A 55,443-nucleotide genomic window follows, 5' to 3' on the forward strand; every position below is an offset into this window, starting at 1 on the left:
ACGGGCCCACCGGCGGCTACCTGCCCCCCGGCGGCCAGCAGATCATCCTCGGCAACGCCGCCGGGATCGTGCTGTGACCGGCGCCTATACCTACACGTTCGAGGACGTCCGCGACCGCCCGGTGGCGGTGGTAGGGGCCGGAACGCTGGGCCGGCGCATCGCGGTGATGTTCGCCAGCAGGGGTGGAACCGTGCGAATCCACGCGCGGCGCGCGGAGCAACTGGAAGCGGCCACCCAATTTGTGGACGAGACCCTGCCAAGGGTGTTGCAGCAGAGGGGCTTTGGCGAAGCCGGTGTGGCGAGGGGCACCGGATCGCTCGAGGAGGCGCTCGAGGACGCCTGGCTCGTCGTGGAATCCGTTCCGGAAAGGCTCGAGATCAAGATCCCGCTGTGGGGCGAGATCGACCGGGCGGCGCCGCCGGGCACGATCTTCGCGACCAACTCGTCGTCGTACCCGTCGCGCCTGATGGCCGAAAAGGTCCGCGACAAAACGCGTCTGTGCAACATGCACTTCTACATGCCGCCGGAGCTCAACGCGGTCGACCTGATGTCGGACGGCCAGACCGACCGCGGCCTGCTGGACACGCTGCTGGCCGTGCTGCCCGAGTTCGGCATCGCGCCCTTCGAGGCCCGCAAGGAGTCCACCGGCTTCATCTTCAACCGCATCTGGGCGGCCATCAAGCGCGAGTCGCTGGCCGTGGTCGCCGAGGGCGTGGCCCGCCCGGAGGACGTCGACGGGATGTTCAAGGCGAACTGGGGCGTGCCGGCCGGGCCGTTCCAGATGATGGATCTGGTGGGGCTCGACGTGGTGCTCGACATCGAAAATCATTACGCCGCAGAGTTTCCGCACCTACCGAAGAGCGTGCGCGACTTGCTGGCGTCCTACGTGGATGCCGGCAAGCTCGGCATCAAGACCGGCGAGGGTTTCTACACGTACGGTTCTGGCTCGCGAGCGTAACCGCACGGCGAGATGCGGCGCGATTTTTCGCCGTGCGGCTACGCTCGCGAAGCGGATTGCCCTGTGACGGCGCTCTTTAGTTGCTGAGCACCAGGCGCCACTGGCCGGCGGCCGTGCGGTCGGGGACGCACCAGAAGTTGTTCCAGCCGCCCGGTGTCGAGGCCTTCACGCCGGGCCCGGCGTCCTGGCAAGCTTCCCGGGTGGGATAGCTGCCCTCGGTCTGAATCGTGTCCGCCCTGCTAATGCCCACGCCGGTGGTCAGTAACCCGGCAATGGCCAGCACGACCGCTGCGACAATCTTGTTCACCGCATCCTCCTATCCCGCTTGATGCATCCGATGAGTGTAGTCATATGACTACCCTCGCACAAGGGCACGCAGCGCGAGCTGGGCGGCGTTGGCGCCGCACATGCCGTGCGCCCCGGGCCCCGGCGGTGTGGCCGCCGAGCAGATGTACATCCCGGGCACGCCAATGGTGTAGGGCGACAGCGTGATTCGGGGTCCGAACGTCAGCTGGCGGATGTCCTTGGCGCCGGTCATGATGTCGCCGCCGTCATAGTTGGGGTTGAAGGTCGCCATCTGGGCGGTCGAACGAACCGCCCGGCCGACGACGCGCTCGGTGAACCCGGGGGCGAATCGCTCGATCTGGGCGACGATCGCCTCGGTGGCGTCGCCGGCATAGCCGTTGGGGACGTGCGCGTAGGTCCACACCGGATGCGTATCGCCCACCGAGCGTTGCGGATCGGCGAGATACTGCTGACCGACCAGCACGAACGGCCGCTCGGGCATGCGGCCGGCGTGGATCTCCCGCTCGGTCGCGGCCAGCTCGGCGTAGGTGCCCGCCAGGTGAACCGTGCCGGCCCGGCGCGCGTCGGGGTTGGTCCAGGGCACGCCGCCCTCGACGGCGAAATCGACCTTGAACGCGCCGGGGCCGCGGCGAAACCTGCTGAAGGCGCGGGAAACCCGGCGGGGCAGGCGATCTCCCAGGATGCCGGCGACCGCGCCCGGCGCCAGATCGAACATGGTGATGTCCGCGGGCGGCAACTGCGCGGCCGCCTTGACCCGGACACCGGTCTCGATCTTGCCGCCCAGGTCGGTCAGCAGCGCGGCCAGCGCGTTGGCGATCGATTGCGATCCGCCCTCGGCCACCGCCCAGCCGTGCCGGTGGCCCGCCGCGATCAGCCCCAGGGCGATGGCGGACGTCATCGGGTAGTGCAGCGGCCGAAAGGTGTGCGCCGCAACGCCTCCGAACAGCGCGCGGCCCTCGTCGGTGCGGAACAGCCGCGCGAACGTCGATCCCGGGAGGAGCGTGGGCGCACCGAACCGGGCCAGCATCAGCGGGTGATGTGGGACTCGGAGCAGCGGCCCCATGATGTCCTCGCTCAGGGCGTCGAACCGGGCGGCGGAGTAACCGAACGCGAGCCGCCAGCGCGGCCCGTCGAGGCCCAGGCCGGCCGCGGTCTGGTCCACCGAGCGGTGCAGCACGCCCGCGCCGCCGCCGTCGAGGGGGTGCACGCAATCGATCTCGGGCCAGCGCCACGACAGGCCGTACCGCTGCATGTCGAAGCGGCCCAGGAAGCTGGAGCCGACGGCCATCGGGTGGATCGCGGAGCAGTGGTCGTGCAGCAGGCCCGGGACGATCGCCTCGCCGCTGCGGGTGCCGCCGCCCACCTCGTCGGCGGCCTCGAGCAGCGTGACCTGCACGCCCTCGGCGGCCAGGCAAACGGCGGCCGCCAGGCCGTTGGGCCCGGCGCCCACCACCAGCGCGGTTGTCATGCCTCCATACAACAGGAATTTCGGTTTGGCGTCGTTCGCGGTACCCGCGCGCGATACCGAATTGTGTCGCCGTAGACGTTCTCTTTGCGATTGTGGGGGCGAATAATATTTGCATGACAAATACCGATCAGACCGTATTTGAAGGTCCACTGAAGCAGCTTGCTCGCAGCGCGTGGCAGCTGCTGCTGCTCATCGGCCTCGCCGCCGTGGCGCTGGGCGTCATCGTGCTGGTCTGGCCAGGCAAGACACTGTTCGTTGCGGGTGTCTTGTTCGGCATCTACCTGGTGGTGTCCGGGATCGGATACATGTTTGCTGCCTTCGGCACCCACGCCGGGGTCGCAATGAGAGTTCTGACATTCATCACCGGAGTCGTCTCGCTGGTGCTGGGATTCTTCTGCTTCCGCGAAGAATTCGAGGCGGTCTGGCTGTTGGCCATCTGGATCGGCATCGGCTGGCTGTTCCGCGGGATGACGCTGCTCGCCGCGGCGTTGTCGTTCGATCACATGCCGGGCCGCGCCTGGCAGGCGCTGACCGGGCTGATCATCGTGATCGGCGGCGCCGTCATGATCGTCTCGCCGCTCCGGTCGATCGCGATCCTGACCCTGGTGGCCGGGTGGTGGTTGATCGTCATCGGCATCATGGACGTCATCACGGCGTTCCAGACCCGCAGCCGGGCGAAGAGCCTGGTCGGCTAGGGCAGTCGCCGCTCGACCTCGAACGCGAGGCATAGCTCGGCGAGATCCCTTGGCCGCGAGAGGGATCGGCTCGTCAGCTCCTCGATGCGGCGCAGCCGGTGCCGCACGGTGTTGGGGTGGCAGAAGATCCTGGCCGCGGTGTCGTTCGCCGAGCCGCCGGCCTCAACCCAGGCCCGGAACGTGTCGATCAGGATGGTGCGTTCCTCGCCGGGCAGTTCGTCGACGCGGGAGAGCACCAGCGCCTTGATCCGCGCCATCACCTCGGGCGCGCTGACCGCCGCGACGGCCAGTGGGGTGTCGTCGAACAGGGAGATCAGCGAGTCGCCGGAGGGCTTGCCGGTCAGCGCGACCCTGGCCAACCGCAACGCGTCGCTGGTCTCGGCGAGGTCGCGAAATGCCGGGCTGATGCCTACTCGCGCCGTCGCGGCCTCGCGGAGCACCTCGACAAGGGGCTCCACTGTCGTCGACGTCGCCGCGCCGCGAAGGTGGACGATGCCCACCTGCAGGTCGGGCAGGAGCCGCCACGCGGATCGGATGTCGCGGGCGGACAGCTTGTTCTCGATCGCCGGCAAGCCCAGCTTCCCGATCGCCGGCAGCTCGGCCGCCACCACGACGTAGGGCCCCGCGGTGGGCAGCCGCAGCAGATCGGCTGCCTCCCAGAGGCTTTGCTTGTCGGTGATCCGGTGCGCCAGCAGCGCTTCCACCAGAGCCGATCGTTCTTCCTCCCGCTCGACGATCTGCGAGGTCAGCTGTTGACGGTAGGCGTTGGCCATCGCCTGGGTGAAGGTGTCCTGCGCGAAGAAGATCCGGGCGGTGGCGTCCAGGACCGCGTCGGTCGGTATTCCCGCGGCACGGGCGACGGCAAGGGTCTCCTCCCACACGGACCGAAAACCGATCCGGTAGGCGGTCATCACCGCCGGCAGCGGCACCCCGGCCAGCGCGCGCTCGGTGCCGGTGCGTTCCGCGGGCGAGACATCGACGTCGGCGGCACCGGCGAGCGAGTCGAATATGAACGTCACGTTCGCCACGCAACTTTCGGCCACCTGCTCCTTCGTGACGACGGTGCCGTCCCGGTAGGCGTCGATGTCGCGGCACAGCACCTCCGCCATCGCCCGGCCCAGTTCCGGTGCCCGGGACAGCATCAGCCTGCCGAGCTCGACGACGTGGGGGTCCACGGTTGCGCCGTGCCGGATGCTGCGGCTTTTCGATGCCACGCCCATACCGCAAACCTTATGCCCGGGCGCCGGCGAATGTGACCGGTCACAGCCAACCGGCGCGGTTGTTGTTTTCGCGAACATTGTGGGCCGGGCGCGGCCGGATCACGCTTGAAGCACGCAGGATACCACGTCCCGGAGGCCCCCCATGACCGCGTTAAGCGCCAATCTCGTTGCGTCGAAAGATCGTCACCCTGACCGGGTGGCGCTGCGGTGTGACGACGCACAGCTCACCTACGCCGAGTTCGACGCCGCCGCGGCCCGGGTCGCCACGCTGCTGGAGCGGGCCGGGGTCGCACCCGGCGACCGGGTGGGCGTGATGCTGCCCAACACACCGGCGTTCGCCATCGTGTTCTTCGGCATCATGTACCGGGGCGCCGTCGCGGTCCCCATGAACCCATTGCTGAAGGCCCGCGAGGTCGCCTACTACCTGTCCAACACGGCCGCCTCGGTGTTGTTGGCGACGCCCGTCTTCGCCGAGGAGGCGACGGCCGGGGCCGCGCAGGCGGGAGCGCAATGCGTGCTTGTCGACGACGCCGCGCTGGCCGGCCTGATCGCCGACCTGCCCGCCCACGCCCCGGCGCACCGCGACGACGAGGACGTCGCCGTCATCCTGCACACATCGGGAACGACCGGAAAGCCCAAGGGCGCCATGCTCACTCACGGCAACCTGGGCCGCAACGCCGATGTCAGCGTGCGCACCCTGGTCGAGATCGGTCCCGACGACGTGGTGATGGGCTGCCTGCCGCTGTTTCACGTCTTCGGCCTGACCTGCGGGCTCAACGGCGCCGTCCTGGCCGGCGCGACGTTGACCCTCATTCCCCGATTCGACCCGCGCAAGGCGCTCGAGGTCATCGAGCGCGACGCGGTGACGGTGTTCGAGGGGGTGCCGACGATGTATTCGGCGCTGCTCAGCGTCGCCGGCGAGGCCCGACCCGACGCCACCCGGAGCCTGCGGACCTGCGTCTCCGGCGGCGCCGCGTTGCCGGTCCAAGTGCTCACCGACTTCGAGGAGGCTTTCGGCTGCTCCGTTCTCGAGGGGTACGGGCTATCCGAGAGCTCCCCGGCGGCCGCGTTCAATCACCCCAACCGGCCCCGCAAGCCGGGTTCGATCGGCACCCCGATCGAGGGCGTCGAAATGCGGGTGGTCGACCTGGACGGGGCCGAGGTTCCGCGCGGGGAGGCCGGCGAGATTCAGATCCGCGGCCACAACGTGATGAAGGGTTACTGGAACCTGCCGGACGCCACCAAGGCCACGATCACCGCCGACGGCTGGCTCAACACCGGCGACGTCGGGCGCGTCGACGAGGACGGCTATTTCTACATCGTCGACCGCACCAAGGACATGATCATTCGCGGCGGGTACAACGTCTATCCGCGCGAGGTCGAGGAGGTGCTCTACGAGCATCCGGCGGTGGCCGAGGCCGCCGTCATCGGGGTCCCACACGACTCCCTCGGCGAGGACGTCGGCGCCGCCGTCGCGCTCAAGAAGGGCGCGGCCGCAACGCCGGAAGAACTGCGCGAGTACGTCAAGGCGCGGGTCGCCGCGTACAAGTACCCGCGCCTGGTGTGGCTCGTCGACGCGCTGCCCAAGGGACCGACCGGAAAGGTCCTGAAACGCGAAATCACCCCTCCGACAACCGAAAGCACACGATAACCATGGCCAGCCAAATGACCAAACCCGACGAGCTCGCCGCGCCGCTCGACCTGCTGCTCACCAGCGCCACCAAACCGTTCGTCAGCCGGATGCTGCCCGATGCAACCTGGAGCCACTTCGGGGCGAGCCTCGCCCGTCGGCCCGGCGCGGTGGCCGACCGGATCGGCACCCTCACGCGCGAGCTCGGCGCCATCGCGGTGGGGGAGTCGCAGCGCGTCCCGGCGCGCGCCGACAAGCGCTTCAGTGACCCTGCCTGGCAGGAGAATCCGGTGCTGCACCGGATCATGCAGGCCTACCTCGCCGGCGCCGAGACCGCCGAGGGGCTGCTCGCCGACGCCCGGCTGGACTGGCGCGACCAGGAGAGGATGCGATTCGTCGTCGACAACCTCGTCGAGGGCCTGGCCCCCAGCAACAACCCGCTGATCAGCCCGCTGGGCTGGAAGGCAATGATCGACACCGGTGGGCTGAGCGCGGTCCGCGGCCTGAAAGCCTTTGCGCGGGACATGCTTTCGAAGCCCCGGGTGCCCGCGATGGTCGAGCCCGACGCGTTCGCCGTCGGCGAGACCCTGGCCGTCACCACGGGGGCGGTCGTGCTGCAGACCCCGATGTTCGAACTGATCCAGTACGCCCCGCAGACGGCCAAGGTGCGCGAGGTTCCGCTGCTGATGGTGCCGCCCGTGATCAACAAGTTCTACATCATGGACATCGCGCCCGGGCGCAGCATGATCGAGTACTTCGTCCAGCAGGGCCAACAGGTCTTCACTATCTCGTGGCGAAATCCGCAAAAGCGGCACCGGGATTGGGGATTCGATGCGTACGGCGCCGCGATCGTCGAGGCGATGGACGCGGTGCAGAAGATCGCCGGGACCGACAGCACTCACCTGCTGGCCACCTGCTCGGGAGGCATCCTGGCCGCGATGACGGCGGCCCACCTCGCCGACATCGGGCAGGGCGATCGCATTGCGGGCCTGAACCTGTCGGTGACCGTGCTCGACGAGACCCGGGCCGGCTTCGCGGCGGCGGCGATGAGCGACCGCGCGGCACAGGCGGCGATCCGGGTTTCGGGCCGCAAGGGATACCTGGACGGGCGCGACATGGCCGAGATGTTCGCCTGGCTGCGGCCCACCGACCTGGTGTGGCGGTACTGGGTGAACAACTATGTGCAGGGCCGCAAGCCGGCGGCGTTCGACGTGCTGTTCTGGAACGCCGACACCACCCGGATGGCCGCCGCGCTGCACCGCGACATGGTGTCGATGGCGATGCGCAACGCGCTGGTCACCCCAGGCGCCGTAAGCATGCTGGGCAGCCCCGTCGACCTGGGCAAGGTCACCTGCGACGCCTACGTCGTCGGCGGCGTCGCCGACCACATCTCCCCGTGGCAGGCCACCTATCGCAGCGCGCGACTGCTCGGCAGCAAGGACAACCGCTACGTGCTGTCCACCAGCGGCCACATCGCGGCGCTGGTCAACCCGCCGGGCAACCCGAAGGCGTCCTTCCGGACCGGTGCCGTCGACGCCGAAGAGCCCCAGCAGTGGCTGGAGTCGTCGCAGAAGTCCAGCGACTCCTGGTGGCCGGACTACGCCGATTGGCTCGCCGAGCGCAGCGGCCCCGAGCTCAGGGCGCCGAAACAGCTTGGCGGCGACGGCCTCCCGCCACTCGGGCCGGCCCCCGGCCGTTACGTGATGGAGAAGTGAGTGACGGCGCAACGGAGGCGGCTGCGGGTGGTTACGCCAAGCACGCTCGGCGAGGAACGCTATGTCAGCGCGGGCGGTCAGCGGATCCGGGTGAACGTGCGAGAGGGAACGGGCGTGCCGCTGGTGCTGTGCAACGGCATCGGCGCCAGCCTCGAGGTGCTCGATCCGCTGGTCGAACAGCTGCCGATGACCGTGATCAGGTTCGACGTGCCGGGCACCGGGGGATCGCCGACGTCGCCGCTGCCGTATGGGATTCCCTACCTCGCCTGGGTTTTGGGCCGGGTGCTGTCCCAACTCGGCATCGGCGTGGTCGACATCTTCGGGCTGTCCTGGGGCGGTGCCCTGGCGCAGCAGTTCGCCTTTCAGAACCCGCGTCGTTGCCGGCGCATGGTGTTGGTGGCGACCGGCACCGGCGTGCTCATGGTGCCCGCTCGCTTATCGGTGCTGTCCAAAATGATTACCCCGCGCAGGTTTTCGGATCCCGACTATGCCGCGTCGATCGCCGGTGACCTCTACGGCGGTACCGTGCGCGCCCACGGTGAAGACGTGGCGCGCCTGTTCGTGCGGCAGTTGCACGCCGGGTCGAAGATGGGCTACCTGCACCAACTGCTCGCCGGGTCGATTTGGACGAGCCTGTTCGCGCTGCCCGCCGTGCGGCAGGAGACGCTGATCGTCTCGGGCACCGACGACCCGATCATCCCGGTCGTCAACGCCCACATTCTGCACCGGCTGCTGCCCCGTTCGATTCTGCACCTGCATTCGGGCGGTCACATCGACGTCGTGCACAACGCGGCCGAACTCGCCCCCGTCATCGAGGGTTTCCTCAGCGAGTCGGGCGACCGTGCTTGAGCAGCAACACCTTTGGCTCCGCGAGCCTAACCTGGTTGCGAAATTCGGCGCGGATTTTCGCAGTGCGGTTAGGCTCGCGGAGCCAGAACGCCTAGGCCCGGATGTCCGCGATGACCGCCCCGGTCAGCCGGAGCAGATCCTGCGGCGAGACCGCGACGTCCCAGCCGCGCCGGCCCGCGCTGCAGTACACGCGTTCCCAGCCCAGCGCGCTCGCGTCGACGACGGCGGGCAGGCGCTTGCGCTGCCCGAACGGAGAAACCGCGCCGACCACGTAGCCCGTGGCCCGTTCGGCGGCAGCGGGTTCGGCCATGCCGGCCCTGGCCACCCCCAGCGCCGCGGCGGCGGCCCTGAGCGACAACTTCGACGCCGCCGGCACCATCGCGACGGCCAGCCCGTCGGGCACGGCGACGATCAGGGTCTTGTAGATCTGCTCGGGCGCCACCCCGGCCCGGCCCAGCGCCTGGACCGCCTCGACGCCGAACGACGATTCCCGGGGATCGTGACCGAACTTGACGATCTCATGCGGCACACCGGCTTTGGTCAGAGCGGCCAGCGCCGGCGTGGCAGCGCCCGCCACGACTAGGGACCCGTGTACCCCGGCGGGTTGACGCCGTCGACCCAGAAGTCGACGCCCAGCTTCGAACCCGGAATGCAGTCGTAGACCGACAGGTCGGTGACGCCGGATTCCACCAGCACGTCCTCGCACAGCAGCATGTTGCCGGTGTACTCGCGCGCGGGCTTGTTGAGGATGACGTAGGCCGCGTCGGAGTACACCTCGGGCTTGCGGGCCCGCCCCATCGCCTCGTCCCCGCCGAGCAGGTTCTGCACCGCGGCGGTCGCGACCAGCGTGCGCGGCCACAGCGTGTTGGAGGCGATGCCCTCGTCGCGCATCTCCTCGGCGATCCCCAGCGCGCACAGCGTCATGCCGAACTTGGCCATCATGTAGGCGGTCGGCTTCAGCCACTCCTTGCCGAGCAGCACCGGCGGCGACAGCGTCAGGATGTGCGGGTTCTCCCGGCCCTTCATGTGCGCCAGGCAGGCCTGCGAGACGGCGTACGTGCCGCGCACCTGGATGCCGTTCATCAGGTCGAACCGCTTCATCGGCACCTCGGTGATCGAGCCCAGGTTGATCGCCGACGCGTTGTTCACACAGATGTCGATGCCGCCGAACTGCTCGACGGTCTTGGCCACCGCGGCCTCGACCGAATCCGGGTCCCGGACGTCCCCGACGATCGGCAGGGCCTGCCCGCCCGCATCCTCGAGTTCCTTGGCGGCCGTGTACACCGTGCCCGGCAGCTTGGGGTGCGGCTCGGCGGTCTTGGCGATCAGCGCGACGTTGGCGCCGTCCTGCGCGGCCCGCTTGGCGATCGCGAGGCCGATTCCGCGACTGGCGCCGGAGATGAACATGGTTTTGCCGTTCAGGGACATGGCGTCACATTAACGCCACGCCCGAACCGCCCCGATTCCGCCCGGGAAATAGCCGGCTGCCGGATGCTGTTAAAACAGTCGGTTTCTGATGCAGATGCGCAGCCCGGACAGACACTGTCGGAGGCAGCCTTTAGATTGGGAGGAGCAGTCTGGTGCCAACCGCGACGTGCCTCTTGGAGGACGAGCAGTTGACCCGCTCGCTTGCGAGTTCGGCGGCGTATTCGGTGCCCACCGGCGTCACCGCTGCAGAAGGGACCGTGTTAATCGAGATGGCCGACACCGACGGGGAGACGGGCCTGGAGGCTGCCGAACCGGCAACCCCACGGGAGACCGACGAGGAGCTCACGGCGCGCTTCGAGCGCGACGCGATTCCGCTGCTGGACCAGCTCTACGGCGGCGCGCTGCGCATGACGCGCAACCCCGCCGACGCCGAGGATCTGCTGCAGGAAACGATGGTGAAGGCCTACGCCGGGTTCCGCTCGTTCCGGGCCGGCACCAACCTCAAGGCGTGGCTGTACCGCATCCTGACCAACACCTACATCAACAGCTACCGCAAGCGGCAGCGTCAGCCGGCGGAGTATCCGACCGAGGAGATCACCGACTGGCAACTGGCGTCCAACGCCGAGCATTCCTCGACCGGCCTGCGTTCGGCCGAGGTCGAGGCGCTCGAGGCGCTGCCCGACAACGAGATCAAAGAGGCGCTGCAGGCGTTGCCGGAGGAATTCCGGATGGCCGTCTACTACGCCGACGTCGAGGGTTTCCCTTACAAGGAAATCGCCGAGATCATGGACACGCCCATCGGGACGGTAATGTCTCGGCTGCACCGCGGCAGACGTCAGCTGCGCGGTCTCCTGGCCGACGTGGCCAAGGAGCGCGGCTTCACCCGCGGTCAACAGGCGCACGAGGAGGTGCCGTCATGAGCGAGTCTGCCGGCCCCGCCGAGCCGCGCGCCGACGACAGTCATTCCCACGGCCTGGGCTGCGCCGAGGTGATCGCCGAGGTATGGACCCTGCTCGACGGCGAGTGCACCCCCGAGGCGAAGGAGAGGCTGCGCCAGCACCTCGAGGCGTGCCCCGGGTGCTTCCAGCACTACGGGATCGAGGAGCGGCTCAAGGCGCTGATCGCCACCAAGTGCACGGGCGACAAGGCCCCCGAGGGCCTGAAGGAACGCCTCCGGCTGGAGATCCGCCGGACCACCATCATCCGCGGGATCGAGTAACTACCCCGCCAGGAATTTGGGCCCCTCAGGAATTGGGCCGCTTGCCGTGGTTGGCCTTGCTGTACTTGCGGTCGCGCTTCTTCCGGCCACGCTTGGCCATTCTTCTAACCTCCGTGATAGTGCATCGATCGGGCGCCGCGCACCCGTTAGCTTGTCTCACTAGCTTGTCTCACATTGTCTCACGACGGCTACGCCCCGCGTGCCGCGGTCCGCACCGGTCCTGTGGTTCGATATACATGAGCTTGATAGACCAGCAGCCAGCATGCGCCGATGGCCAGGATGAGTGGGGTGAAGATGGCGGAGGATGTTCGCGCCGAGATCGTGGCCAGCGTGCTCGAGGTTGTCGTCAACGAGGGCGACTCGATCGGCAAGGGCGACATCGTGGTGCTGCTGGAGTCCATGAAGATGGAGATCCCCGTCCTGGCCGAGGTCGACGGCACCGTCAGCAAGGTGAGCGTATCGGTGGGCGACGTCATCCAGGCCGGCGACCTCATCGCCGTGATCAGCTAGCCGCCGGGCTACCGAAACCCTCGTATCCGCATGTCCACGCTCGGTGATCTGCTTGCCGAACACACGATGCTGCCGGGCAACGCGGTGGACCACCTGCACGCGGTGGTAGGCGAGTGGCAGCTGCTGGCCGACCTGTCGTTCGCCGACTACCTGATGTGGGTTCGCCGCGACGACGGCGTGCTGGTGTGCGTGGCGCAGTGTCGCCCGAACACCGCGCCCACGGTGCTGCAAACCGATGCGGTGGGGACCGTCGTCGCCGCCGACCGGCTGCCGCTCGTCGCCGAGACTTTCGACAGCGGCGCCGTTGCGCCCGAAAGCGATGCGGGCCAACAACATTCGTGGGAGCTGCCCGGCACTCACGTCGCGGCCTCCCCGGTGCGGTACGGCGGTCACGTGGTCGCGGTGCTGACCCGGCACCAGACCGCGGACGCCGCGGACCGCGCGTCCGGCCAACTGGAGACCGCGTACCGCGAGTGCGCCGCGGACCTGGTGCACATGCTCGCCGAGGGCACCTTCCCCGACGTCGGCGACGTCGTCATGTCGCGCTCGACGCCGCGCGCGGGCGACGGCTTCATCCGGCTCGACGTCGACGGCGTCGTCGCGTACGCCAGCCCCAACGCGCTGTCGGCCTACCACCGGATGGGGCTGACGTCGGAGTTGGAGGGCCACCACCTCGTCGACGCGACGCGGCCGCTGATCTCCGACCCCTTCGAGGCGCAGGAGGTGGCCGAGCACGTGCGCGACCTGCTGGCCGGCGGCCGCAGCATGCGCATGGAGGTCGACGCCGGGGGCGCCACGGTGCTGCTGCGGACGCTGCCGCTGGTGGTTCACGGCGCCAGCGCCGGCGCCGCGGTGCTGATCCGCGACATCACCGAGGTCAAGCGCCGCGACCGGGCCCTGATTTCCAAGGACGCCACCATTCGCGAGATCCACCACCGGGTGAAGAACAACCTGCAAACGGTGGCAGCGCTGCTGCGCCTGCAGGCCCGGCGGACCGCGAACGCCGAGGGCCGGGAGGCGCTGATCGAGTCGGTGCGCCGGGTGTCATCGATCGCCCTGGTCCACGACGCGCTGTCGATGTCGGTGGACGAGCAGGTGAACCTCGACGAGGTCATCGACCGGATCCTGCCGATCATGAACGACGTGGCGTCGGTGGACCGGCCGATCCGGATCAACCGGGTCGGCGACCTGGGCGTGCTGGACTCCGACCGCGCGACGGCCCTGATCATGGTCATCACCGAGCTCGTCCAGAACGCGATCGAGCACGCCTTCGACCCGGCGGCCCAGGAAGGGTCCGTGACTATCAGGGCCGAGCGCTCGGCGCGCTGGCTCGACGTCGTCGTCCACGACGACGGGCGCGGACTGCCCGACGGGTTCAGCCTGGACAACTCCGACAGCCTGGGCCTGCAGATCGTGCGGACGCTGGTGTCGGCGGAGCTGGACGGAACGCTGGGGATGCGGCACGCCCCGGCCCGCGGCACCGACGTGGTGCTTAGGGTGCCGATCGGCCGGCGAACGCGGCTTTTGTTGTAAGTGCCTTACACAACGGTGCGGCCCCGACGATCCGTCGGGGCCGCACCGTATGCAAACTGCCGTCAGACTCCGCTGCGGGCCTTCGTCCGGGCGTTGCGACGCTTGAGTGCGCGCCGCTCATCTTCGCTCATGCCCCCCCAGACGCCCGAGTCCTGGCCGGTGTTCAGGGCCCAGGAGAGGCACTCCGTGGTCACCTGGCACCGATTGCAGACCAGTTTCGCGTCAGCGATCTGCGCGAGCGCGGGGCCGCTGTTCCCTACCGGGAAGAACAGCTCCGGGTCCTCGTCGCGACAGACCGCCTTGTGGCGCCAATCCATAAGTTGTTACTCCTCACTGAGTGCGCAGCAAGGCGCACGGTCTTTTTCTTCGGCTGTTAAAGCGTGCACAAGAAAAGGGTCCGCGCCCCTACATGAATTTCTGCATGCAACCTTTCGATCGTTTCACAGGCTCAACAGATGTCAATAGTCGTGCGCAGCCTCGTGGGCTATCTCACTTCACCGACTTCTTATTCGAGCCCTTAGTCCGTTGTACTACACTGACGCGCCGTTTCCGCTGTGATATTGCTCCCGAACGCCGGTCGCCGCAGGTCAGAGGCGGTTTTTGCCGGGCGGTGCGACCACGGGCAGCGCATCCGGAACCGACCTGAACGTCATGGTTTGGCGCAGCCCGAGGTAATCCCCGTCGAACTGGCTCGCCACCGGGCCCGCGGTCGAGGTCACCCGCAGGCAGGCGGCGTCGTCGTCGCGGACGAGCTGTGGCGGGTCGCCCTTCGGCCCGCTGCCCAGCAGCTGGCTCACCAGCCGCAGCGTGGGGAACACCTTCATCTCGGTCAGGGCGAACACCCCGAGGCCCGACTCGAAGCTGCAGCCGGGGTTGGTCACCAGCGGGCGGCTGTTGCTATACGTCCAGGGGCTGGTGTTGGACACCCAGGCGAAGTGCACGCCGGTGACGGGCTCGCGGCCGGCCAGCTCCACTGTGAGGAGCGGTTCGCGGCGGCGGAAGGCCAGCGTGACGGGTATCGCCACGCGCCAATACTGCAGCGGGGTGACCTTGACGCCCTTGTTGCGCTGCTTTTCCACCCCGGCGACCACCTCCGCGTCGACGCCCATCCCGGCGTTGATCACGGCCCACTGCTCGCCGCAGTCGATCAGGCTGATGCGCCGCCACGTCTGGTGGCGGCGGTAGTCGTCGAGCAGCTGGATGAGCTGGTTGGTCGCGGCGACCGGATCCGGGGAGATGCCCAACGACCGGGCCAGCACGTTGGCCGATCCGCCGGGCACCACCGCCAGGGCGGGCACGGGCCCCGTCGCGGCCGTGCCGGGGTGGCCCAGCAGGCCGTTGACCACGCCGCTCACCGTGCCGTCGCCGCCGTGCACGACGACCAGGTCGACTCCGTCCTGGACCGCCCGGTGCGCGAGTTCGGTGCCGTGGCCCCGGTGTGTGGTGTGTTCGACGGTCAGCTGCAGGCGGCTTTTGAGCGCGTGCGCGAGAAGGTCGCGACCGGCTGGAGTGGTGGATGTGGCTGTGGGATTCACGATCAGCACGGCGCGCATGATGCACGAGCTTATGCGCGGGGGTTAAGGCCCCGCTTTGGGGCAAGCGGCCCTGACTACGCTGGCGCTGTGACCCCGCGCGCCCCGTCCACCGTCCGTGCGGCGGGCGTGATCGTCGCGGTGCAGGGCGTGGTCGCGCTGGTCATGGCCATCGTGCTGGTGGTGCGTGGCATCGCGGGGGCCGACCAGCGCGTGGTCAACGGATTGGGCACGGCGGCGTGGTTCGTACTGGTCGGCGGCGTGGTGCTGGCCGCGGGGCGCGCGCTGTTGCTCGGCAAGCGGTGGGGCCGAGGGGTGGCGGTCTTCACGCAGCTGCTGTTGCTTCCCGTGGCGTGGTACGTCGCGGTCGGCTCGCACCGACCGGCCTTCGGCGTTCCGCTGGGGACCGTGGCGCTGTGCGTGTTGGTGCTGCTGTTCACCCCGGCGGCCGTGCGCTGGGCCGCCGCCGGCGATCAGGGCCGCCGCGCCAGCTCGCCCAACGGCGGGCCGGACAGCCGATAGGTGGTCCACTCGTGCTGCGGTGCGGCGCCGACGCCTTCGTAGAGCGCGATGGCGTCGACGTTCCAGTTCAGCACCGCCCACGACAACCGCGTGTAGCTCTTCTCGACGCATTCGCGGGCCAGCGCCGCCAGGAGCCTGCGGGCCAGGCCGCGGCGGCGAAAACCGGGCCGTACGAACAGGTCTTCGAGGTAGATGCCCGCGACACCGTCCCAGGTGGAGAAGTTGACGAACCACAACGCCATGGCGGCGATCTGGCCGTCGACTTCGGCAACATGCCCGTGCACGACGGGTGTATTACCGAAAAGCGCTGTGGAAATTTGTGTTTCGGTGACGGTGCATTGCTCGGCGGCGTGTTCGAATTCCGCGAGCGCGCGAATCATGTCGGCAATATCGCCGGCGTCCTGCGGGATGGCGCGGCGGATGTTTTCCGTCATTGCTCAACTTCCAGCGCGTTCAATATCGTGGCGAATTTCGTTGTGGTTTCCGCGACTTCGTCGTCGGGATCGGATTCGGCGACAATGCCCCCGCCGGCGCGCGCGAGCGCGGTGCGGCGGTCGGCCGACAGCTGCGCGCAGCGCAGCGACACCACCCAGTGGCCGTCGCCGCCGGCGTCGCACCAGCCGACGGCGCCGGCGTAGAAGCCGCGGTCACCCTCCAGCTCGGCGATGAGCTCGGTCGCGGCCTTCGTCGGAACGCCGCCGACCGCCGGGGTGGGGTGCAGCGCCAGAGCCAGATCGATTGCAGTGGTTGACTTCTCGCGCAGCCGGCCGCTGATCGGGGTGCACAGATGCCAGACCGCCGCGGTGCGGCTCAACTGCGGTTCTCCCGCGATGGTCAAATCGTCGCACAGCGGCTCCAGCGCGGCGCGCATGGTTTCGATCACCAGCCGATGCTCGTGGCGGTCCTTGGCGGAACGGGCCAACGCGGCCCCGTTGGCCGCGTCGAGCGCCGGGTCGGCGGCCCGCGGGGCCGAACCGGCGAACGGCTGGCACACCACGCGATCGCCGCTGCGCGCCACCAGAAGTTCGGGGCTGGCGCCCACCAGCGCCGCGCCGGCGTAGCCGTCGCCGGCCGCGGTCAGGTCGACGAGGTAGCCGTAGGCGGCGGGGTCGGCGGCGACCAGGCGGCGCAGGATCTCGCGGGCATCCAGCGGCGCGTCGGCGACCAGTCGCAGGGCGCGGGCCAGCACCACCTTGTGCAGCGGGTTGTCCGGCGCCGCGAGTGCGTCCCGCGCGCGAATGATCAGGGCGCGGTAGTCGGCCGGCGGCGGCACCGCGGCGGCGACGCGCACAGGCGCCAGCGGGCCCGCCGGCCAGTCCGGCGGCCCGTCGGTGGAGGTGAGCGTGCCGGGTACCAGCAGGGCCGCGGGCCGGCTCACGTCGAAAGGCAACGCGCCCAACACTATTGGGGCCGCGCCCGAGCGCAGCGCGGCCTGGGCCGCGCCCAGGTCGCGGTAGGTTGCGCGCACCCCTTCGGCGAGGAGCGTCCCCCGGGGACCGCACAGCGCGAACGGCGGTTCGGCGCTCACCCGGGTGCGATCGCCTGAGGGTTGCCCGTCAATCCGAGCGCGGCGAGCTGCCGCACGCCGTGCTCGAACCCGCACACGGCGATCGAGCCGGCGAGCATCCAGAACCGGCTGCCCTCGACGAGCGGCAACTCGACCCAGCGGGTGATCACCGAGCGGGAAAAGTGGCTGTGGCCGACGAACACCACGTCGCGCGTGCCCATGTGCCCCAACGCGAATTCGACCGCCTTGTCGGCGCGGTCGCTGACCTGCGCCACGCTCTCGCCGCCGGGGCATCCGTGCGTCCACACCAGCCAATCGGGGTCGGTCTCCCGGATCTGCGGGGTCGTCAGCCCCTCGTAGGAGCCGTAGTCCCATTCGGCGAGTAGGGGAGACACCTCGTCGACGGTGAGGCCGGCCAACTTGGCGGTGGTCAGCGCGCGGATGCGCGGGCTGCTGACCACGAGCGGGTCGGCGAGATTGAGTTCCGCCAGAACGCGGCCCGCGAGCTCGGCCTGGACCCGCCCGTGATCGGTGAGCTCGAGATCGGTGCGTCCGGTGTGCTGGCCGGACTTGGACCACGGGGTCTCGCCATGGCGGAGCAGCACCAGCCGGTGGTTGTAGATGCCCATGCCGACCGATTCTGCCGGACGGACATGCCGGGCCGTCGGCCGAAGCGCATGGCGGTCGAACATGCCAGGATGGGCAGTGTGACCGCGGCAACACAATGGAGGGGCGGGCGCTAGTGAGCGCGCGGTGACGATGCAGAGCGAAGCGATGAGGAGGAGCCGCGCTCATGACTAAGACCCGGGTATTGGCGGTGGCCAACCAGAAGGGCGGGGTTGCCAAGACGACCACGGTGGCCTCGCTGGGCGCGGCGATGGCGGACAAGGGCCAGCGGGTGCTGCTCGTGGATCTGGATCCGCAGGGTTGCCTGACGTTCTCGCTGGGCCAGGATCCCGACAAGTTGCCGGTGTCGGTGCACGAGGTCCTGCTCGGTGAGGTCGAGCCGAACGCCGCGCTCGTCACGACGATGGAGGGAATGACGCTGCTGCCGGCCAACATTGACCTCGCGGGCGCCGAGGCGATGCTGCTGATGCGGGCCGGGCGCGAATACGCGCTCAAACGCGCGCTGGCCAAGCTCGCCGACCAGTTCGACGTCGTCATCATCGACTGCCCGCCGTCGCTGGGCGTGCTCACCCTCAACGGGCTGACGGCCGCCGACGAGGTCATCGTGCCGCTGCAGTGCGAGACGTTGGCGCACCGCGGCGTCGGCCAATTCCTGCGCACCGTCGCCGATGTCCAGCAGATCACCAACCCGGACCTGCGGCTGCTGGGCGCCCTGCCGACGCTATACGACTCCCGCACCACCCACACCCGCGACGTCCTGGTCGACGTCGCCGACCGTTACGAAATGCCGGTGCTCGCCCCGCCGATCCCACGCACGGTGCGGTTCGCCGAGGCGAGCGCCTCGGGGTCGTCGGTGATGGCCGGGCGCAAGAACAAAGGCGCGGTGGCCTACGCCGAGTTGGCGAAGGCGTTGCTCAAGCACTGGAAGACGGGCAAACCGTTGCCGACGTTCGCCGTCGAGATCTAGCGGCGACGCCAACGGCGTTTAGTGTGAACTGACGGCTTTCAGTGTGAGCTGACGGCGCCGCCGCCCGGCGTGTCGCCGCCCAGGATTCACACGCAAAGCCCAGGACTCACGCAACCCCGCCGCTCAGCCCAGCGCGACGACGGTGTCGCCGCGCTGCTCGAAAACCCGGGACCCCGAAACGGCCGGGACCACCGCCGCATCGCCCGGCGCCCGGTTCACCGGGATGTAGCGCTCGTTGGCGCCGCTGAGCGGGTCGTAGACGCCGATCGCCCCGGTGACCGGCACCAGCAGCCGGCCGGCCATCATGACGCCCGGCCCCAGCGGCGCGGTCGTCTCGCCCGCCGCGATCGTGTAGCGCAGGGTCAGGTTGGTCGCCTCGAAGACCATCAGCGAATCGCCGGTCCACCAGGTCACCAGGTTGCCGGTCTGCGACACCGCCGCCGAGCGCGACGGCGGCTTGGCCAGCAGCGTGCTCGCCACCGTGGTGCCGGTGTCGTCGACGACGTCGACCCGGGGTTGCGGGGACGGCAGATACACCGCGGTGTTGTTCTCCCAGACCGCCAGCACCCGGGCGCCCGAATCCGCCCCGATCCCTGGTTCGGCCACGACGTGTTGCTGGGGTTCGTCGTCTTCCTTGCCCGGGCGCAACAGGACCAACCGCAGGTCGCCCTGCGGCGCGCAGCTCTCCAGCACCGACACCGCCGACGAGCTGGCCGCCGCCGAGATCAGCCGGCACCCCGAGTGCAGCCCGCGCGCCGACGGCTTCACTCGCGCGTCCGTCTCGCCGTACGCCAGCATCCGGACCATGTCGGAGCGCCACAGCTCGATCCGGGTGTCGCCGGCCGACAGCACCGTGGTGCCGTCGGAGGAAAGGCGCACGCGCGGGTCGGCGTAGCCGCTGCGCGCCGCGCCACGCCGGCCGGTGGCGCCGTCGAGGGTGCTGACCTGCCCGCAGCCGCGGTCGTCCTTATAGACGGCGACGGCGTAGTGGTAGACCCAGGACAGCCCGCACAGGTCGCTGTCGCGGGCGTAGCTCCAGTGGGACTGCCCCGTGCCGGGGTCGCGCCCGTCGACCTGGCGGCCGTCGGCGGTGGCGATCGTCCCGCTCACCACGATGGGCGCGGTGGTGGCGGGGCTGCGCGCGGTCCACAGCTGCTTCAGGGTGGCCGGGACGTCGCGGGCGGGGGTCGGCGCGGGCGCCGGAGTGGCGGCGGGCCGGCTGACGGTGGCCCGCGCGTCGCTGGTCCACCAGATCAGCGCCGCCGCGACGGCGACGACGACCGCGATCGCCGCGGCGGCCAAGATGTCGCCCTTCGTGCGGCGCTCCGGTTTGACCATGCGGCGGCGCGGGCCTCAGTTGGCTGCGGCGGGGGCTGTACTCGGTTGCGAGGCGGGCTTGCGGCGCCGGCGGCGGCGCTGGCCGCTGCTGGAGGTCCCGGCAGGCGCGCCCGACGGTGTCTCCGACGTCGTCGCGGCGGCTTCGCCGTTGGCGGTGGCGGGGTGGGCGGTGACGGGCTGGCCGCCGCGGGTGCGCCGACGCCGTGCGCCGGAGCGGGAACGGCTGGACTTCTCCGGCTTGTCCGCACCCTGGCGGCCGTCGCGGTCGGTGTCGCGGCGCTTGACCGGCGACTTGCGCGGCGAGCCGACCGTGCCGCTCGCCTCGGTGGGGATGCCCATCTCCTCGTAGAGGTGCGGCGAGTTCGAGTAGGTCTCGGCGGGCTCGGGGTTCTCCAGGCCGAGCGCCTTGTCGATCATCGACCACCGGGGCAGCTCGTCCCAGTCCACCAGGGTGACGGCGATACCGGTCTTGCCGGCGCGGCCGGTACGGCCGATCCGGTGCACGTAGGCCTGTTCGTCCTCGGGGATCTGGTAGTTGATGACATGGGTGATGTCGTCGATGTCGATGCCGCGGGCGGCGACGTCGGTGGCGACCAGCACGTCGATGTCGCCATTGCGGAACGCCTTCAGCGCCTTCTCGCGGGCGATCTGGCCCAGGTCGCCGTGCACGGCGCCGACCTTGAAGCCCCGCTCGGCCAGCTCGTCGGCGACCTTCTGCGCGGTGCGCTTGGTGCGGGTGAAGATCATCGTCGCGCCGCGGCCCTCGGCCTGCAGCACGCGGCTGACCAGCTCCACCTTGTCCAGCGCGTGGGCCCGGTAGACGAACTGCTCGGTGGTGTCGTGCGTGGCCGCCGAATGCGGCGCCTCCGCCCGGATGTGGGTGGGCTGGTTCATGAACGTGCGGGCCAGCGTGATGATCGGGCCCGGCATGGTCGCCGAGAACAGCATGGATTGCCGGTCCTCGGGGATCTGGCGCAGGATGCGCTCGATGTCGGGCAGGAAGCCCAGGTCGAGCATCTCGTCGGCCTCGTCGAGGACCAGCATGGACAGCCCGCCCAGCTGCAGGTGGCCCTGCTGGGCCAGGTCGAGCAGCCGGCCCGGGGTGCCGACCACGACGTCGACGCCGGCCTGCAGCGCCTCGATCTGTGGCTCGTAGGCCCGTCCGCCGTAAATCGACACGACGGACAGGCGGCGGCCCTCGTCGGCGACCAGGTACTTGGCCGCGGCGGCCAGGTCCTCGGTCACCTGCAGGCAGAGCTCGCGGGTGGGCACCACGACCAGGGCGCGGGGGGTGCCGTTGAGCTCGCGCACGCCGGTTCCGGACGTGATGCGGTTCAGCAGCGGCACGCCGAAGGCGAGGGTCTTGCCCATGCCGGTGCGGGCCTGGCCGATCACGTCGTCGCCGGCGAGCGCCAGCGGCATGGTCAGTTCTTGGATGGCAAAGGGCCGCTCGATGCCCTTTTCGGCGAGGGCGCGGACGATTTCGTCGCGAACGCCGAGGTTGGCAAAAGTCAGTTCAGTTGTGCTCATGCGGGGGTAGTAAGCCTTTCGGTGACATATCGGTTTGTGTCGGTGTTTCTCTGTCGCGGTCACGCGCGCACGAGTTCCGACTCCGAATACGTCGCCGAGGCGCGGCCCCATGATGCTGGGCCAGCTGTGCACGCACATTTCGCAGATACCGGCGGGCAATGAAAATTCAGCCAATACCTGCGTCCATGATAGCTGGTCGCAAGCTGGCACCCATTTGGCGCTAATCCCGCCGACTAGAGTGTTGCCATGACCCCGCCCCTTTCCGGGCCCTCCCATGCCGATCAGGTGGACGATCCGCCTGCCTCGCGGCTGTCGGCGGAGCACCCTGGCGTCAACGAGTTGTTCGCGGTGCTGGCCTACGGCGAGGTCGCGGCGTTCTACCGGCTCACCGACGAGGCGCGGATGGCGCCCGACCTGCGGGGACGGATCTCCATGGCGAGCATGGCCGCCGCCGAGATGCAGCACTACGAGCTGCTGCGCGACGCGTTGGAACGCCGCGGCGTCGACGTGGTGTCGGCGATGGCGAAGTACGTCTCGGCGCTGGAGAACTATCACCGGCTGACCATGCCGAGCACGTGGCTGGAAGCGCTGGTGAAGACCTACGTGGGCGACGCGCTGGCCGCCGACCTGTACCTGGAGATCGCCGACGGGCTGCCCGACGAGGTCGCCGACGTGGTGCGCGCGGCGCTTTCGGAGACCGGGCACTCGCAGTTCGTCATCGCCGAGGTGCGCGCTGCGGTGACGTCCAGCGGCAAGCAGCGCAGCCGGCTGGCGCTGTGGTCCCGCCGGCTGTTCGGGGAGGCGATCACCCAGGCCCAGTACGTGCTGGCCGAGCACGACGAGTTGGTCGACCTGGTGGTGTCCGGCCCCGGCGGCCTGGGCCAGCTCACCGCGTTCTTCGACCGCCTGCAGCAGACGCACGACCGGCGGATGCGTGAACTAGGCCTGAGCTGACGCCTCAGCGGGTGCAGGTCGCCACGACGCCGTTGTTGGCCGACATCACCACCGGCTGACCGGCGGCGTTGACGACCGAGCAGTTGAGCCGGCCCATGAAGCTGGTCGCGACCACCGACACCGTCTGGACCCCGGGGTTCAGGACGATCACCTTCGACCAGGGCAGCGACACGTTGAACTCGGTCTGCGGGTAGCCGCGGGCGTCGGTGTAGGCCACGTTCACCAGGTCCAGCAGTTGTTTCGTCCCGGTGACGGTGTAGACGACGGTGCGCGGGTTCAGCGCGACGGGCGGCGGAGCGGCCACCGGGGGCGGCAGGGCGGTCGGCGTCTGCGCCGGCGACGGCAATGGGCTGGCGCTGGGCGGCGGGGCAACGGTGGTCACCGTCTCGGGCGGCAGGGGTGTTTGGGAGGGGATAGCGGACGGGCTGGGCTGGGCGACAGGCGTTCTGGGTGCGGGCGGCGCGGAGGTCAGCGTCCGGGGCGGCGGCGCCCCGACGGTCGCCTTCGTCGACGCGCTGTCGCCGCTGTTGACGATCACGGCGGTCGCGATGGCGCCGATGGCCACCACCGCGCCGAGGATCGCGGCGGCCGGGCGCCAGCGCGTGTCGGCCGGCCACGCCAGGTCGCCGTAGCCGCCCAGCACGTCGGTGTCGGCTCCGTCATAGTCGTCGTCGGGGTAGTCGTAAACCGGGCCGAGACGATCGGTGAGCATGTTTCTGATGGTGCCGATGTTACCGATGTGACTATCGCGAACCGGGCGGCGAAGGCCATGTTGGCCGAGCTGGGAGCGAATCGTTATCTTCGGTCGGCCCCCGGTTCGCTTATCGCGAACCGGGGGGCCGGGGAGACATGCGGCCCAGGCGCGTCCACTAGCCTGCTGCTGACACGTCTGAGGAACTTCAACGCCTTTGATTACGAACGGAAGGGGCCACCGTGGAGGTCAAAATCGGTATCACGGACAGTCCGCGGGAGCTGGTCCTGTCCAGTACGCAGACGCAAGCCGAAGTCGAGGAGCTCGTCGCGGCCGCCCTGCGCGACGACTCGGGCCTGCTCAGCCTGAATGACGAGCGGGGCCGTCGCTTCCTGATTCAGAGCTCGAAGATCGCCTATGTCGAAATCGGTGTCGCCGACGCGCGCCGGGTCGGGTTCGGAATCGGGGCCGAGTCGGCCGGCAAGCACGCGGGAAAGGGCGCTAAGGGCGAGTAAGCGGCACGTGTGACAGCCCGCCCCAGGCGAACTGGACGGTGCCGTCGACGGCGTCGGCCTTGGAGATCGGGCGGTCGGAGTCCAGCCAGTACCGGGCGCAGTCGACGCTGATGCCGACCAGTCCCACCGCGATCATGCGGGCGCGGTGGGGGTCGAGCCCGGAATCGGCGCTGATCAGATCGAACACGGCGTCGGTGCAGGATTCGGTCGCGACCCGCACCTGCGCGGCGACCTCGGGCTCGGTGACGTAGTCGTTCTCGAAGATCAGCCGGTAGCCCTGGCTGTCGTGCTCGATGAAGTCGAAGAACGCCTGCACCGCCGCGTGCAGCCGGCGCCGGTTGTCGGTGGTGGTGCTCAGGGCCTGCTGCACACCGGTGACCAGGTTGTCGACGTGCCGGTGCAGCACCGCCAGGTAGAGCTCCAGCTTGCTCGAAAAGTGTTGGTACAGAACCGGTTTGCTGACGCCAGCCCGGTCGGCGATCTCGTCCATGCCCGCCGCGTGGTAGCCGCGGTTGACGAAGACGTCGCTGGCGACGATCAGCAGCTGGCCGCGCCGCTCGTCGCGGGGCAAGCGGTTGCCGCGCCGGTTGGCGGCCACGACGCCGTCTCCCGGCCGACCACGGTCGGCCGATTTGACGGCGCGTCGTGCCGCCGGCTTGGCGAGATCGCTCATCGAGTCCTCATCTGCTTGTCGCCGCCGCTCGCGGCTCGTCGCAAAGACATTACTACCCGTGGTCCGTTCGTGATCGTCATCGTCGGCGTCTGCGCTGGCAGACACGGTGTCGCGGGCGGCATTCGGGCGCGCCAAGGGCGGTCACCGGGCCGGCTGTGCAATCCTGGGGCAATGACGTCCCAGCGACCCGTGCGCGGCACCGGTCGGGTTCCCATGGTGCGCGACGAGTGGCGAGAACCGCTTCGCGCGCTGCGTGACCCGATCGGCCCGGGGGCTGGACGCACCCGCGCCGACCGGGAGCGGCAGCGCCAGTGGCGCAAGCAAACGTGGCTGGGACGGTTCGTCTCCACCTACGGCTGGCGCGCCTACGCGTTGCCGGTGCTGGCGGTGCTCACCGGGTTGGTGATCTATCAGACCGTCACCGGAACGAGCGCGCCGAAACCGACGGCGACGCAATCCATCCAGGGCACGCCGGACATCGGCGCGGTCGGCACGTCGATCATCGACGCGCCACCCCGCGGGCTCGCCGCCTTCGACGCCAACCTGCCCGCCGGCACGCTGCCGGACGGCGGCCCGTTCACCGAGGCGGGCGACAAGACGTGGCACATCGTGCCGGGCACCATGCCACAGGTCGGTCAGGGCACCGCCAAGGTGTTCCGCTACACCGTCGAGGTCGAAAACGGCATCGACCCAACGATGTTCGGCGGCGACGAGGCCTTCGCCGAGATGGTCGACCAGACGCTCGACAACCCCAAGGGCTGGACGCACAACCCGCAATTCGCTTTTATCCGGATCGATAACGGCAAGCCCGACTTCCGGATCTCGCTGGTGTCGCCGGTGACGGTGCGCGGCGGGTGCGGCTACGAATTTCGGCTGGAGACCTCCTGCTACAACCCGGTTTACGGGCCCGACCGGCAGGCGCGGGTCTTCATCAACGAGGCGCGCTGGGTGCGCGGGGCCGTGCCGTTCGAGGGCGACGTCGGCTCCTATCGGCAGTACGTGATCAACCACGAGGTGGGCCACGCCATCGGGTACGTGCGGCACGAGCCGTGCGAGCAGCAGGGCGGCCTGGCGCCGGTGATGATGCAGCAGACGTTCTCCACCTCCAACGACGACGCCGCCAAGTTCGACCCCGATTTCGTCAAGGCCGACGGCAAGACCTGCCGGTTCAACCCCTGGCCGTATCCGATCGCCTGACGCGCTGCGCGCGCCCGGCCTACGCCGAGACTGCGCTCAGCGCGTGGATTGGCGGGTAAACCGCGATCTGTGCGCAGTCTCGGCGCCTGCCGCCCGGGAAGCAACGGTGGTTGTTTGCCGTTGATCCGGGCAACTGCTGTGATGGATAGAGCTGACGAAAGCTACCGAGGAGTTGTTCGGTGTCGACATCCGAGACGTCACTGCCGCCACTGGTCGAGCCCGCAGCCCAGCTGAGTCGCGACGAGGTGGCCCGCTACAGCCGGCACCTGATCATCCCGGACCTGGGCGTCGACGGGCAGAAGCGGCTGAAGAACGCGCGGGTGCTGGTGATCGGCGCCGGCGGCCTCGGCGCCCCCGCGTTGCTCTACCTGGCCGCCGCGGGCGTCGGCACCATCGGCATCGTCGACTTCGACGTCGTCGATGAGTCCAACCTGCAGCGCCAGATCATCCACGGCGTCGCCGACGTCGGGCGGTCCAAGGCCTGCTCGGCGCGCGACTCGATCGCCGCCATCAACCCGTTGGTCGACGTGCGGCTGCACGAGTTCCGGCTCGAGCCGCACAACGCCGTCGACCTGTTCGCCCAGTACGACCTGATCGTGGACGGCACCGACAACTTCGCCACCCGGTATCTGGTCAACGACGCCGCGGTGCTGGCCGGCAAGCCCTACGTGTGGGGGTCGATCTACCGCTTCGAGGGCCAGGTGTCGGTGTTCTGGGAGGACGCCCCGGCCGGGCGCGGCCTGAACTACCGCGACCTCTACCCGGAGCCGCCGCCGCCCGGGCTGGTCCCGTCGTGCGCCGGGGGCGGGGTGCTGGGCATCATCTGCGCGTCCATCGCGTCGGTGATGGGCACCGAGGCGATCAAGCTGATCACCGGGATCGGCGAACCGCTGCTGGGCCGGTTGATGATCTACGACGCGCTTCAGATGAGCTACCGCACGATCCGCATCCGCAAGGACCCGTCGACGCCGAGGATCACCGGGCTGATCGACTACGAGGACTTCTGCGGCGCGGTGTCCGAAGATGGGGCCGCCGCGGCCGCCGATTCCACCATCACCCCGCGCGAGCTGCGCGAGTTGCTGGACTCCGGCAAGAAGCTGGCCCTGATCGACGTCCGCGAGCCGGTGGAGTGGGACATCAACCACATCGACGGCGCCCAGCTGATCCCGAAGTCGTTGCTCAGCTCCGGCGAGGGCCTGGCGCAGCTGCCCCACGACCGCAAGGCGGTGCTGTACTGCAAGACCGGCGTGCGCTCGGCGGAGGCGCTGGCCGCGGTGAAGAAGGCCGGCTTCTCCGACGCGGTGCATTTGCAGGGCGGCATCGTGGCTTGGGCCAAACAGATGCAGCCCGACATGGTGATGTACTGACCCGATCCGGCCGATCGGCTCCATTACGCTACCGGTGTGACAGTCGAGCCACCGCCGGAGCATGTGCTGGCGGCGTTTGGTTTGACCGGCGTGAAGCCCGTCCTGTTGGGGGCCAGCTGGGAGGGCGGCTGGCGTTGTGGCGAGGTGGTGCTGTCGGTCGTCGCCGACCACGCCCGCGCCGCCTGGTCGGCGCGGGTGCGCGAGACGTTGTTCGTGGACGGCGTCCGGCTGGCCCGACCGGTTCGCTCCACCGACGGGCGATACGTGGTGTCGGGGTGGCGGGCGGACACCTTCGTCGCGGGCACGCCGGAGCCCCGGCATGACGAGGTCGTCTCCGCGGCCGTGCGCCTGCACGAGGCGACCGGGAAGCTGGAGCGCCCCCGCTTCCTGACCCAGGGCCCGACCGCGCCGTGGGGGGATGTCGACGTGTTCATCGCCGCCGACCGGGCCGCGTGGGAAGAGCGGCCGCTGGCGTCCGTGCCGCCGGGCGCGCGCACGGCGCCGCCGTCGTCGGACGCCGAGAAGTCGGTCGAGCTGATCGGCCAGCTCGCCAGTCTGCGCAAGCCGACCAAGAGCCCCAACCAGCTGGTCCACGGGGACCTTTACGGCACAGTGCTTTTCATCGGCACCGCGGCGCCGGGAATCACCGACATCACCCCCTACTGGCGGCCCGCGTCGTGGGCGGCGGGTGTCGTCGTCGTCGACGCGCTGTCCTGGGGCGAGGCCGACGACGGGCTCATCGAACGCTGGAACGCGCTGCCCGAATGGCCGCAGATGTTGTTGCGGGCGTTGATGTTTCGGTTGGCCGTGCACGCGCTGCACCCCCGGTCGACGGCCGAGGCGTTCCCGGGTCTGGCCCGCACGGCGGCTCTGGTCCGGCTTGTTCTCTAGCCCGCGGGAAACTCGTAGCGGACTTCGTCCAGCGCGATCCTGCCGTCCTTCGCCAGGACACCTTCGGCGCGCAGCAGCTCCAGCTGCCGGGTGGTGAGGTGTCGCGCGGGGCGCCCGGACGCGGTGATCACCCGGTGCCAGGGCAGGTCCGAAGAGTCGGTCCGCATTATCCACCCGACGATGCGGGGGCTGGAAAGCCCTGCGACAGTGGCGATGTCGCCGTAGGTGGAGACCCGGCCCGACGGGATCGCGGCGACCAGGGCACGCACCCGCTCGACCTGCTCGTCGGTCACCGGCGCCACGGTCAGCGGGCTTCCGACAGCTCGCGGATCAGCGCCGCGACCTCGGTGGGCCTGGAGTGCGGCACCATGTGGTTGCAGTCGAAATCCAGCAGCCGGAAATCGGATCCGAGCCTGCCTTGCAGTCCCGCGATCAATTCGTCGCTGACGTAGGGCGGCGACGTCTGCTTGGCGCGCACCAGGGTCGTCGGGGTTCCGGCCCGCGGTAGCACGACGTTTCGGGCCAGCTCGCTCCAGTAGGACATCATGGCCGGCAGGCTGACGCGCCAGCCGTAGCGGCCGTTGGGCAGCTCGATCAGGTGCTCGTCGATCTCGGTGTCGAGCCAGGCGGGATCGACGTCCGCCCAGGAGCCGGCGGCCTTTTCCAGGCGCGCCTCGTCGGCGTCGGGGTAGTCGGGGGAGGCGAACATCGCCGCGGCGATGTCACGCATCCAGCCCCCGTCCAGCCCAGCCGCCGGGTCGAGCAGCAGCAGCGCCGCCACCCGCTCCGGGTGCGCCGCGGCCAGCTGCAGCGCCAGCGCGCCGCCGAACGAGTGCCCGACCACCAGCACCGGTGCGGCGGCGTCATCGTCGAGCAGCGCGGCCAGCGCCGAGACGTTGGCGTCGATGGTCCACGGCGCCGCCCACGACGACCTGCCATGGCCGAGCAAATCCGGTGCGGCGATGGCGATTTCGGGCAGGTAGCCGGCCAGGTGCTGCCAGCGCCCGCCGTAACCGGTCAGGCCGTGCAGGGCCAGCATCCGCACCGGACCGTCCGGGCCGTAGCGGCGCACGTGCAGGTCGGCGGTCACCCGGCGCTGTCATCCCAGTCGTCGTCGGCCGGGACGACGAACGCCTGCTCGATGACGTCCGCCTCGTTGGCCTCACGATCGGCGGCGTCCAGGTAGGCGGTGTCCAGGCCGGCGTCGTCCTCGGCGTCGAGGGCCTGACGCTGCTCCGCCGCGTCCGCCTCGGGCACTATGTCGTCGGGACCAATACCCATCCAATGTCTCCTTGCCTAGCGGGCGTGTCGGCTTCCTTCGGTCCAGTATTCCGGATGTTGTCGGACCCTCGTGGTTGCATGCAGCCATGCCATACACCTGGGACGACGAGGCGGGCGCGCTCCTGGCGCCCGGCCTGCGCGGTCGGGTGCGTGTCCTGGGCGGGCCGGGCACCGGCAAGAGCAGCCTGCTCATCGACGCCGCCGTCGCCCAGATCGGTGCGGGCGTCGACCCGGAATCGGTTCTGCTGCTTACCGGTTCCGGCCGGATGGGGCCGCGGGCGCGCAGCGCGTTGACGACGGCGCTGTTGGGCTCGCGTTCCGCCGGCGCGGCCCGGGCTGCGGTCCGCGAGCCGTTGGTGCGCACCGTGCACAGCTACGCGTATGCGGTGTTGCGCCGGGCCGCCGAGCGCGCCGGCGATGCGCCCCCGCGCCTGCTCACCAGCGCCGAACAGGACGCCATCATCCGGGAACTGCTGGCCGGTGACCTGGAGGACGGGGCGAGCGCGTGGCCGGCCCACCTGCGGCCCGCGCTGGCCACGGCCGGCTTCGCCACCGAGCTGCGAAACCTGTTGGCGCGCTGCGCCGAACGCGGTGTCGACTCGCTGGAATTGGAGCGGCTCGGCCGCCGCTGCGGCCGCCCGGAATGGAGCGCCGCCGGCCAATTCGCGCGGCAGTACGAGCAGGTGATGCTGCTGCGCGCGGCCGTCGGGACGGCGGCGCCGCAGGCGACGTCGCCGGCGCTCGGCGCCGCGGAGCTGGTCGGGGCCGCGCTGGAGGCCTTCGCCGTCGATCCGGAGCTGCTGGCCGCCGAGCGCGCCCGGGTGCGCGTCCTGCTGATCGACGACGCGCAACAGCTCGACCCGCAGGCTGCCCGCCTGGTTCGGGCGCTGGCCGCGGGCACGGAGGTGACGCTGGTCGCCGGTGACCCCAACCAGGCGGTGTTCGGCTTTAGGGGCGGCGAGGCGACGGGGCTGCTAACCGACGATTCGCCGTCGGTGACGCTCACGACATCCCATCGCTGTGCGCCTGCCGTCGCGCGCGCCGTCAGCGGCGTGGCGCGCCGGTTGCCCGGCGGCAGCGCCGGCAGGTGCATCGACGGCGTCGGGCCCGAGGTCGGATCCGTCCACGCGCGGCTTGCCGCGTCGGCGCACGCGGAGGCCGCCCTGATCGCCGACGCGCTGCGGCGCGCCCACCTGATCGACGGGATCGCCTGGTCGCAGATGGCCGTCATCGTCCGGTCGGTGCCGCGCGCGGGGGCGCGGCTGCCGCGCGCCCTGGCCGCCGCCGGCGTCCCGGTGGCCGCACCCGCGTCGAGCGCACCGCTGTCCGACGAGCCGGCGGCGCGCGCGCTGCTCACCGTGCTGGCGGCCACCGCGGACGGGCTCGACGGTGAGCAGGCGCTGGCGTTGCTGACCGGACCCATCGGCCGCGTCGACCCGGTGTCGCTGCGGCAGCTGCGCCGAACCCTGCAGCGCGCCAACGCCGATCGCGCGCCCGGCGACGTCGGCGACCTGCTGGTGGCGGCCCTGCGGGCCGACTCGCCGCCGCCCGGACCGCACGCCCGCGCGCTCGGCCGGGTGCGCGCGGTGCTGGACGCGGCCGCGCGCTGCCACGGCGCGGGCCAAGACCCGCGCTACACCCTGTGGGCCGCCTGGCACCGGTCGGGCCTGCAGCGCCGCTGGCTGTCGGCCAGCGAACGAGGCGGCCCGGCCGGCGCCCAGGCCACCCGGGACCTGGAGGCCGTGACCGCCCTGTTCGACGTCACCGATCAGTACGTGTCCCGCACGGCCGGCGCATCGCTACGCGGGCTCGTCGAGCACGTCGCCGCCCTGCAGCTGCCCGGCACCAACCCCGAGCCGGTGTCGCAGGCGGAGCAGGTCAGGGTGCTCAGCGCCCACGCCGCGCTGGGGCACGAATGGGACTTCGTGATCGTCGCCGGGCTGCAGGAAGGGCTGTGGCCCAACACGATTCCGCGCGGCGGCGTGCTGAACACGCAGCGGCTGCTCGACGCGCTCGACGGCGTCACCGCGGACGCCTCGGTGCGGGCACCGCTGCTGGCCGAGGAGCGTCGGCTGCTGGTCGCGGCGATGGGCCGCGCCCGGCGCCGGCTGCTGGTGACCGCCGTGGACAGCGACACGGACGGGGCCGACGGGGACGCCGCGCTGCCGTCGGCGTTCTTCTCCGAGATCGCGCAGTGGGCCGACGACGAGCCCGTTGACGCGGAACCGATCTCGGCGCCCCGCGTGTTGTCCGCGGCCGCGCTGGTGGGCCGGCTGCGCGGCGTCGTGTGCGCGCCCGACGGGGCCGTGGACGACGCCGTGCGCCGTTGCGCGGCACTGCAATTGGCCCGGTTGGCTAAAGCCGGCGTGCCCGGCGCCGACCCGGCCGGCTGGCACGGCCTGATCCCGGTCAGCACGACGGAACCGCTGCGGTCCACCGCGGCGCCCATCACGCTGACGCCCTCGACCCTGCAGACGCTCAACGACTGCCCGCTGCGCTGGCTGGCCGAGCGGCACGGGGGAACCGACGCGCGGGATCTGCGGTCCACTATCGGCTCGGTGCTGCACGCGCTGATCGCCGAACCGGGCAAAAGTGAGTCCGAACTGCTGGCCGAGCTGGACCGGGCCTGGACGCACCTGCCCTTCGACGCGCGGTGGCATTCGGCCAATGAGCTGGCCCGGCACCGCGCGATGGTCGCGGCCTTCGTGCAGTGGCGGGCGCAGACCCGGGGCGAGCTGACCGAGGTCGGCGTCGAGGTGGGCGTCGACGGAACACTGACGGCGCCGCGCGATGACGGCGGCGAGATCCGGCTGCGCGGGCGGGTCGACCGGCTGGAGCGCGACGCGGCTGGCCGGCTGGTGATCGTGGACATCAAGACCGGCAAGAGCCCCGTCAGCAAGGACGACGCCCAACAACACGCCCAGCTTGCGATGTATCAGCTCGCGGTGGCCGAGGGCTTGATCGACGCGGGCGCCGAGCCCGGCGGGGCCCGGCTGGTCTACGTCGGCAAGACGGGGGCCGGCGGCGCCACCGTGCGTGAGCAGGACCCGCTGACCGCGGCGGCCCGCGACGAGTGGCGCGACCTCGTCCGGCGCGCCGCCGACGCGACGGCCGGGCCGCAGTTCATCGCCCGGCGCAACGACGGCTGCACCCACTGCCCGATACGGCGGAGCTGCCCGGCCCACGTGGACGGGGCCACGCCGTGACGCCGCGCTACACCCCGGCCGAATTGGCTTGCGCGCTGGGGCTTTTCCCGCCCACCGACGAGCAGGCCGCTGTCATCGCCGCGCCGCCGGGCCCGCTGGTCGTCATCGCCGGCGCCGGCGCCGGCAAGACCGAGACGATGGCCGCGCGGGTGGTCTGGCTCGTCGCCAACGGCTACGCCGCGCCCGGCCAGGTGCTCGGGCTGACGTTCACCCGCAAGGCCTCCGGGCAGCTGCTGCGCCGGGTGCGGTCCCGGCTGGCCCGGCTGGCCGGCATCGGGCTCGGGGCGACCGGCGAAACGGACGCCACCCCCGCGGTCAGCACCTACCACGCCTTCGCCGGCTCGCTGCTGCGCGACCACGGCCTGCTGCTGCCCGTCGAGCCGGACACCCGGCTGCTCGGCGAGACCGAGCTGTGGCAGCTGGCCTTCGACGTGGTCAGCGGCTACCGCGGGGAGCTGCGCACCGACAAGACACCGGCCACGGTCACCTCGATGGTGCTGCGGCTGTGGGGGCAGCTGGCCGAGCACCTCGTCGACACCGGCCAGCTCCGCGATACCCACGTCGAGCTGGAACGGCTGATCCACGCGCTGCCGGCGGGCCCCTACCAGCGCGACCGCGGGCCCAGCCAGTGGCTGCTGCGGCTGCTGGCCACCCAGACCGAGCGCGCCGAGCTGGTGCCGCTGCTCGACGCGCTGAACGAGCGGATGCACGCCGCGAAGGCGATGGACTTCGGCATGCAGATGGCGTCGGCCGCGCGGCTGGCGGTGGCCTTCCCCCAGGTGGGCCAGGAGCTGCGGAACCGCTACCGCGTGGTGCTGCTCGACGAGTACCAGGACACCGGGCACGCCCAACGCATCGCGCTGTCGGCGCTGTTCGGCGGCGGTGTCGACGACGGGCTGGCGCTGACGGCCGTCGGCGACCCGATTCAGTCGATCTACGGCTGGCGCGGCGCCTCGGCGACCAACCTGCCGCGGTTCTCCACCGACTTCCCCCGCGCCGACGGCACCCCGGCGCCGGTCCTGGAGCTGCGGACCAGCTGGCGCAACCCGCCGCGCGCCCTGCGGGTGGCCAACGCGATCTCGGCGGAGGCGCGGCGCCGGTCGGTCGCCGTGCGCGCCCTGCGCCCCCGCCCGGACGCCGCGCCCGGCACCGTGCGCTGCGCGTTGCTCTCCGACGTGGCGGCCGAACGCGAATGGATCGCCGACCGGATCCACGAGCGGTACCGGCAGGCCGACGGCGCCGCCCCGCCGACCGCCGCGGTGCTGGTGCGCCGCAACGCCGACGCGGCGCCCATCGCCGACGCGCTTCGCGCGCGCGGAATCCCGGTCGAGGTGGTGGGTTTGGCCGGCCTGTTGGCTGTCCCCGAGGTCGCCGACGTGGTGGCGATGCTGCGGCTGGTGGCCGACCCGGCCGCCGGCGCGGCGGCCATGCGGGTGCTGACCGGGCCGCGCTGGCGCCTCGGCGGGCGCGACATCGCCGCGCTTTGGCAGCGCGCGGTGGCCCTGGCCGGGGAACGCCCGGGCGGGACGTCGCCCGAGTCGATCGCGATGGCGGCCTGGCCCGACCCCGACACGGGCTGCCTGGCCGACGCGATCAGCGACCCCGGCCCGGCCGGCGCGTACTCGGTCACCGGCTATCGGCGCATCGCCGCGCTGGCCGCCGAACTGCGCGCCCTGCGCGGCCACCTCGGTCACTCGCTGCCCGACCTGGTCGCCGAGGTCCGCCGCGCGCTGGGCGTCGACTGCGAAGTCCGCGCCGGCGCGGCGATCTCGGCCGGATGGACCGGCGCCGAACAACTCGACGCCTTCGCCGACGTCGTCGCCGGCTACGCCGAGCGCACCCGCGCCGCGGCGGACCAGCCGGTGACGGCGTCGGTCGCCGGCCTGCTGGCCTACCTCGACGCCGCCGAGGCGGTGGAGAACGGTCTGCCGCCCGCCCCGGCGGCGGTCGCGCGCGACCGGGTGCAGGTCCTCACGGTGCACTCGGCGAAGGGCCTGGAGTGGCAGGTTGTCGCGGTCGCGCACCTGTCGGGCGGCATCTTCCCGTCGACCGCGTCGCGCAGCACCTGGCTCACCGATCCCGCCGAGCTGCCGCCCCTGTTGCGCGGCGACCGCGCCTCGGCGGGCGCGCTGGGCATCCCGGTGCTGGACACTTCGGCTGTCACCAATCGAAAGCAGCTGTCGGACAAGATCTTCGAGCACCGCCGCCAACTCGAGCAGCGGCGCGTCGACGAGGAACGCCGGCTGCTGTACGTGGCGATCACCCGGGCCGAGGACACCCTGCTGGTTTCCGGCCACCAGTGGGGAGCCACCGGGGTCAAACCGCGCGGCCCGTCGGAGTTCCTGTGCGAGCTCAAGGACATCATCGACCGCTCGGCCGCCGACGGCGACCCGTGCGGGGTGGTGGAGCACTGGGCGGCCGACCCGGCCGACGGCGAGCGAAATCCCCTGCGCGACAACGTCGTCGAGGCGGTGTGGCCCGCCGACCCGTTGGCCGCGCGGCGCGGTCCCGTCGAAGCCGGGGCCGCGCTGGTGGCCGGGGCCATGGCCGGCGAGCTGGACGGAGCCGCCGCCGACGCCGACGGGTGGGCGGCCGACGTCGACGCGCTGTTGGCCGAGCGGGCGCGGTCGGCCGCCCCACCCGTCCGCGCCCTGCCCAGCCAGGTCTCGGTGAGCGGGCTGGTCGACCTGGCGCGCGACCCGGTGGCCGCGGCGCAGCGGTTGGTGCACCGGCTGCCCACGCGCCCCGACCCGCATGCGTTGCTCGGCAACGCCTTTCACGCGTGGGTGCAGCGGTTCTACGGCGCCGACTCGCTGTTCGATCTCGGCGACCTGCCCGGAGCGGCGGACTCCGAGGTCGGTGACACCCGGGAATTGGCCGCACTGCAGGCGGCGTTCGCCCAATCGCGGTGGGCGGCCCGCACACCGGTGGCCGTCGAGGTGCCGTTCGAGATGCCGATCGGCGAGACGGTCGTGCGCGGCCGCATCGACGCCGTCTTCGCCGACCCCGACGGCGGGGCGACCGTCGTGGACTGGAAGACCGGCGAGCCCCCGCGCGGGGCGGAAGCGATGCGGCAGGCCGCGGTCCAGCTCGCCGTCTACCGCCTGGCCTGGGCGGCGCTGGCGCAAGTCCCGGAGTCGTCGGTGCGCACCGCCTTCTACTACGTGCGCACCGGCGCCACCGTCGCCCCCGACGAACTGCCGGATCCCGCCGAGCTGGCCGCGTTGGTGCGCGACCCGATACCCGGTGGGCCGCCCGCCAGCGTGGTTACATAGGAGTCGTGGGCAACGGTAGGGCGCGCAAGCTCAGCGGCCTGGACGAAACCCTGACCGCCCAGCCCGGTCACCAGTTGGTCGGCGTGCTGCGCATCCCCGAGGACCCCGCCAGCCCCACCCGCGTCATCACCCGCCGGGTCGCGATCGCGCTGCTGGTGCTCTTGGCCGCCACCGTCGTCGTCTACCTCGATCGCGGCGGTTACCGCGATGTGCGGGGCGGGCGCCTGACGTTCCTGGACTGCCTGTACTTCTCGGCGGTGTCGCTGTCGACCACCGGCTACGGCGACATCACCGCGTACTCGGAAACCGCGCGCCTGGTCAACACGGTGGTCTTCACGCCGCTGCGGATCGCGTTCCTGGCGGTGCTGGTCGGCACCACGCTCGAGGTCCTCTCGGAGCGGTCCCGGCAGGCGTGGAAGATTCAGCGTTGGAGGAGCAAAGTGCGTAACCACACCATCGTGATCGGGTACGGCACCAAGGGAAAAACGGCGGTGGGCGCCATCCTCGGCGACGAGGCCTCCCAGGGCGAGGTCGTCGTCGTCGACATGGATCCGACCGCCCTCGAACACGCCGCGACGGCCGGGCTGGTGACCGTGCGCGGCGACGCCACCCGATCCGATGTGCTGCGGCTGGCCGGGGCGCAGCACGCGGCCTCCATCGTCGTCGCCACCAGCCGCGACGACACCGCCGTGCTGGTCACGCTGACGGCGCGGGAGATCGCGCCCAAAGCCAAGATCGTGGCGTCGATCCGCGAGGCCGAGAACCAGCACCTGCTGCAGCAATCGGGCGCCGACTCGGTGGTGGTCTCCTCGGAGACCGCCGGCCGGCTGCTCGGCCTGGCCACCAGCACGCCCAGCGTGGTGGAGATGATCGAGGACCTGCTGACGCCCGACGCCGGGCTGGCCATCGCCGAACGCGAGGTCGAGCAGACCGAAATCGGCGGATCCCCAAGGCATCTGCGCGACATCGTGCTCGGCGTGGTGCGCGATGGCCACCTGCTGCGCATCGGCGCCCCCGAGGTGGACGCGATCGAGGCCACCGACCGGCTGCTCTACATCAAGCACGCGGGGCACTAGGCGATCGTGGACTTCCAGCTGCAAGACGTCCCGCTGCTGTCGCGCGTCGGCGCCGACCGGGCCGACCAACTGCGCACCGACGTCGACGCGGCGACGGCCGGATGGGCGGATGCGGCGCTGCTGCGGGTGGATTCGCGCAACCAGGTGTTGGTCGCCGACGGCCGGGTGGTGCTCGGCGCCGCGTCCGCGCTGGCCGACAAACCGCCGCCCGACGCGGTGTTCCTGGGCCGCATCGAGGGCGGCCGCCACGTCTGGGCCGTCCGCGCCGCGCTGCAGGCGCCCGAGGACCCCGACGTGAAAACCGAAGTGCTGAACCTGCGCAGCCTCGGCCCGATCTTCGACGACACCAGCAGCCAGCTCGTCTCGTCGGCCATCGCGCTGCTGAATTGGCATGACAGCGCGCGGTTCAGCTCGGTGGACGGCTCACCGACGCGACCCGCCCGGGGCGGGTGGGCGCGAGTCAACCCGGTCACCGGCCACGAGGAGTTCCCGCGCATCGACCCGGCGGTGATCTGCCTGGTCCACGACGGCGGCGACCGCGCGGTGCTGGCCCGCCAGGCGGTGTGGCCCGAGCGGATGTTCTCGCTGCTGGCCGGGTTCGTCGAGGCCGGCGAATCGTTCGAGGTGTGCGTCGCCCGCGAGATCCGCGAGGAAATCGGCCTGACCGTGCGCGACGTGCGCTACCTGGGCAGCCAGCCGTGGCCGTTCCCGCGCTCGCTGATGGTCGGCTTCCACGCCGTGGGCGACCCGGGCGAGGAGTTCTCGTTCAACGACGGGGAGATCGCCGAGGCGCAATGGTTCACCCGCGACGAGGTGCGTGCCGCGCTGGCCGTCGGCGATTGGAGCAGCGCCTCGGACTCGAAACTCTTACTGCCCGGCTCGATTTCGATCGCCCGAGTGATCATCGAATCCTGGGCCGGGCTCGACTGAGGGCCGTCAGCCGGCCTCGGCCAGCTTCGCCTTGACCTGGGCCGCGCTGGGGTTGGTCAGCGTGGATCCGTCGACGAACTTCACCGTCGGGACGGTCCGGTTGCCGCCGTTGACCGAGCTGACGAATTGCGCGGCGGCCGGGTCCTGTTCGATGTCGACCTCGTCGTAGGAGATGCCGTCGGAGCGCAGCGCGGTCTTGAGCCGGTGACAATAACCACACCAGGAAGTCGAGTACACGGTCAGCGAGGACATGGTCCATTCAACGTAGCGGAGCGGGCCACGAATTCCGAAGCGACGCGTTTCACGCGTGGCGATGCGCCCGGTTTGTCGGACATCGCTGACAAGATGGACGCCATGCCGACGCTCGCCGATCCGTTGACCGCGGAGCTGGACGATGAGCAGCGCGAGGCCGTGCTGGCGCCCCGCGGGCCGGTGTGCGTGCTCGCCGGCGCCGGAACGGGCAAGACCCGCACCATCACGCACCGCATCGCCCAGCTCGTCGCCGACGGCCACGTCGCCGCCGGTCAGGTCCTCGCGGTCACGTTCACCCAGCGGGCGGCGGGGGAGATGCGCTCGCGGTTGCGGGCGCTGGCCAACGCCGGCCACGCGGGTCCCGGCGTCGGCGCCGTGCAGGCCCTGACCTTCCACGCGGCCGCGCACCGCCAGCTGCGGTACTTCTGGCCGCGGGTCGTCGGCGACACGGGCTGGCAGCTGCTCGACACCAAGTTCGCGGTCGTCGCCCGCGCGGCCAGCCGGTGCCGGATGAACGTCAGCACCGACGACGTGCGCGACCTCGCCGGGGAGATCGAGTGGGCCAAGGCGTCGCTGATCGGCCCCGAACAGTACGCGCCCGCCGTCGCCGACGCCGGCCGCGACGTCCCGATGGACGCCAAGCAGATCGCCGCCGTGTATACCGCCTACGAGGCGCTGAAGGTCCGCGACGAGTCGGTGACGCTGCTGGACTTCGACGACCTGCTGCTGCACACGGCCGCCGCCATCGAGAACGACGCGGCCGTGGCCGACGAGTTCCGCGGCCGTTACCGCTGCTTCGTCGTCGACGAGTACCAGGACGTCACCCCGCTGCAGCAGCGGGTGCTCGCGGCATGGCTCGGTGACCGCGACGACCTGACCGTCGTCGGCGACGCCAACCAGACCATCTACTCGTTCACCGGGGCCACCCCGCGGTTCCTGCTCGACTTCTCCCGGCGGTTCCCGGAAGCCACCGTGGTGCGCCTGGAACGCGACTACCGGTCCACCCCGCAGGTGGTGTCGCTGGCCAATCAGGTGATCGCCGCCGCGCGCGGCCGCGTCGCCGGCAGCAAGCTGCAGCTGTCCGGCCAGCGCCCGCCCGGCCCCGCGCCGACGTTTCACGAGCACCCCGACGAAACCGTCGAGGCCGCCGCGGTCGCCAAGTCGATCGCCCGGCTGATCGAATCCGGCACCGCGCCATCGGAAATCGCCGTGCTCTACCGGGTCAACGCGCAATCCGAGGTCTACGAGGAGGCCCTGACCGAGGCCGGCGTCACCTACCAGATCCGCGGTGGCGAGGGGTTTTTCAACCGCCAGGAGATCAAGCAGGCGCTGTTGGCGCTGCAGCGCGCGGCCGACCGGGGCGACGCGGACCCACAAGCCCCCTTGCCCGACGTCGTGCGCGCGGTCCTGGAGCCGCTCGGGCTGACCGCCGAGGAGCCGACCGGCGCCCGGGCCCGGGATCGCTGGGAGGCGCTGGCGGGGCTGGCCGAGCTGGTCGACGACGAGGTGGCGCAGCGCCCGCAGCTCGACCTGCCCGGGCTGCTGGCCGAGCTGCGGATGCGCGCCGACTCGCGCCACCCGCCGGTGGTCCAGGGCGTCACGCTGGCCTCGCTGCACGCCGCGAAGGGACTCGAGTGGGATGCGGTGTTCCTGGTCGGGCTGGCCGACGGCACGCTGCCCATCTCGCACGCGCTGGCGCACGGCCCCGAAAGCGAGGCCGTCGAGGAGGAGCGTCGGCTGCTCTACGTCGGAATCACCAGGGCGCGAATACATTTGGCGCTCAGCTGGGCGCTGGCCCGCAGCCCCGGCGGACGGCAGAGCCGCAAGCCGTCCCGGTTCCTCAACGGCATCGCGCCGCAGACGCGCGCCGACGCCGCGCCGGCCAGGTCCCGGCGCAGCCGGGGGGCCGCGACCCGCTGCCGGATCTGCAACAACGACCTGACCACCCCGGCGGCCATCATGCTGCGCCGCTGCACGACGTGCGCCGGCGACGTCAACGAGGACCTGTTGCTCAAGCTCAAGGCGTGGCGCCTCAACATCGCCACCGAACAGAAGATGCCGCCGTACATCGTCTTTTCCGACAACACCCTGATCGCGATCGCCGAGCTGCTGCCTGACGACGAGGCGGCGCTCATCGCGATCCCCGGGATCGGCGCGCGAAAGCTCGAACAGTACGGGCCCGACGTGTTGGAGCTGGTCCGCCAGGCCCGCTGACGGCCGGCACCCACTCTCGGCGCCGAAAACGCAGGTCAGAAAATAAGTTGTGGGCGGCTACCGCTAGCATTTAGCCTCGAAACCGCAGAATGCTGCCAGCCGAGAGGAGGTTCGCCACGATGATCACCAACGCGTTTGGTGTATGCGTGGCCGCCGCGGTGTCTCCCGCGGCTACCTCCCATGCCGCCCACGCCGCCGTGTCGGCGGCAGCGGCTAAGCACCGTATCGCCGCCGCGACCGACGCGTCCGTGTATCGGGGTCATACCTAACTAGCCCGGTTTTGCCCAGATGGCCACGGACCCGAAGTCAAAAGGATCCGTGGCCACAGTTATCTGGGAAGCCTCCCAGCCTGGTCCGGATCACCACGAAGGAAACCCGACCAGGAAGCAGGTGAGCAGGACATGTCGGCACTGCCAGTCCGAAGACCGACGCTGCCGGAATTGCCTTGTCACGTCGACGATCCCGACCTGTGGTTCGCCGAGGCCCCGGCCGACCTCGAGCGCGCCAAGACGCTGTGTGCGGGCTGCCCGGTTCGCCGCCAGTGCCTGACGGCGGCGCTGGAGCGGGCCGAGCCCTGGGGCGTGTGGGGCGGCGAGATCTTCGAGCGCGGCTCGATCGTCAACCGCAAACGTCCCCGCGGCCGGCCGCGCAAGGATGTCGTCGCGGCCTAGGAATAAAGCTTCAGACGACGGCGGTGTCGGGCTCGGCGAAGCCGGGGATCAGTTCCTCCGACAGCGCCTTGATCGGCACGTGCGCGTCCAGCTGGCACAGGATCGCGGCGACCGACGCGATGACGCGCATCGGTATCGCCAGCTTGGGCGGCAGGTCCATCTGCCGGGCCGTCTTGATCTGCGAAACCGACCGGTCCATCTGAACCAGGGTCATCTTTTGCAGCCACTTGCGCGTGTAGTGGAAGACGTCGACCTGGATGGGTTCGACGTACTGGCGCAGCATTTCGTCGATGTCGCGGACCGACACCTGCTGGCCCTTCTGGATAAAGCCGACCTTCTCCATGGTCGGCAACAGCAGGTCGTAGTTCTTGTCGCGCGCCAGCCGAATCGTCATGCCGAGCTCGACGGGAAAGCCCCCGGGCAGGGGGGCGACGGCACCGAAGTCGATGACGCCCATCCGGCCGTCGGGCATCAGCATGAAGTTCCCGGGGTGGGCGTCGCCGTGCAGCATCCCCAGCCGCCGCGGCGCGTCGAAGGTGAGCTCGAGCAGGCGGGTGCCGATCAGGTCGCGCTGCTCGGGAGTCCCGTGGCGGATGATCTCGGCCATGTGGACCCCCTCGATCCACTCCTGGACCACCACCTTGGGCGCGCTGGCCACGACATGCGGCACCAGGAAGTGCGGGCTGTCCTGATACGCCTTGGCGAACTTGCGCTGGTTGTCGGCCTCCAGCCGGTAGTCGAGCTCCATCTCGGTGCGCTCGATCAGCTCGTCGACCACGCCTTGGACGTCCGCGCCCGGCGTCAGCTGCTTGACCACGCTGACCATCCGCTGCATGGTCTTGAGGTCGGCGCGCAGCGCCTCGTCGGCGCCCGGGTACTGGATCTTGACCGCGACGTCACGGCCGTCGGACCACACCGCCCTGTGCACCTGGCCGATGCTGGCCGAGGCGATCGGGGTGTCGTCGAACGAGCTGAACCGGTCCCGCCACTTGGTGCCCAGCTGGGCGTCCAGCACCCGGTGCACCTTGGCGGCGGGCAGCGGCGGGGCGTCCTTCTGCAGCTTGGTCAGCGCCTCGCGGTAGGGCTCGCCGTACTCCTCGGGGATGGCGGCCTCCATCACCGAAAGGGCCTGGCCGACCTTCATCGCCCCGCCCTTGAGCTCACCCAGCACGGTGAACAATTGGTTGGCGGCCTTCTCCAGCATCTCGGCCTGGACTTCGTCCTTGGACTTGCCCGTCAGCCGCTTGCCGAAGCCGAGGGCCGCCCGGCCGGCGAAGCCGACGGGGATGCTGGCCAGCTTCGCGTTGCGCGCAGCGCGGCCGCGTTTGATGTCTGCCACGTATCCATCATCCACGACGGCCGGCGCGCGGGACCCGTGATCCGGACCATAGGTTGCTAGCACGAGCACAGCGGGTGCTTGGTCCACTGCCGCGCGACGATCGAGCCGGCGCCCAGGTCGAACTCCAACGTCGCATTCAGCGCGGGCGGCGGCGCCGGATCGGGCACCGCCTCCTGGCCGCGCACCGCCGCGATGACGCGGTTCACCTGGCCGAGCGCCAGGGCCGCGGTCGCCAGCACGGTGGCCCGGTCGGCCACGCCGACGGTGTCGCGCAGCTGGGCGGCGATGGCCGGCCACGCGGCGTCGCGGTCGCTGCGGTGCAGGTCGGCGCACCCCAGGCAGCTGGTCACGCCGGGAATGACCAGCGGGCCCACCAGGCCGGTGCCGTCGCGCACCCGAACGGGAAGGTGTGGCACGCCCCGGGCGTGCAGCTCGCGCACCATGCGCGGGTCGGCGACCAAATAGTCCGACAGCACCACCAGGTCGACGGCGTCGGGGGACACGGCGGCGTGCGGCTGGCTGCTCTGCGCGACGCGGGCCCCAGAGCAGCGCAGCGATTCCACGAGCAGCTCGGACAGCGGCCCGCGGCCGTGGATGCGGATCGACGCCGCGCGGCCCCGGGGGCGACGGCATTCGCTTGCGACGCCCGCCCCGACGAGCTGCGCGACGAGGTGGGTCAGGCCGTCACAATCGCGCAGGCCGCGGTCGACGGCCTGGCGCCGCAGCTCGGACAGCTGCGTCGGCGACCGCATGTACCGCAGCAGCGCGGCCAGGTCGGAGGCGGCCAGGCCGCACGGCGGACGGACCAGCACGGCCCGGCGCGGATCCCAGCCGACCTGCACCGCGCCGTCGGGCCGCAGCAGCACAGGCAGCGCCGGGTCCAGCGCGTACAGCGAAAGCGCGGCGGTCTGGGTCATGGGCTGAGACTGTGCCATGGCGCAAGCGAACGCTCCGCTCAGTTATCCACAGAACCGCCGTTGGGGTCGTCGCCGTCCCGCTCGAGTTCGGCGATATATGCGCAAGTTACATATCCGCGGAGATCGACCGCAAAGCGGATCGGCGAACGCGACGCCAAGCGCCGATAGCCAGAAGGTTTCCTTCAAGCGGTGTTTCCGGTTCTACGTACGAACCGGCTTAGGGACCGCCGGCGCCACCGCCACCACCGGTACCAGCGCCGTTGCCAGCGCCGCCGCCGCCGCCACCACCGCCGCCGGCGACGCCGACGCCGCCGGGACCGCCCGTACCGCCGTTGAAGCCGCCGCCGTTGGCGCCGGTGTTGCCGGCGGTGCCACCACCACCACCACCAATACCGCCTTGAATGTCGCCACCGCTGCCACCGGCGGCGCCGCCAGCGCCGCCGCCGCCACCGCCGCCTGCGCTGCCGAAGCTCACGCCGGTGACACTAGCGGCGGTGGCGCCCAAGCCGCCGGCGGAACCGCTACCGTTGCCGCCGAGGCCGCCACTCAGGCTGCCGATGCCACCGACAGTGGCCACGCCGCCGCCGCCGCCACCACCACCTGAACCGCCGAGGGCGCCCGCGGCGTTGCCGCCATTGCCGGCGGAGCCGCCGACGCCCCTGGTGAAGAAGCTCGTGTTGTTGGTTGCAAAGCCGGTGCCGCCGGTGCCGCCGTTGCCGCCGTGGCCGCCGGCGCCACCACCGGTGCTGTCGCCGCCGGCACCGCCGCCGCCACCACCACCGGCGCCAGCGGCAGTGTTGTTTCCATTGGTGACATTGGCAGAACCGCCGTTACCGCCGGCGCCGCCGTTGCCGCCGGTGTTACCGGTGCCGCCGTTGCCGCCCAGGCCGCCGTTCCCGGCGCTGAATGTGGCGTTGCCGGTGGTGTTGATGATGCCGCCGTCGCCGCCTTTGCCGCCGGTGCCGCCGGTGCCGGCGGTGCTTACGCCGCCGGTGCCGCCGTCGCCGCCGTTGGCGGCGTTGTGGCCGGCCGCGTGCCCGCCGTCGCCGCCAGCGCCGCCGTTGCCGCCGATGCCGCCGGCGCCCGCGGCGCCTCCGCTGGCAGCCACGCCGGCGGCCCCGCCGTTGCCGCCGTGGCCGCCGGTGCCGGCGATGGTGCTAACCGTGTCGCTGGCGCCGTGCCCGCCGTCGCCGCCCTGGCCGCCGGTGCCGCCGGCGCCGCCAACGCCGTCGACGCCGGCGTGGCCAAACAACGGCGAGCCGTAGCCGCCGGCCCCGCCGGCACCGCCGTTGCCGCCTTGGCCGCCGTCAGTGCCGGTGCCGCCGTTGGGAATGGCCGTGGTGCCGGGGGTACCGACGCCGCCGGCCCCGCCGAGCCCCCCGATGCCACCCGCACCGCCGGCACCGCCGTTGCCAAAGAACAGCCCGCCGTGGCCGCCTGCCCCGCCGGCACCGCCGTTGCCGCCAGTCCCGCCGTTGACAATGAGGACCGCGTTTCCCGGGGACCCGGTGATGCCAGCCCCGCCGGCGCCGCCCGCGCCGCCGTTGCCGAAAGCCCAGGCGTCACCGCCCTTGCCTCCGGGCGCCCCAGGAGCCCCAGATCCGCCGTCGCCGCCGTCGCCCCACAAAATCCCGCCCGGGCCGCCGTTTTGCCCGGTTCCCGGCGCCCCGTTGGTGCCCTTGCCTATCAACGGCCGACCCAACAGGTCCTCGGTCGGCTGATTGATAAAGTCCAAAATGGCCTGCAGCGGCGAGGCGTTAGCCGCCTCGGTGCCCAAATAGGCACCCGCGGCGGAGTTCAAGGCCTGCACGAACTGGGAATGAAACGTCGCCGCCTCAGCGCTGAGCTGCTGATAGCCCTGTCCGTACCCAGCGAACAGCGAAGCCATGGCCGCCGACACCTCATCACTTGCGGCGGGCAGCACCGCGGCGGTCGAGGCCGCCGCCGCTGCGTTGGCCGCACCTATCTTGGAGCCGATGCTCGACAAGTCCGATGCCGCCGAAGCCAAAAACTCTGGGGCCGCCACAAGATAGGACATCGCTACCGCCTAGGTGGTCAATTTGAATCTGCTATGGGTCGTAGCGATAATCTATGCAGATCCTGACCCCTAATGTCAGCCTTCGGCGAAGTTTTTCTCTCGCGTCAGGCGTCGTCGACCAGCTAATTTTTCGATCCGGGAATGGGGGCGCGCATCTCGACGCTGCGGGGCCGACGGGCAACGCCGCGCTCGGTTATCCACAGCACCGTCACCCGGTGACGACGATCGATTTCTGCCCGACCTTCCAGGCCGTCATGAATCGTTTGATGCTGACCTTCGTATTGGCGTGTTCGGCGTAGGGGTCGTTGAGGTGCACGGTCTCGTTGTTGGTGTCGATCCCGGTGACGACGAGCAAGTGGTCAGGCGCGCTGCGCTGGTCGTCGCTGTCCAGGATGGTTCCGCCGTTGACCCAGGCGATCACCTTGCGGCCGGCGCCGAGATACTGCTCCAGCGCCGGCAGCCCGGTCTTGTCGGGTTCGGTGTCGTAGATCATCTGCGATTTGATGCCGTAGTGCTCGAGCAGCACGACGGTGTCGGCCATGTCGATGCCGCCCTTTTCCGTCTCGTGCCCGGGGTCTCCGGTGGGAAGGTAGATCGGGCCGTCGCGGATCACCGAGGGTGTGTTCTGGGCCAGCTTGATGATCTGCGTCTCGGTCGGGGGGTTGCCGGTGACCTCACCGACCACGTCGGCCACCGACGCCAGCCCGCAGGTGTCCTCCAGCGATTGCTGCACCCAATACTTGGCCGCCGCATCCGGGTCGCCGTACACGCCGTCGGCGGCCGTCTTCGCCGTGGCCGTGGTGGCCGGCGGGGCCGACGCACGGATCGCTGGTGGCGCCGCGCCACAGGCCGATACCAGCAAAGCGCAGGCCATGCCGATGCAGGCAGCCGCCAGCGCAGCGCGCACCGAGGTCGCAATCCTGATCATGTTCGCTCGCAAAGGGTCGGCCCGACATTCGACTGGTGTGCAACGTAGCACCGCCAGCAAACGGCCGCGAGCTGATCAGTTATCGGTGGAGTCGGGGTCCTCGAGCTTGGCGATGGCCTCGTCGATGCCGCTGGTGTCACCGCCGATGATGCGGTCGATGAAGCCGGCCGGCTCGTCGAGGTCCTCGGCGCCGGGCAGCAGGTCGGGGTGTTGCCAGACGGCGTCGCGCGCGTCGGCCCCGGCCGCCTCCGTCAGCCGCTCCCACAGTGCGGCCGCCTCGCGCAGCTTGCGCGGCCGCAGTTCGAGGCCGACCAGCGTCGCGAACGTCTGCTCGGCCGGCCCGCCGCTGGCCCGGCGGCGGCGCAGCGTCTCGCTGAGCGCGGCCGTGCCCGGGATCCGGTCGCCCAGGGCCGCGGTGACCACCACCTGCACCCAGCCGTCGATCAACGCCAGCAGCGTCTCGAGCCGCTCCAGCGCCTGCTTCTGCGCCGGCGTCGCCTTCGGCTCGAAGACGCCCTGCCCGAGCAACTCCTCGATGGCCGCCGGATCGGACAGCGACGCGGGGTTGAAGTCGCGCGCCAGCTCCTCGATCCCGGACATGTCGATCTTCATGCCGCTGGCGTAGGACTCGACCGCGCCCAGCAACTGGCCGGACAGCCAGGGCACGTGGCTGAAAAGCCGGTGGTGGGCGGCCTCGCGGGCGGCCAGGAAGGTCAGGATCTCGCTGCGCGGCTGCTCGAGTCCGGAGGCGAAGGAGTCGACGGCGTCCGGCATGATCGCGGCCACCCCCTTGGGGCCGAGCGGCAGGCCGATGTCGGTCGAGGTCAGCACCTCGCGGGACAGCCGCCCCAGCGCCTGGCCGAGCTGCGACCCGAACGCCATGCCGCCCATCTGCGACATCATCGCCAGCAGGGGGCCGGCCATGCTCTTGGCCTCTTCGGGCAGGGACGACGCCCACACCGTGGCGATCTGCTCGGCCATCGGGTCGCACAGCCGCTTCCAGGTCTCCAGCGTGTTGTCGACCCAGTCGCCGGGGCTCCAGCCCACCGCCTTCGACGTGCCCGCGGGCAGCGCCGTCGCCCCGTCCAGCCAGGTCTCGGCGAGGTGGACCGCGTCGGCGATGGCCTTGGTCGTGGAGGCGGGAATGGGCGCGACGAACCCGATCGAGCTCGACGCGACCCGGCGCGCCAATTCGTAGTTCACCGGACCCGACGCCTTGCCGCCGGCCATCACGGTGCCCGCGCTGGAAAACATCTGGCCCAGCTGGGTGAAGATCTGCCCGAGGTCGCCCATGCCGAACTCGCCGCCCAGGCCGAAGGCGCCCAGCGGGTCGGATCCCCCCGAGCCGGAACCGGGGTCTTTCTTCTCGCGCTCCGGGTCGTCGCCGGAGGAGAAGCCGAATGGCAGGTCAGGCATAACGTCAACGGTACTCACCGCGGGCACCCGACGCGCCACCTGTGGTCACGCTCGTAGCTGAACGGGGCCGAGCGGGCGCCGGATAGGGTAGGCCCGTGAACAGGCGGATTCTCACGTTGATCGTCGCGCTGGTGCCGATCGTGGCCTTCGGTGTGCTGCTCGCGGTGGTGACGGTGCCGTTTGTGTCCCTGGGCCCGGGCCCGACGTTCGACACGCTCGGTGAGGTCGACGGCAAGCAGGTGGTCGCGATCGAGGGCACCCAGACGCACCCGACGACGGGCCACCTCAACATGACGACGGTCTCCCAGCGCGACGACCTGTCCCTCGGCGAGGCGCTGACGCTGTGGCTTTCCGGCCAGGAACAGCTGATCCCGCGCGACCTCGTCTACCCGCCCGGCAAGTCGCGCGAGGACGTCGACAAGGCCAACAACGCCGACTTCAAGAACTCCGAGGACAGCGCCGCCTACGCCGCGCTGGGGTTCTTGAAGTACCCGGTCGCGGTCACCGTCGCGACGGTCACCGACCCCGGTCCGTCGGCGGGCAAGCTGAAGTCCGGCGACGCGATCGACGCGGTCAACGGCACCCCGGTCGCCAGCGTCGAGCAGTTCACCGGGTTCTTGAAGGGCACCAAACCCGGTCAGGTGGTGACGATCGACTATCGCCGCAAGAACGACGCGTCCGGGCCCATTGGCACGGCGCAGATCACGTTGGGAACCAACAAGGATCGTGACTACGGCTTCCTGGGTGTCGCGGTCCTCGACGCGCCGTGGGCGCCGTTCACCGTCGACTTCAACCTCGCCAACGTGGGCGGCCCGTCGGCCGGGCTGATGTTCAGCCTGGCGGTGGTCGACAAGCTCACCACCGGTGACCTGGCCGGATCGACGTTCATCGCGGGAACCGGCACCATCTCCGTCGACGGCAAGGTGGGCCAGATCGGCGGCATCACGCACAAGATGGCCGCCGCCCACTCGGCCGGCGCCACGGTGTTCCTGGTGCCGGCGAAGAACTGCTACGAGGCGACCTCGGACAATCCGTCCGGCCTGCGCCTGGTGAAGGTCGAGACGCTCAGCCAGGCGGTGGACGCGCTGCACGCGATCAAGTCGGGCGGTCAGACCCCGAGCTGCTAGCCCGCTCAGAAGGTGTAGCCCCGCCGGTCGAAGCCGAGGCCCCCTCGTTCCGAAGCGGACAGCCGCTGGTGCGGGCTGCGAACCGGCGGGCGGCGCAGGTATTGGGTGAAACCGGTGGCGCACAGCGAGAGGGTGAACTCGTGGCCGACGAGGGTCCACCCGAACGCGCCGTGTTCGTCGGGGCCGGACCGTTGCAGCGTTTCGAGCGACAGCTCGAAGCTGAACCCCCGCAGGTTGACGTCGCCGACCAGGTCCCACGCCTCGTCGAACACGAGGGTGGCGGGGCAGATCCAGAAACTGAAGGCGCTTTCCGGCGGGGTCGGGCAGACCCATTCGACGATGTAGTCGAGGTCGACCAGCAGCCGGCCGGGGTGGGGCGGAGCGGGCTCGACCGCGACGGCGTGCACGGCACAGTCGTGCCAGCTCATCCGATCGAAGTCCGCGTCGGTCCACACCGCCTTGGCGATTGCCGGGCCGGCGCTTCCGCTCTGATCCGCCACTGCCCAAGCAGACCACACCCGGCGTCCAGCAATGCGTAGAGTTGTGACCGTTCTAGAAAATCTCTAGCAACCAGCAAGATCAGGGAGCGTAGCCAGTGGGGATGCGGCCCACCGCAAGAATGCCGAAGCTGACTCGGCGCAGCCGGATTCTGATCCTGATCGCACTGGGTGTGATCGTTTTGCTGCTCGCCGGTCCCCGGCTGATCGACGCCTACGTCGACTGGCTGTGGTTCGGTGAGCTCGGCTACCGCTCGGTGTTCACCACCGTGCTGGTCACCCGCATCGTCGTGTTCCTGGTCGCGGGTCTGCTGGTCGGCGGCATCGTGTTCACCGGGCTTGCGTTGCCCTACCGCGCCCGTCCCGTGTTCGTGCCGAGCAACACCAACGATCCCGTGGCCCGCTACCGCGCCGTCGTCGTTTCGCGCCTGCGGCTGGTGGGCATCGGAATCCCCGCGGCCGTCGGCCTGCTGGCGGGCATCATCGCGCAGAGCTACTGGGTGCGCGTCCAGCTCTTCATCCATGGCGGGACCTTCGGCATCAGGGATCCCCAGTTCGGCAAGGACCTCGGGTTCTATGCCTTCGAGCTGCCGTTCTACCGGCTGATGCTGTCCTACATGTTCGTGGCGGTGTTCCTGGCCTTCCTGGCGAACATCTTGGCGCACTACATCTTTGGCGGCATCCGGCTGTCGGGTCGCACCGGGGCGCTGAGCCGCTCGGCGCGCATCCAGCTGGTCAGCCTGGTCGGCGTGCTGGTGCTGCTCAAGGCCGTCGCGTATTGGCTGGACCGCTACGAGCTGCTGTCGCACACTCGGGGCGGCAAGCCGTTCACCGGTGCCGGTTACACCGACATCAACGCCGTGCTGCCGGCCAAGCTGATCCTGATGGCGATCGCCCTGATCTGCGCCGTCGCGGTGTTCTCGGCGATCGTGCTGCGCGACTTGCGGATTCCGGCCATCGGCCTGGTCCTGCTGCTGCTGTCGTCGCTGATCGTGGGGGCCGGATGGCCGTTGATCGTCGAACAGATCAGCGTCAGGCCCAATGCCGCGCAAAAGGAAAGCGAATACATCAGCCGCAGCATCACCGCGACGCGTCAAGCCTACGGCCTGACCTCGGAGCAGGTGAGCTACCGCAACTACACCGGTGACGGGCAGGCCACCGCCCAGCAGGTCGCGGCCGACCGCGCGACCACCTCGAACATCCGGCTGCTCGACCCCACGATCATCAGCCCGGCGTTCACCCAGTTCCAGCAGGGCAAGAACTTCTACTTCTTCCCCGACCAACTGTCCATCGACCGCTACCTCGACCGCAACGGGGCGTTGCGCGACTATGTCGTGGCGGCCCGAGAACTCAACCCGGACAGGCTGATCGACAACCAGCGCGACTGGATCAACCGGCACAGCGTCTACACCCACGGCAACGGATTCATCGCGTCGCCGGCCAACACGGTGCGCGGAATCGCCAACGACCCCAACCAAAACGGTGGATACCCCGAGTTCCTCGTCAACGTCGTCGGCGCCAACGGCAGCGTGGTGTCCGACGGGCCGGCGCCGCTGGACCAGCCGCGCATCTACTACGGGCCCGTCATCTCCAACACCTCCGCGGACTACGCGATCGTCGGACGCAACGGCAACGACCGGGAATACGACTACGAGACCAGCGCCGAAACCAAGAACTACACCTACAGCGGGCTCGGGGGAGTGCCGATCGGCAGCTGGATCTCGCGCAGCGTGTTCGCGGCCAAGTTCGCCGAGCGAAACTTCTTGTTCTCCAACGTGATCGGCTCCAACAGCAAGATCCTGTTCAACCGGGATCCCGCCCGCCGGGTGGAGGCGGTGGCGCCGTGGCTGACGACCGACAGCTCCGTGTACCCGGCGATCGTCAACAAACGGCTGGTGTGGATCATCGACGGCTACACCACCCTGGACAACTACCCGTACTCGGAACTGACTTCCCTGGAGTCCGCGACCGCCGACTCCACCGAGGTGGCGTTCAACCGCCTGGCGCCCGACAAGAAGGTCTCCTACATCCGAAACTCGGTGAAGGCCACCGTCGACGCCTATGACGGCACCGTCACGCTGTACCAGCAGGACGAATCCGATCCGGTCCTCAAGGCCTGGATGCAGGTGTTCCCCGGCACCGTCAAACCCAAGAGCGACATCACCCCCGAGCTTTCCGAGCACCTGCGTTACCCCGAGGACCTGTTCAAGGTGCAGCGGATGCTGCTGGCCAAGTACCACGTCAACGACCCGGTGACGTTCTTCTCCACGTCGGACTTCTGGGACGTGCCGCTGGACCCGAACCCCACCGCCAGCAGCTACCAGCCGCCGTACTACATCGTCGCGAAAAACATTGCCAAGAACGACAATTCGGCGTCGTACCAGTTGATCAGCGCGATGAACCGGTTCAAGCGCGACTACCTGGCCGCCTACATCAGCGCCAGCTCCGACCCGGCGACCTACGGCAGGATCACCGTGTTGACCATCCCGGGTCAGGTCAACGGCCCGAAGCTGGCCAACAACGCGATCACCACGGACCCGGCGGTGTCCCAGGACCTCGGCGTGATCGGCCGCGACAACCAGAACCGGATCCGGTGGGGCAACCTGCTCACGCTGCCGGTGGGCCAGGGTGGGCTGCTCTACGTCGAGCCCGTCTACGCCTCGCCGGGGGCCAGCGACGCGGCGTCGTCGTACCCGCGGTTGATCCGGGTGGCGATGATGTACAACGACAAGATCGGATACGGCCCGACGGTGGGTGACGCCCTCAACGGGTTGTTCGGCCCCGGCGCGGGCGCGACCGCGACCGGGATACAGCCCACCGAGCCCGGCGCAGCCCCGAACCCGACCCCGCCGGCCAGCCCGGCCGGGCCCGCCGGTCCGCCGGTGCCCGCCGCGCCACCCGGCCCGGCGCCGCCGACCGCCGTGCCGCCGTCTCCGGACGGCTCGACGACGCTGTCCCCGGCCAAGGCGGCCGCCCTGCAGGAGATCCAGTCGGCGATCGGCGCGGCGAAAGACGCCCAGAAGAAGGGCGATTTCGCCGCGTACGGTGCGGCCCTGCAGCGGCTGGACGACGCGATCAACAAGTACAACGCCACCAAGTAACCTCCCCGTCGCGAGCGTGCGCGTTTGTACGCCGACACGCCGTAAACCGCGGCATTCTGCGCACGCTCGCCGCGCTATGTGCCCTGCAACTGCCGGGCCACGTCGCCGTAGCGCTCGAAGCGCTCGTGGTTGCCCTGGGCTCCAAAAGCGTTGTAGAGCACCAACCGCGTGGCGATCCCGCCGTACTTCTCGGTGAGCGCGTCGGCCAGGCTGTCCCACGTCGACTCGGTGGCGAAGGCGGCGACGTGCTCGTCGCTGATCTGGGCCGCCATGCCGGCGAAGTCCCCGGCCTTCTGCTTCTCGCGGATGCGTGCCGTCGTCCCCTCGAACCCGGCCTCGTCCCAGATGAACGCATAGTTGGGGGTGCTGCCGTAGAAGGACATGCTGGCGCGCACCGACTCGCGTTCGTTGTCGCGCTCTTCGTCGGTGTCCCCGACGATGGTCATCACCGGCACGATCACCGCGATGTCCGACGGCGCGCGGCCCGCCTTCGCCGCCCCGTCCGCGATGTTGGGCACGACGTGACGGGCGAGGTAGCCCGGCTCGCCGAGCGGGTGGACGTGCACGCCGTCGGCCACTTCGCCCGCCATCCGGAGCATCCACGGATTCACCGCCGCCACATCGACTTTCGGGTCCGGCGCGTCGATGGGCCCGGCGCTCCACTGCGGGGTGATGAAGTCGAGATCGTAGAACTCGCCGTGGTGATCGAGGGTGCCCGTTCGGAAGGCGGTGAAGCACGACTTCACCGCGAGCACGTAGTCGCGCAGCCGCGGGCCGGGGCGCTCAAAGGCCATGCCGTAGCGCCGCACGACGTGCGTGCGCACCTGGGTGCCGAGACCGAGCCGGAACTTTCCGCCGGTCGCTTCCTGAAGCTCCCAGGCGGTGGCCGCGGTGATGAAGGGGCTGCGCGGGAAGGCGACCGCGACGCCCGTCGACAGCTCCAGGCCCGGCGCGGCCTGCGAGGCGACGGCGGCGTTGAGGTAGGGCGTGCGTCCCGTCTCGGTCAACAGCAGGCCGGAGAAGCCGGCGGCCTGGGTGCGGCGGGCCAGGTCACCGACCCGGTCCAACGGCTGCGGGACCGCCATCACATCGATGTGCATGGCCGAACAGTATGCCTCCGGCCGCTCAGCCGCGGGACGCGGTCCGGAATCTGTCCCGGTAGGCCTTCGGCGAGACGCCGAGGTGGTCGACGAACACGCGCCGGAGGGTTTCGGCGCTGCCGAACCCGGCGATGCGCGCCGTGTCGGCGACGCTGCGGCCGGCGTCGAGCGCGGCGCGGGCGGCGTCGATGCGCACCATCTCGACGTAGCGGGCCGGCGTCGTGCCGAGTTCGGACTGGAACAGCCGGGTCAGCTGCCGCGTGCTCAGGGAGGCCTGCGCGGCAAGCGTTTTCACGCTGTGGTTGGCCGCCGGGTCGGCCGCGATCGCCTCGGTGACCTTGCGCAGCGGGGATTGTGGCGGGGGCTCGGCCTCGACCAGTGTCGAGAATTGCGACTGGCCGCCCGCCCGCTTGAGGTAGACGACCAACCACCGGGCCACGTCGCGGACCAGTTCGGTGCCGTGATCCATTTCGACCAGCGCCAGCGCCAGGTCGATGCCCGACGACACCCCGGCCGAGGTGAAGACGTCGCCGTCGCGGACGAACAGCGCGTCCGGCTCGACGGCGACGTCGGGGAAGGCCCGGGCGAACAACCGGGCGTCATGCCAATGCGTGGTGGCGCGCCGGCCGTTGAGCAGGCCGGCCTGCGCGAGGATGAACGACCCGGTGCAGATCGAGGCCAGGCGCCGGGTGCGCTCCGCGGCCGACTTGACCGCGTCGACGAGCGCGGGATCGATCGCCCGTCGCGGCAGGTTGTCGCTGCCGGCGACCAGGATGATGTCGGCCGACTCGATCGACGAAAGGGCGTCCGTGACGCCCAGTCTGGTGCCGATTGAGGTCGTGACGTCCCGGCCGTCCACCGACGCGATCTTCAGCTCATAGTCGGCGCCGAATCGGTTGGCCTCGGCGAACACCTCGCCCGCCCCCGCAACGTCCAGCATCGTCACGTCGTCGAAGACGACGATGACCACAACCCGCGACCGCGCACTGGCTTCCGCCACCGACTCATTGTCGCAATCTGGGGTAAAGACGGCTCAATTGCCATGGGTCGACGGGTCCTCGCGCCAGCACACTGGTCGCATGTTTACTCAGCCGATGGAAACCATCGCCGACATCGTCATCCCGGACACCCCGCTCGTGCGCGAGGTCACCGAGTACATTCGCGACGTCGAAGACGATTTGCTCTTCGACCATTCCCGCCGCGTGTTCCTGTTCGGCGCGCTCCAGGGCCGCCGCCGGGGACTGCAACCGGACCTGGAACTCCTCTACGCCGGGGCGATGTTTCACGACATTGGCCTCACCGAGCGCTACCGCACCTCAACCCTGCGCTTCGAGGTGGACGGAGCCAACGCGGCGCGCGATTTCCTGCTGCAACACGGCGTAGACAAGGCCGACGCCAACAAGGTGTGGCTGGGCATCGCGCTGCACACGACGCCCGGCATCCCCGAGTTCCTCGAACCCGAAATCGCCTTGGTCACAGCGGGTGTCGAGACCGACGTGGTCGGCGTCGGCCTCGAGGCCCTGGACCCGGAGGCGATCGCCGCGGTGACCGCCGCCCACCCGCGTCCCGACTTCAAGAACCGCATCCTGGCGGCCTTCAACGACGGCATGAAGCATCGCCCCGACACGACCTTCGGGACGATGAACGCCGACGTGCTGGCGCACTTCGACCCGACGTTCAAGCCCGGGAACATGGTCGACCTCATCCTCAGCAACGGCTGGCCCGAATAACGGAAAGGAGCGGGCAAATGGAGATCCACGAGGCGCTGTACACGACCAGGATGATGCGGCGGTTGCGGCCGGACCCGATCCCGCTGGACGTGCAGGCCCGCATCCTCGACGCGGCCGTCCGCGCACCCAACGGCGGCAACACCCAACGCTGGCACTTTGTCGCGGTCGACGATCCCGAGCTCGTCCACGAGTTCGGCGAACTGTTCCGGCAGGCCCGCGCCCTCGAATACGAGAAGTTCCGCACGGGGCAGGGGCCGATGGTGGTGCCGGGGCCCGGCTCGGACCCGGCCGCGCACGCCGAGACGATGCGCCGAATCAAGGGCTCCGGCAACTACCTGGCCGACCACTTCGACGAAGTTCCCCTGTTGCTCTTCGTGTTCGCGATCGACGATCTCGGCGGCGCCAACATCTATCCCGCGATCTGGAGCGCACTGCTCGCCGCCCGGGCGGAGGGCGTCGGCGGCGTCATGACGATGGTGCTCAACAACTTCCGGGACAAGGTC

54 protein-coding genes (2 of these 54 running past the window's edge) are annotated in these 55,443 nt (G+C 70.3%); 27 read left to right on the top strand and 27 right to left on the bottom strand.

What is annotated here, in order from left to right; translation table 11 throughout:
- Positions 1-77, top strand: partial view of a PE domain-containing protein gene (locus AC5Y7V_RS07890; protein WP_499879446.1) — the 3' end only. It extends 1,330 nt beyond the left edge of the window; only the last 77 of its 1,407 coding nucleotides appear in the window; its start codon lies off the left edge, out of view; the stop codon is at positions 75-77.
- Positions 74-958, top strand: a complete 885-nt coding sequence (locus AC5Y7V_RS07895) for a 3-hydroxyacyl-CoA dehydrogenase family protein (RefSeq protein ID WP_499879447.1) — start codon at positions 74-76, stop codon at positions 956-958. The genes AC5Y7V_RS07890 and AC5Y7V_RS07895 overlap by 4 nt, the downstream gene beginning before the upstream one ends.
- A gap of 76 nt (positions 959-1,034) precedes the next feature.
- Here the strand turns inward: AC5Y7V_RS07895 and AC5Y7V_RS07900 are convergent, their stop codons facing one another.
- Both AC5Y7V_RS07900 and AC5Y7V_RS07905 read right to left on the bottom strand, forming a co-directional pair.
- Entirely contained in the window at positions 1,035-1,265 is a 231-nt protein-coding gene (locus tag AC5Y7V_RS07900) for a hypothetical protein (protein ID WP_499879448.1), read from the bottom strand.
- Positions 1,266-1,313: 48 nt separating this feature from the next.
- Positions 1,314-2,732, bottom strand: a complete 1,419-nt coding sequence (locus tag AC5Y7V_RS07905) for a phytoene desaturase family protein (RefSeq protein ID WP_499879449.1) — start codon at positions 2,730-2,732, stop codon at positions 1,314-1,316.
- Between the two features lie 113 nt (positions 2,733-2,845).
- On the opposite strand from AC5Y7V_RS07905, the gene AC5Y7V_RS07910 reads away from it, so the two are divergent.
- Entirely contained in the window at positions 2,846-3,427 is a 582-nt protein-coding gene (locus tag AC5Y7V_RS07910; protein ID WP_499879450.1) for an HdeD family acid-resistance protein, read from the top strand.
- Here the strand turns inward: AC5Y7V_RS07910 and AC5Y7V_RS07915 are convergent.
- Positions 3,424-4,647 carry a PucR family transcriptional regulator gene (locus AC5Y7V_RS07915; protein WP_499879451.1) on the bottom strand — a complete coding sequence of 408 codons (1,224 nt, stop codon included), beginning with the start codon at positions 4,645-4,647 and terminating at the stop codon, positions 3,424-3,426. The genes AC5Y7V_RS07910 and AC5Y7V_RS07915 overlap by 4 nt on opposite strands.
- Before the next feature lie 142 nt (positions 4,648-4,789).
- Between AC5Y7V_RS07915 and AC5Y7V_RS07920 the strand changes: the two genes are divergently transcribed.
- Genes AC5Y7V_RS07920 through AC5Y7V_RS07930 form a run of 3 tightly spaced genes read left to right on the top strand, consistent with a single transcriptional unit; the run spans position 4,790 to position 8,841 of the window.
- Positions 4,790-6,298: a long-chain-fatty-acid--CoA ligase gene (locus AC5Y7V_RS07920; protein WP_499879452.1), complete on the top strand. Its 1,509-nt coding sequence runs from the start codon at positions 4,790-4,792 to the stop codon at positions 6,296-6,298.
- 14 nt (positions 6,299-6,312) lie between these two features.
- Complete coding sequence (locus AC5Y7V_RS07925; RefSeq protein WP_499879453.1) at positions 6,313-7,992, top strand: PHA/PHB synthase family protein; 1,680 nt, start codon at positions 6,313-6,315, stop codon at positions 7,990-7,992.
- A 21-nt stretch (positions 7,993-8,013) separates the two neighbouring features.
- Entirely contained in the window at positions 8,014-8,841 is an 828-nt protein-coding gene (locus AC5Y7V_RS07930) for an alpha/beta fold hydrolase (protein ID WP_499879655.1), read from the top strand.
- 91 nt (positions 8,842-8,932) lie between these two features.
- Here AC5Y7V_RS07930 and AC5Y7V_RS07935 read toward each other — a convergent pair whose 3' ends face one another.
- Complete coding sequence (locus tag AC5Y7V_RS07935; protein ID WP_499879454.1) at positions 8,933-9,418, bottom strand: YbaK/EbsC family protein; 486 nt, start codon at positions 9,416-9,418, stop codon at positions 8,933-8,935.
- Between the two features lie 2 nt (positions 9,419-9,420).
- Positions 9,421-10,269: an SDR family oxidoreductase gene (locus AC5Y7V_RS07940; protein WP_499879455.1), complete on the bottom strand. Its 849-nt coding sequence runs from the start codon at positions 10,267-10,269 to the stop codon at positions 9,421-9,423.
- A gap of 269 nt (positions 10,270-10,538) precedes the next feature.
- Here AC5Y7V_RS07940 and AC5Y7V_RS07945 point away from each other — a divergent pair, with 269 nt between their 5' ends.
- Complete coding sequence (locus AC5Y7V_RS07945; protein ID WP_499879656.1) at positions 10,539-11,189, top strand: sigma-70 family RNA polymerase sigma factor; 651 nt, start codon at positions 10,539-10,541, stop codon at positions 11,187-11,189.
- A complete protein-coding gene (gene rsrA, locus AC5Y7V_RS07950; protein ID WP_499879456.1) occupies positions 11,186-11,488 on the top strand; it encodes a mycothiol system anti-sigma-R factor in 303 nt (100 codons plus the stop codon). The genes AC5Y7V_RS07945 and rsrA overlap by 4 nt, the downstream gene beginning before the upstream one ends.
- Positions 11,489-11,513: 25 nt before the next feature.
- Here rsrA and AC5Y7V_RS07955 read toward each other — a convergent pair whose 3' ends face one another.
- Complete coding sequence (locus AC5Y7V_RS07955) at positions 11,514-11,588, bottom strand: 50S ribosomal protein bL37 (RefSeq protein WP_003416889.1); 75 nt, start codon at positions 11,586-11,588, stop codon at positions 11,514-11,516.
- A gap of 194 nt (positions 11,589-11,782) precedes the next feature.
- Between AC5Y7V_RS07955 and AC5Y7V_RS07960 the strand changes: the two genes are divergently transcribed.
- Positions 11,783-11,998, top strand: coding sequence for a biotin/lipoyl-binding carrier protein (locus AC5Y7V_RS07960; protein ID WP_066932464.1), 216 nt, complete (start codon positions 11,783-11,785; stop codon positions 11,996-11,998).
- Between the two features lie 30 nt (positions 11,999-12,028).
- Positions 12,029-13,531: a sensor histidine kinase gene (locus AC5Y7V_RS07965; protein ID WP_499879457.1), complete on the top strand. Its 1,503-nt coding sequence runs from the start codon at positions 12,029-12,031 to the stop codon at positions 13,529-13,531.
- A gap of 62 nt (positions 13,532-13,593) precedes the next feature.
- Here AC5Y7V_RS07965 and whiB1 read toward each other — a convergent pair whose 3' ends face one another.
- The gene (gene whiB1, locus AC5Y7V_RS07970; protein ID WP_066932419.1) at positions 13,594-13,848 is read right to left on the bottom strand and encodes a transcriptional regulator WhiB1; all 255 of its coding nucleotides are present in this window, start codon (positions 13,846-13,848) and stop codon (positions 13,594-13,596) included.
- A 270-nt stretch (positions 13,849-14,118) separates the two neighbouring features.
- Positions 14,119-15,084: a diacylglycerol/lipid kinase family protein gene (locus tag AC5Y7V_RS07975; RefSeq protein ID WP_499879458.1), complete on the bottom strand. Its 966-nt coding sequence runs from the start codon at positions 15,082-15,084 to the stop codon at positions 14,119-14,121.
- Positions 15,085-15,153: 69 nt separating this feature from the next.
- On the opposite strand from AC5Y7V_RS07975, the gene AC5Y7V_RS07980 reads away from it, so the two are divergent.
- The gene (locus AC5Y7V_RS07980) at positions 15,154-15,585 is read left to right on the top strand and encodes a hypothetical protein (protein ID WP_499879459.1); all 432 of its coding nucleotides are present in this window, start codon (positions 15,154-15,156) and stop codon (positions 15,583-15,585) included.
- Here AC5Y7V_RS07980 and AC5Y7V_RS07985 read toward each other — a convergent pair.
- The 3 genes from AC5Y7V_RS07985 to AC5Y7V_RS07995 are packed head-to-tail and all read right to left on the bottom strand — an operon-like array spanning position 15,537 to position 17,721.
- Positions 15,537-16,019 carry a GNAT family N-acetyltransferase gene (locus AC5Y7V_RS07985; protein WP_499879460.1) on the bottom strand — a complete coding sequence of 161 codons (483 nt, stop codon included), beginning with the start codon at positions 16,017-16,019 and terminating at the stop codon, positions 15,537-15,539. The genes AC5Y7V_RS07980 and AC5Y7V_RS07985 overlap by 49 nt on opposite strands.
- Positions 16,016-17,113, bottom strand: coding sequence for an isochorismate synthase (locus AC5Y7V_RS07990; protein ID WP_499879461.1), 1,098 nt, complete (start codon positions 17,111-17,113; stop codon positions 16,016-16,018). The genes AC5Y7V_RS07985 and AC5Y7V_RS07990 overlap by 4 nt, the downstream gene beginning before the upstream one ends.
- Entirely contained in the window at positions 17,110-17,721 is a 612-nt protein-coding gene (locus AC5Y7V_RS07995; protein WP_499879462.1) for an acid phosphatase, read from the bottom strand. Before AC5Y7V_RS07995 ends, AC5Y7V_RS07990 begins: the two co-directional genes overlap by 4 nt.
- 164 nt (positions 17,722-17,885) lie before the next feature.
- On the opposite strand from AC5Y7V_RS07995, the gene AC5Y7V_RS08000 reads away from it, so the two are divergent.
- Complete coding sequence (locus AC5Y7V_RS08000) at positions 17,886-18,686, top strand: ParA family protein (protein ID WP_499879463.1); 801 nt, start codon at positions 17,886-17,888, stop codon at positions 18,684-18,686.
- 123 nt (positions 18,687-18,809) lie between these two features.
- On the opposite strand, the gene AC5Y7V_RS08005 is transcribed toward AC5Y7V_RS08000, so the two are convergent.
- Positions 18,810-20,024 (bottom strand): Rv3212 family protein, encoded by a 1,215-nt coding sequence (locus tag AC5Y7V_RS08005; RefSeq protein WP_499879464.1) that lies wholly within the window; start codon positions 20,022-20,024, stop codon positions 18,810-18,812.
- Between the two features lie 15 nt (positions 20,025-20,039).
- Positions 20,040-21,554: a DEAD/DEAH box helicase gene (locus AC5Y7V_RS08010; protein WP_499879465.1), complete on the bottom strand. Its 1,515-nt coding sequence runs from the start codon at positions 21,552-21,554 to the stop codon at positions 20,040-20,042.
- A 246-nt stretch (positions 21,555-21,800) separates the two neighbouring features.
- Between AC5Y7V_RS08010 and AC5Y7V_RS08015 the strand changes: the two genes are divergently transcribed.
- The gene (locus AC5Y7V_RS08015) at positions 21,801-22,508 is read left to right on the top strand and encodes a ferritin-like fold-containing protein (protein ID WP_499879466.1); all 708 of its coding nucleotides are present in this window, start codon (positions 21,801-21,803) and stop codon (positions 22,506-22,508) included.
- 4 nt (positions 22,509-22,512) lie between these two features.
- On the opposite strand, the gene AC5Y7V_RS08020 is transcribed toward AC5Y7V_RS08015, so the two are convergent.
- Positions 22,513-23,238, bottom strand: a complete 726-nt coding sequence (locus AC5Y7V_RS08020) for an MmpS family transport accessory protein (RefSeq protein WP_499879657.1) — start codon at positions 23,236-23,238, stop codon at positions 22,513-22,515.
- Between the two features lie 203 nt (positions 23,239-23,441).
- On the opposite strand from AC5Y7V_RS08020, the gene AC5Y7V_RS08025 reads away from it, so the two are divergent.
- Positions 23,442-23,714, top strand: coding sequence for a DUF3107 domain-containing protein (locus AC5Y7V_RS08025; protein ID WP_499879467.1), 273 nt, complete (start codon positions 23,442-23,444; stop codon positions 23,712-23,714).
- On the opposite strand, the gene fasR is transcribed toward AC5Y7V_RS08025, so the two are convergent.
- Positions 23,701-24,387: an HTH-type transcriptional activator FasR gene (fasR, locus tag AC5Y7V_RS08030; protein ID WP_499879468.1), complete on the bottom strand. Its 687-nt coding sequence runs from the start codon at positions 24,385-24,387 to the stop codon at positions 23,701-23,703. The two genes, AC5Y7V_RS08025 and fasR, sit on opposite strands and share 14 nt — an antisense overlap.
- Positions 24,388-24,558: 171 nt before the next feature.
- Between fasR and AC5Y7V_RS08035 the strand changes: the two genes are divergently transcribed.
- The 3 genes from AC5Y7V_RS08035 (at position 24,559) to AC5Y7V_RS08045 (ending at position 27,842) form a co-directional block, all read left to right on the top strand.
- Positions 24,559-25,584 carry a DUF3152 domain-containing protein gene (locus AC5Y7V_RS08035; RefSeq protein WP_499879469.1) on the top strand — a complete coding sequence of 342 codons (1,026 nt, stop codon included), beginning with the start codon at positions 24,559-24,561 and terminating at the stop codon, positions 25,582-25,584.
- Positions 25,585-25,763: 179 nt separating this feature from the next.
- A complete protein-coding gene (gene moeZ, locus AC5Y7V_RS08040; RefSeq protein ID WP_499879470.1) occupies positions 25,764-26,951 on the top strand; it encodes an adenylyltransferase/sulfurtransferase MoeZ in 1,188 nt (395 codons plus the stop codon).
- 36 nt (positions 26,952-26,987) lie between these two features.
- A complete protein-coding gene (locus AC5Y7V_RS08045) occupies positions 26,988-27,842 on the top strand; it encodes a TIGR02569 family protein (RefSeq protein WP_499879471.1) in 855 nt (284 codons plus the stop codon).
- Here AC5Y7V_RS08045 and AC5Y7V_RS08050 read toward each other — a convergent pair.
- Genes AC5Y7V_RS08050 through AC5Y7V_RS08060 form a run of 3 tightly spaced genes read right to left on the bottom strand, consistent with a single transcriptional unit; the run spans position 27,839 to position 29,123 of the window.
- The gene (locus tag AC5Y7V_RS08050; RefSeq protein WP_499879472.1) at positions 27,839-28,144 is read right to left on the bottom strand and encodes an MGMT family protein; all 306 of its coding nucleotides are present in this window, start codon (positions 28,142-28,144) and stop codon (positions 27,839-27,841) included. The two genes, AC5Y7V_RS08045 and AC5Y7V_RS08050, sit on opposite strands and share 4 nt — an antisense overlap.
- Before the next feature lie 2 nt (positions 28,145-28,146).
- The gene (locus AC5Y7V_RS08055) at positions 28,147-28,932 is read right to left on the bottom strand and encodes an alpha/beta fold hydrolase (RefSeq protein WP_499879473.1); all 786 of its coding nucleotides are present in this window, start codon (positions 28,930-28,932) and stop codon (positions 28,147-28,149) included.
- The gene (locus AC5Y7V_RS08060) at positions 28,929-29,123 is read right to left on the bottom strand and encodes an Rv3202a family protein (RefSeq protein WP_499879474.1); all 195 of its coding nucleotides are present in this window, start codon (positions 29,121-29,123) and stop codon (positions 28,929-28,931) included. The genes AC5Y7V_RS08055 and AC5Y7V_RS08060 overlap by 4 nt, the downstream gene beginning before the upstream one ends.
- A gap of 86 nt (positions 29,124-29,209) precedes the next feature.
- Between AC5Y7V_RS08060 and AC5Y7V_RS08065 the strand changes: the two genes are divergently transcribed.
- From AC5Y7V_RS08065 to nudC, 4 genes are read left to right on the top strand one after another with little or no spacing between them, the layout of a single operon-like run.
- A complete protein-coding gene (locus tag AC5Y7V_RS08065) occupies positions 29,210-32,329 on the top strand; it encodes a PD-(D/E)XK nuclease family protein (protein ID WP_499879475.1) in 3,120 nt (1,039 codons plus the stop codon).
- On the top strand, positions 32,296-35,604 hold the full coding sequence (locus tag AC5Y7V_RS08070; protein ID WP_499879658.1) for an ATP-dependent helicase: 3,309 nt from the start codon (positions 32,296-32,298) through the stop codon (positions 35,602-35,604). The genes AC5Y7V_RS08065 and AC5Y7V_RS08070 overlap by 34 nt, the downstream gene beginning before the upstream one ends.
- A gap of 5 nt (positions 35,605-35,609) precedes the next feature.
- A complete protein-coding gene (locus AC5Y7V_RS08075; RefSeq protein ID WP_499879476.1) occupies positions 35,610-36,680 on the top strand; it encodes a potassium channel family protein in 1,071 nt (356 codons plus the stop codon).
- 6 nt (positions 36,681-36,686) lie between these two features.
- Positions 36,687-37,610: an NAD(+) diphosphatase gene (gene nudC / locus AC5Y7V_RS08080; RefSeq protein WP_499879477.1), complete on the top strand. Its 924-nt coding sequence runs from the start codon at positions 36,687-36,689 to the stop codon at positions 37,608-37,610.
- Between the two features lie 6 nt (positions 37,611-37,616).
- On the opposite strand, the gene mrx1 is transcribed toward nudC, so the two are convergent.
- Positions 37,617-37,862, bottom strand: coding sequence for a mycoredoxin Mrx1 (mrx1, locus tag AC5Y7V_RS08085; protein WP_499879478.1), 246 nt, complete (start codon positions 37,860-37,862; stop codon positions 37,617-37,619).
- Positions 37,863-37,964: 102 nt separating this feature from the next.
- Between mrx1 and AC5Y7V_RS08090 the strand changes: the two genes are divergently transcribed.
- Both AC5Y7V_RS08090 and AC5Y7V_RS08095 read left to right on the top strand, forming a co-directional pair.
- A complete protein-coding gene (locus tag AC5Y7V_RS08090) occupies positions 37,965-40,076 on the top strand; it encodes an ATP-dependent DNA helicase UvrD2 (protein ID WP_499879659.1) in 2,112 nt (703 codons plus the stop codon).
- 401 nt (positions 40,077-40,477) lie between these two features.
- Positions 40,478-40,747 carry a WhiB family transcriptional regulator gene (locus AC5Y7V_RS08095; RefSeq protein ID WP_499879479.1) on the top strand — a complete coding sequence of 90 codons (270 nt, stop codon included), beginning with the start codon at positions 40,478-40,480 and terminating at the stop codon, positions 40,745-40,747.
- A gap of 10 nt (positions 40,748-40,757) precedes the next feature.
- On the opposite strand, the gene AC5Y7V_RS08100 is transcribed toward AC5Y7V_RS08095, so the two are convergent.
- The 5 genes from AC5Y7V_RS08100 to AC5Y7V_RS08120 form a co-directional block, all read right to left on the bottom strand.
- Complete coding sequence (locus AC5Y7V_RS08100; protein ID WP_499879480.1) at positions 40,758-42,101, bottom strand: macrolide-binding ATPase MABP-1; 1,344 nt, start codon at positions 42,099-42,101, stop codon at positions 40,758-40,760.
- A 41-nt stretch (positions 42,102-42,142) separates the two neighbouring features.
- Complete coding sequence (locus AC5Y7V_RS08105) at positions 42,143-43,003, bottom strand: cyclodehydratase (RefSeq protein ID WP_499879481.1); 861 nt, start codon at positions 43,001-43,003, stop codon at positions 42,143-42,145.
- 217 nt (positions 43,004-43,220) lie between these two features.
- On the bottom strand, positions 43,221-45,041 hold the full coding sequence (locus tag AC5Y7V_RS08110) for a PE family protein (RefSeq protein ID WP_499879482.1): 1,821 nt from the start codon (positions 45,039-45,041) through the stop codon (positions 43,221-43,223).
- Between the two features lie 208 nt (positions 45,042-45,249).
- The gene (locus tag AC5Y7V_RS08115) at positions 45,250-45,969 is read right to left on the bottom strand and encodes a C39 family peptidase (protein ID WP_499879483.1); all 720 of its coding nucleotides are present in this window, start codon (positions 45,967-45,969) and stop codon (positions 45,250-45,252) included.
- 75 nt (positions 45,970-46,044) lie between these two features.
- The gene (locus tag AC5Y7V_RS08120; RefSeq protein WP_499879484.1) at positions 46,045-47,403 is read right to left on the bottom strand and encodes a zinc-dependent metalloprotease; all 1,359 of its coding nucleotides are present in this window, start codon (positions 47,401-47,403) and stop codon (positions 46,045-46,047) included.
- 77 nt (positions 47,404-47,480) lie between these two features.
- On the opposite strand from AC5Y7V_RS08120, the gene AC5Y7V_RS08125 reads away from it, so the two are divergent.
- Positions 47,481-48,512 carry a YlbL family protein gene (locus AC5Y7V_RS08125; protein WP_499879485.1) on the top strand — a complete coding sequence of 344 codons (1,032 nt, stop codon included), beginning with the start codon at positions 47,481-47,483 and terminating at the stop codon, positions 48,510-48,512.
- A gap of 5 nt (positions 48,513-48,517) precedes the next feature.
- Here AC5Y7V_RS08125 and AC5Y7V_RS08130 read toward each other — a convergent pair whose 3' ends face one another.
- On the bottom strand, positions 48,518-49,012 hold the full coding sequence (locus tag AC5Y7V_RS08130; protein ID WP_499879486.1) for a hypothetical protein: 495 nt from the start codon (positions 49,010-49,012) through the stop codon (positions 48,518-48,520).
- A 95-nt stretch (positions 49,013-49,107) separates the two neighbouring features.
- On the opposite strand from AC5Y7V_RS08130, the gene AC5Y7V_RS08135 reads away from it, so the two are divergent.
- Positions 49,108-52,110: a UPF0182 family protein gene (locus AC5Y7V_RS08135; protein ID WP_499879487.1), complete on the top strand. Its 3,003-nt coding sequence runs from the start codon at positions 49,108-49,110 to the stop codon at positions 52,108-52,110.
- A 74-nt stretch (positions 52,111-52,184) separates the two neighbouring features.
- Here AC5Y7V_RS08135 and AC5Y7V_RS08140 read toward each other — a convergent pair whose 3' ends face one another.
- The gene (locus tag AC5Y7V_RS08140; protein ID WP_499879488.1) at positions 52,185-53,210 is read right to left on the bottom strand and encodes a TIGR03617 family F420-dependent LLM class oxidoreductase; all 1,026 of its coding nucleotides are present in this window, start codon (positions 53,208-53,210) and stop codon (positions 52,185-52,187) included.
- A gap of 25 nt (positions 53,211-53,235) precedes the next feature.
- Complete coding sequence (locus AC5Y7V_RS08145) at positions 53,236-54,210, bottom strand: GlxA family transcriptional regulator (RefSeq protein WP_499879489.1); 975 nt, start codon at positions 54,208-54,210, stop codon at positions 53,236-53,238.
- Between the two features lie 79 nt (positions 54,211-54,289).
- Between AC5Y7V_RS08145 and AC5Y7V_RS08150 the strand changes: the two genes are divergently transcribed.
- On the top strand, positions 54,290-54,940 hold the full coding sequence (locus tag AC5Y7V_RS08150) for an HD domain-containing protein (RefSeq protein ID WP_499879490.1): 651 nt from the start codon (positions 54,290-54,292) through the stop codon (positions 54,938-54,940).
- A gap of 17 nt (positions 54,941-54,957) precedes the next feature.
- Positions 54,958-55,443 carry the 5' portion of a nitroreductase family protein gene (locus AC5Y7V_RS08155; protein WP_499879491.1) on the top strand. Its footprint extends 219 nt past the window's final position, so only the first 486 of its 705 coding nucleotides appear in the window; the start codon lies at positions 54,958-54,960; its stop codon lies beyond the right edge, outside the window.

This window comes from Mycobacterium sp. NGS34 (genome assembly GCF_059812845.1).

What these genes read in the sequence shown, in the direction of transcription:
- AC5Y7V_RS07905 (WP_499879449.1), bottom strand. Translation starts at nt 2,732, where the DNA reads ATGACAACCGCGCTGGTGGTGGGCGCCGGGCCCAACGGCCTGGCGGCC.
- AC5Y7V_RS07910 (WP_499879450.1), top strand. Translation starts at nt 2,846, where the DNA reads ATGACAAATACCGATCAGACCGTATTTGAAGGTCCACTGAAGCAGCTT.
- AC5Y7V_RS07915 (WP_499879451.1), bottom strand. Translation starts at nt 4,647, where the DNA reads ATGGGCGTGGCATCGAAAAGCCGCAGCATCCGGCACGGCGCAACCGTG.
- AC5Y7V_RS07920 (WP_499879452.1), top strand. Translation starts at nt 4,790, where the DNA reads ATGACCGCGTTAAGCGCCAATCTCGTTGCGTCGAAAGATCGTCACCCT.
- AC5Y7V_RS07925 (WP_499879453.1), top strand. Translation starts at nt 6,313, where the DNA reads ATGACCAAACCCGACGAGCTCGCCGCGCCGCTCGACCTGCTGCTCACC.
- AC5Y7V_RS07940 (WP_499879455.1), bottom strand. Translation starts at nt 10,269, where the DNA reads ATGTCCCTGAACGGCAAAACCATGTTCATCTCCGGCGCCAGTCGCGGA.
- AC5Y7V_RS07945 (WP_499879656.1), top strand. Translation starts at nt 10,539, where the DNA reads ATGGCCGACACCGACGGGGAGACGGGCCTGGAGGCTGCCGAACCGGCA.
- rsrA (WP_499879456.1), top strand. Translation starts at nt 11,186, where the DNA reads ATGAGCGAGTCTGCCGGCCCCGCCGAGCCGCGCGCCGACGACAGTCAT.
- AC5Y7V_RS07960 (WP_066932464.1), top strand. Translation starts at nt 11,783, where the DNA reads ATGGCGGAGGATGTTCGCGCCGAGATCGTGGCCAGCGTGCTCGAGGTT.
- AC5Y7V_RS07965 (WP_499879457.1), top strand. Translation starts at nt 12,029, where the DNA reads ATGTCCACGCTCGGTGATCTGCTTGCCGAACACACGATGCTGCCGGGC.
- whiB1 (WP_066932419.1), bottom strand. Translation starts at nt 13,848, where the DNA reads ATGGATTGGCGCCACAAGGCGGTCTGTCGCGACGAGGACCCGGAGCTG.
- AC5Y7V_RS07975 (WP_499879458.1), bottom strand. Translation starts at nt 15,084, where the DNA reads ATGCGCGCCGTGCTGATCGTGAATCCCACAGCCACATCCACCACTCCA.
- AC5Y7V_RS07985 (WP_499879460.1), bottom strand. Translation starts at nt 16,019, where the DNA reads ATGACGGAAAACATCCGCCGCGCCATCCCGCAGGACGCCGGCGATATT.
- AC5Y7V_RS07995 (WP_499879462.1), bottom strand. Translation starts at nt 17,721, where the DNA reads ATGGGCATCTACAACCACCGGCTGGTGCTGCTCCGCCATGGCGAGACC.
- AC5Y7V_RS08000 (WP_499879463.1), top strand. Translation starts at nt 17,886, where the DNA reads ATGACTAAGACCCGGGTATTGGCGGTGGCCAACCAGAAGGGCGGGGTT.
- AC5Y7V_RS08005 (WP_499879464.1), bottom strand. Translation starts at nt 20,024, where the DNA reads ATGGTCAAACCGGAGCGCCGCACGAAGGGCGACATCTTGGCCGCCGCG.
- AC5Y7V_RS08010 (WP_499879465.1), bottom strand. Translation starts at nt 21,554, where the DNA reads ATGAGCACAACTGAACTGACTTTTGCCAACCTCGGCGTTCGCGACGAA.
- AC5Y7V_RS08015 (WP_499879466.1), top strand. Translation starts at nt 21,801, where the DNA reads ATGACCCCGCCCCTTTCCGGGCCCTCCCATGCCGATCAGGTGGACGAT.
- fasR (WP_499879468.1), bottom strand. Translation starts at nt 24,387, where the DNA reads ATGAGCGATCTCGCCAAGCCGGCGGCACGACGCGCCGTCAAATCGGCC.
- AC5Y7V_RS08035 (WP_499879469.1), top strand. Translation starts at nt 24,559, where the DNA reads ATGACGTCCCAGCGACCCGTGCGCGGCACCGGTCGGGTTCCCATGGTG.
- AC5Y7V_RS08060 (WP_499879474.1), bottom strand. Translation starts at nt 29,123, where the DNA reads ATGGGTATTGGTCCCGACGACATAGTGCCCGAGGCGGACGCGGCGGAG.
- AC5Y7V_RS08065 (WP_499879475.1), top strand. Translation starts at nt 29,210, where the DNA reads ATGCCATACACCTGGGACGACGAGGCGGGCGCGCTCCTGGCGCCCGGC.
- mrx1 (WP_499879478.1), bottom strand. Translation starts at nt 37,862, where the DNA reads ATGTCCTCGCTGACCGTGTACTCGACTTCCTGGTGTGGTTATTGTCAC.
- AC5Y7V_RS08090 (WP_499879659.1), top strand. Translation starts at nt 37,965, where the DNA reads ATGCCGACGCTCGCCGATCCGTTGACCGCGGAGCTGGACGATGAGCAG.
- AC5Y7V_RS08095 (WP_499879479.1), top strand. Translation starts at nt 40,478, where the DNA reads ATGTCGGCACTGCCAGTCCGAAGACCGACGCTGCCGGAATTGCCTTGT.
- AC5Y7V_RS08105 (WP_499879481.1), bottom strand. Translation starts at nt 43,003, where the DNA reads ATGACCCAGACCGCCGCGCTTTCGCTGTACGCGCTGGACCCGGCGCTG.
- AC5Y7V_RS08110 (WP_499879482.1), bottom strand. Translation starts at nt 45,041, where the DNA reads ATGTCCTATCTTGTGGCGGCCCCAGAGTTTTTGGCTTCGGCGGCATCG.
- AC5Y7V_RS08115 (WP_499879483.1), bottom strand. Translation starts at nt 45,969, where the DNA reads ATGATCAGGATTGCGACCTCGGTGCGCGCTGCGCTGGCGGCTGCCTGC.
- AC5Y7V_RS08140 (WP_499879488.1), bottom strand. Translation starts at nt 53,210, where the DNA reads ATGCACATCGATGTGATGGCGGTCCCGCAGCCGTTGGACCGGGTCGGT.
- AC5Y7V_RS08150 (WP_499879490.1), top strand. Translation starts at nt 54,290, where the DNA reads ATGTTTACTCAGCCGATGGAAACCATCGCCGACATCGTCATCCCGGAC.